The organism is Streptomyces sp. NPDC111606 (genome assembly GCF_055656945.1).
This window is the reverse complement of sequence record NZ_JBVKBY010000003.1, coordinates 283,693-340,915: the sequence shown is the minus strand read 5'-3', so window position 1 is coordinate 340,915 and position 57,223 is coordinate 283,693. Positions and strand designations below refer to the sequence as shown.

The 57,223-nt window shown below is 71.5% G+C and carries 46 protein-coding genes and 2 pseudogenes (2 of these 48 running past the window's edge); 24 read left to right on the top strand and 24 right to left on the bottom strand.

The genetic code is table 11. From position 1 onward, the window contains the following. Window positions 1-608: pseudogene (locus ACZ7M7_RS13285) on the top strand (MMPL family transporter) (it extends 1,497 nt beyond the left edge of the window). Window positions 609-673: 65 nt separating this feature from the next. Here the strand turns inward: ACZ7M7_RS13285 and ACZ7M7_RS13280 are convergent. After that, entirely contained in the window at window positions 674-961 is a 288-nt protein-coding gene (locus ACZ7M7_RS13280) for a DUF1905 domain-containing protein (RefSeq protein ID WP_383600777.1), read from the bottom strand. Between the two features lie 207 nt (window positions 962-1,168). Here ACZ7M7_RS13280 and ACZ7M7_RS13275 point away from each other — a divergent pair, with 207 nt between their 5' ends. Beyond that, window positions 1,169-2,563, top strand: a complete 1,395-nt coding sequence (locus ACZ7M7_RS13275; protein WP_472115794.1) for a glycoside hydrolase family 16 protein — start codon at window positions 1,169-1,171, stop codon at window positions 2,561-2,563. 195 nt (window positions 2,564-2,758) lie between these two features. Here the strand turns inward: ACZ7M7_RS13275 and ACZ7M7_RS13270 are convergent, their stop codons facing one another. Further along, window positions 2,759-3,646 carry a helix-turn-helix transcriptional regulator gene (locus ACZ7M7_RS13270; RefSeq protein ID WP_383600783.1) on the bottom strand — a complete coding sequence of 296 codons (888 nt, stop codon included), beginning with the start codon at window positions 3,644-3,646 and terminating at the stop codon, window positions 2,759-2,761. A gap of 176 nt (window positions 3,647-3,822) precedes the next feature. On the opposite strand from ACZ7M7_RS13270, the gene tkt reads away from it, so the two are divergent. The 9 genes from tkt (at window position 3,823) to ACZ7M7_RS13225 (ending at window position 17,231) form a co-directional block, all read left to right on the top strand. Next, window positions 3,823-5,916: a transketolase gene (gene tkt, locus ACZ7M7_RS13265; protein WP_472115791.1), complete on the top strand. Its 2,094-nt coding sequence runs from the start codon at window positions 3,823-3,825 to the stop codon at window positions 5,914-5,916. A gap of 19 nt (window positions 5,917-5,935) precedes the next feature. After that, window positions 5,936-7,084 (top strand): transaldolase, encoded by a 1,149-nt coding sequence (gene tal, locus ACZ7M7_RS13260; protein ID WP_472115788.1) that lies wholly within the window; start codon window positions 5,936-5,938, stop codon window positions 7,082-7,084. After that, window positions 7,081-8,622 carry a glucose-6-phosphate dehydrogenase gene (gene zwf, locus ACZ7M7_RS13255; protein WP_472115785.1) on the top strand — a complete coding sequence of 514 codons (1,542 nt, stop codon included), beginning with the start codon at window positions 7,081-7,083 and terminating at the stop codon, window positions 8,620-8,622. Before tal ends, zwf begins: the two co-directional genes overlap by 4 nt. Next, window positions 8,619-9,554 (top strand): glucose-6-phosphate dehydrogenase assembly protein OpcA, encoded by a 936-nt coding sequence (gene opcA, locus ACZ7M7_RS13250; RefSeq protein WP_328421110.1) that lies wholly within the window; start codon window positions 8,619-8,621, stop codon window positions 9,552-9,554. Before zwf ends, opcA begins: the two co-directional genes overlap by 4 nt. A 4-nt stretch (window positions 9,555-9,558) precedes the next feature. Then, window positions 9,559-11,241, top strand: a complete 1,683-nt coding sequence (gene pgi, locus ACZ7M7_RS13245) for a glucose-6-phosphate isomerase (protein WP_383601214.1) — start codon at window positions 9,559-9,561, stop codon at window positions 11,239-11,241. Window position 11,242: 1 nt separating this feature from the next. Then, on the top strand, window positions 11,243-12,121 hold the full coding sequence (gene gnd / locus ACZ7M7_RS13240; protein WP_383600795.1) for a phosphogluconate dehydrogenase (NAD(+)-dependent, decarboxylating): 879 nt from the start codon (window positions 11,243-11,245) through the stop codon (window positions 12,119-12,121). Window positions 12,122-12,127: 6 nt separating this feature from the next. Then, window positions 12,128-12,715: a histidine phosphatase family protein gene (locus ACZ7M7_RS13235; RefSeq protein WP_472115780.1), complete on the top strand. Its 588-nt coding sequence runs from the start codon at window positions 12,128-12,130 to the stop codon at window positions 12,713-12,715. Window positions 12,716-12,839: 124 nt separating this feature from the next. Further along, complete coding sequence (locus ACZ7M7_RS13230) at window positions 12,840-15,701, top strand: peroxidase family protein (RefSeq protein WP_472115777.1); 2,862 nt, start codon at window positions 12,840-12,842, stop codon at window positions 15,699-15,701. 63 nt (window positions 15,702-15,764) lie between these two features. Further along, a complete protein-coding gene (locus tag ACZ7M7_RS13225) occupies window positions 15,765-17,231 on the top strand; it encodes a membrane-associated oxidoreductase (RefSeq protein WP_472115775.1) in 1,467 nt (488 codons plus the stop codon). Between the two features lie 10 nt (window positions 17,232-17,241). Here the strand turns inward: ACZ7M7_RS13225 and ACZ7M7_RS13220 are convergent, their stop codons facing one another. After that, complete coding sequence (locus ACZ7M7_RS13220) at window positions 17,242-19,059, bottom strand: bifunctional sugar phosphate isomerase/epimerase/4-hydroxyphenylpyruvate dioxygenase family protein (protein ID WP_472115773.1); 1,818 nt, start codon at window positions 19,057-19,059, stop codon at window positions 17,242-17,244. Window positions 19,060-19,098: 39 nt separating this feature from the next. After that, window positions 19,099-19,986 (bottom strand): shikimate dehydrogenase, encoded by an 888-nt coding sequence (locus ACZ7M7_RS13215; protein WP_383622267.1) that lies wholly within the window; start codon window positions 19,984-19,986, stop codon window positions 19,099-19,101. Between the two features lie 169 nt (window positions 19,987-20,155). Here ACZ7M7_RS13215 and ACZ7M7_RS13210 point away from each other — a divergent pair, with 169 nt between their 5' ends. Together ACZ7M7_RS13210 and ACZ7M7_RS13205 are read left to right on the top strand one after the other, a co-directional pair. Next, on the top strand, window positions 20,156-20,821 hold the full coding sequence (locus ACZ7M7_RS13210; protein WP_365053653.1) for a TetR/AcrR family transcriptional regulator: 666 nt from the start codon (window positions 20,156-20,158) through the stop codon (window positions 20,819-20,821). A 201-nt stretch (window positions 20,822-21,022) separates the two neighbouring features. Further along, window positions 21,023-22,369, top strand: coding sequence for an MFS transporter (locus tag ACZ7M7_RS13205; RefSeq protein WP_427838993.1), 1,347 nt, complete (start codon window positions 21,023-21,025; stop codon window positions 22,367-22,369). Between the two features lie 101 nt (window positions 22,370-22,470). Here ACZ7M7_RS13205 and ACZ7M7_RS13200 read toward each other — a convergent pair whose 3' ends face one another. From ACZ7M7_RS13200 to wecB, 4 genes are read right to left on the bottom strand one after another with little or no spacing between them, the layout of a single operon-like run. Beyond that, window positions 22,471-24,654 (bottom strand): glycosyltransferase, encoded by a 2,184-nt coding sequence (locus ACZ7M7_RS13200; RefSeq protein ID WP_472115769.1) that lies wholly within the window; start codon window positions 24,652-24,654, stop codon window positions 22,471-22,473. Beyond that, window positions 24,651-26,459 (bottom strand): hypothetical protein, encoded by a 1,809-nt coding sequence (locus ACZ7M7_RS13195; protein WP_472115766.1) that lies wholly within the window; start codon window positions 26,457-26,459, stop codon window positions 24,651-24,653. Before ACZ7M7_RS13195 ends, ACZ7M7_RS13200 begins: the two co-directional genes overlap by 4 nt. Beyond that, window positions 26,459-27,106 (bottom strand): class I SAM-dependent methyltransferase, encoded by a 648-nt coding sequence (locus tag ACZ7M7_RS13190; protein WP_472115763.1) that lies wholly within the window; start codon window positions 27,104-27,106, stop codon window positions 26,459-26,461. The genes ACZ7M7_RS13195 and ACZ7M7_RS13190 overlap by 1 nt, the downstream gene beginning before the upstream one ends. Continuing rightward, window positions 27,099-28,166 (bottom strand): non-hydrolyzing UDP-N-acetylglucosamine 2-epimerase, encoded by a 1,068-nt coding sequence (gene wecB / locus ACZ7M7_RS13185; protein WP_472115760.1) that lies wholly within the window; start codon window positions 28,164-28,166, stop codon window positions 27,099-27,101. Before wecB ends, ACZ7M7_RS13190 begins: the two co-directional genes overlap by 8 nt. A 171-nt stretch (window positions 28,167-28,337) precedes the next feature. Between wecB and ACZ7M7_RS13180 the strand changes: the two genes are divergently transcribed. From ACZ7M7_RS13180 to ACZ7M7_RS13170, 3 genes are read left to right on the top strand one after another with little or no spacing between them, the layout of a single operon-like run. Beyond that, a complete protein-coding gene (locus ACZ7M7_RS13180; RefSeq protein WP_472115757.1) occupies window positions 28,338-29,810 on the top strand; it encodes a glycosyltransferase family 4 protein in 1,473 nt (490 codons plus the stop codon). Between the two features lie 28 nt (window positions 29,811-29,838). Beyond that, window positions 29,839-31,164 (top strand): nucleotide sugar dehydrogenase, encoded by a 1,326-nt coding sequence (locus tag ACZ7M7_RS13175; protein ID WP_472115754.1) that lies wholly within the window; start codon window positions 29,839-29,841, stop codon window positions 31,162-31,164. 27 nt (window positions 31,165-31,191) lie between these two features. Continuing rightward, a complete protein-coding gene (locus tag ACZ7M7_RS13170) occupies window positions 31,192-32,325 on the top strand; it encodes a glycosyltransferase (RefSeq protein WP_383600832.1) in 1,134 nt (377 codons plus the stop codon). A 7-nt stretch (window positions 32,326-32,332) separates the two neighbouring features. On the opposite strand, the gene ACZ7M7_RS13165 is transcribed toward ACZ7M7_RS13170, so the two are convergent. Then, window positions 32,333-32,794, bottom strand: a complete 462-nt coding sequence (locus ACZ7M7_RS13165) for a PPOX class F420-dependent oxidoreductase (RefSeq protein ID WP_472115751.1) — start codon at window positions 32,792-32,794, stop codon at window positions 32,333-32,335. 83 nt (window positions 32,795-32,877) lie between these two features. On the opposite strand from ACZ7M7_RS13165, the gene ACZ7M7_RS13160 reads away from it, so the two are divergent. From ACZ7M7_RS13160 to ACZ7M7_RS13150, 3 genes are all read left to right on the top strand, one after another. After that, on the top strand, window positions 32,878-33,477 hold the full coding sequence (locus ACZ7M7_RS13160) for a TetR/AcrR family transcriptional regulator (protein ID WP_472115748.1): 600 nt from the start codon (window positions 32,878-32,880) through the stop codon (window positions 33,475-33,477). Continuing rightward, window positions 33,474-34,826 carry an MFS transporter gene (locus ACZ7M7_RS13155; RefSeq protein ID WP_472115745.1) on the top strand — a complete coding sequence of 451 codons (1,353 nt, stop codon included), beginning with the start codon at window positions 33,474-33,476 and terminating at the stop codon, window positions 34,824-34,826. Before ACZ7M7_RS13160 ends, ACZ7M7_RS13155 begins: the two co-directional genes overlap by 4 nt. Window positions 34,827-34,890: 64 nt before the next feature. Continuing rightward, a complete protein-coding gene (locus tag ACZ7M7_RS13150; RefSeq protein ID WP_472115742.1) occupies window positions 34,891-36,123 on the top strand; it encodes a serine hydrolase domain-containing protein in 1,233 nt (410 codons plus the stop codon). An 8-nt stretch (window positions 36,124-36,131) separates the two neighbouring features. On the opposite strand, the gene ACZ7M7_RS13145 is transcribed toward ACZ7M7_RS13150, so the two are convergent. The 4 genes from ACZ7M7_RS13145 to ribA all read right to left on the bottom strand — a co-directional run bounded on the left by ACZ7M7_RS13145 (window position 36,132) and on the right by ribA (window position 40,232). Beyond that, a complete protein-coding gene (locus ACZ7M7_RS13145; RefSeq protein ID WP_472115740.1) occupies window positions 36,132-37,295 on the bottom strand; it encodes a saccharopine dehydrogenase family protein in 1,164 nt (387 codons plus the stop codon). Further along, on the bottom strand, window positions 37,288-38,358 hold the full coding sequence (locus ACZ7M7_RS13140; RefSeq protein WP_383600849.1) for a saccharopine dehydrogenase: 1,071 nt from the start codon (window positions 38,356-38,358) through the stop codon (window positions 37,288-37,290). The genes ACZ7M7_RS13145 and ACZ7M7_RS13140 overlap by 8 nt, the downstream gene beginning before the upstream one ends. Then, entirely contained in the window at window positions 38,355-39,494 is a 1,140-nt protein-coding gene (locus ACZ7M7_RS13135; protein ID WP_472116644.1) for an NAD(P)/FAD-dependent oxidoreductase, read from the bottom strand. The genes ACZ7M7_RS13140 and ACZ7M7_RS13135 overlap by 4 nt, the downstream gene beginning before the upstream one ends. A gap of 69 nt (window positions 39,495-39,563) precedes the next feature. Beyond that, a complete protein-coding gene (ribA, locus tag ACZ7M7_RS13130) occupies window positions 39,564-40,232 on the bottom strand; it encodes a GTP cyclohydrolase II (RefSeq protein WP_383600852.1) in 669 nt (222 codons plus the stop codon). A 40-nt stretch (window positions 40,233-40,272) separates the two neighbouring features. Here ribA and ACZ7M7_RS13125 point away from each other — a divergent pair, with 40 nt between their 5' ends. Beyond that, on the top strand, window positions 40,273-41,061 hold the full coding sequence (locus tag ACZ7M7_RS13125; protein WP_383600855.1) for a creatininase family protein: 789 nt from the start codon (window positions 40,273-40,275) through the stop codon (window positions 41,059-41,061). Window positions 41,062-41,210: 149 nt separating this feature from the next. Here ACZ7M7_RS13125 and ACZ7M7_RS13120 read toward each other — a convergent pair. The 5 genes and pseudogenes from ACZ7M7_RS13120 to ACZ7M7_RS13100 all read right to left on the bottom strand — a co-directional run. Then, window positions 41,211-42,224, bottom strand: a pseudogene (locus tag ACZ7M7_RS13120) (lysylphosphatidylglycerol synthase transmembrane domain-containing protein); the annotation flags it as partial. Continuing rightward, on the bottom strand, window positions 42,221-43,168 hold the full coding sequence (locus ACZ7M7_RS13115) for a class I SAM-dependent methyltransferase (RefSeq protein ID WP_383601219.1): 948 nt from the start codon (window positions 43,166-43,168) through the stop codon (window positions 42,221-42,223). The pseudogene ACZ7M7_RS13120 and the gene ACZ7M7_RS13115, both read right to left, overlap by 4 nt. A gap of 98 nt (window positions 43,169-43,266) precedes the next feature. Next, window positions 43,267-44,487 (bottom strand): glycosyltransferase family 4 protein, encoded by a 1,221-nt coding sequence (locus tag ACZ7M7_RS13110; RefSeq protein WP_472115736.1) that lies wholly within the window; start codon window positions 44,485-44,487, stop codon window positions 43,267-43,269. After that, window positions 44,484-44,882, bottom strand: a complete 399-nt coding sequence (locus ACZ7M7_RS13105) for a 6-pyruvoyl trahydropterin synthase family protein (protein ID WP_383600860.1) — start codon at window positions 44,880-44,882, stop codon at window positions 44,484-44,486. Before ACZ7M7_RS13105 ends, ACZ7M7_RS13110 begins: the two co-directional genes overlap by 4 nt. Before the next feature lie 173 nt (window positions 44,883-45,055). Continuing rightward, window positions 45,056-46,039: a zinc-dependent alcohol dehydrogenase gene (locus ACZ7M7_RS13100; protein WP_451173161.1), complete on the bottom strand. Its 984-nt coding sequence runs from the start codon at window positions 46,037-46,039 to the stop codon at window positions 45,056-45,058. A 108-nt stretch (window positions 46,040-46,147) separates the two neighbouring features. Here ACZ7M7_RS13100 and ACZ7M7_RS13095 point away from each other — a divergent pair, with 108 nt between their 5' ends. Next, window positions 46,148-46,912: a CDP-alcohol phosphatidyltransferase family protein gene (locus ACZ7M7_RS13095; RefSeq protein WP_383623355.1), complete on the top strand. Its 765-nt coding sequence runs from the start codon at window positions 46,148-46,150 to the stop codon at window positions 46,910-46,912. Window positions 46,913-47,324: 412 nt separating this feature from the next. On the opposite strand, the gene ACZ7M7_RS13090 is transcribed toward ACZ7M7_RS13095, so the two are convergent. The 5 genes from ACZ7M7_RS13090 to ACZ7M7_RS13070 all read right to left on the bottom strand — a co-directional run bounded on the left by ACZ7M7_RS13090 (window position 47,325) and on the right by ACZ7M7_RS13070 (window position 52,997). Further along, complete coding sequence (locus ACZ7M7_RS13090; RefSeq protein WP_472115732.1) at window positions 47,325-48,551, bottom strand: MDR family MFS transporter; 1,227 nt, start codon at window positions 48,549-48,551, stop codon at window positions 47,325-47,327. Further along, the gene (locus ACZ7M7_RS13085; protein ID WP_472115729.1) at window positions 48,548-50,341 is read right to left on the bottom strand and encodes an ABC transporter permease subunit; all 1,794 of its coding nucleotides are present in this window, start codon (window positions 50,339-50,341) and stop codon (window positions 48,548-48,550) included. The genes ACZ7M7_RS13090 and ACZ7M7_RS13085 overlap by 4 nt, the downstream gene beginning before the upstream one ends. Window positions 50,342-50,344: 3 nt before the next feature. Continuing rightward, entirely contained in the window at window positions 50,345-51,847 is a 1,503-nt protein-coding gene (locus ACZ7M7_RS13080) for an ABC transporter substrate-binding protein (protein WP_472115727.1), read from the bottom strand. 3 nt (window positions 51,848-51,850) lie between these two features. After that, entirely contained in the window at window positions 51,851-52,387 is a 537-nt protein-coding gene (locus tag ACZ7M7_RS13075) for a GNAT family N-acetyltransferase (protein ID WP_472115725.1), read from the bottom strand. A 436-nt stretch (window positions 52,388-52,823) separates the two neighbouring features. Continuing rightward, window positions 52,824-52,997 carry a hypothetical protein gene (locus ACZ7M7_RS13070; RefSeq protein ID WP_472115722.1) on the bottom strand — a complete coding sequence of 58 codons (174 nt, stop codon included), beginning with the start codon at window positions 52,995-52,997 and terminating at the stop codon, window positions 52,824-52,826. 6 nt (window positions 52,998-53,003) lie between these two features. On the opposite strand from ACZ7M7_RS13070, the gene ACZ7M7_RS13065 reads away from it, so the two are divergent. Then, window positions 53,004-53,654: a hypothetical protein gene (locus ACZ7M7_RS13065; RefSeq protein WP_472115718.1), complete on the top strand. Its 651-nt coding sequence runs from the start codon at window positions 53,004-53,006 to the stop codon at window positions 53,652-53,654. A gap of 86 nt (window positions 53,655-53,740) precedes the next feature. Continuing rightward, entirely contained in the window at window positions 53,741-54,385 is a 645-nt protein-coding gene (locus ACZ7M7_RS13060; protein WP_472115715.1) for a DUF6461 domain-containing protein, read from the top strand. A 249-nt stretch (window positions 54,386-54,634) separates the two neighbouring features. Here the strand turns inward: ACZ7M7_RS13060 and ACZ7M7_RS13055 are convergent, their stop codons facing one another. After that, on the bottom strand, window positions 54,635-56,530 hold the full coding sequence (locus ACZ7M7_RS13055; protein WP_472115712.1) for a discoidin domain-containing protein: 1,896 nt from the start codon (window positions 56,528-56,530) through the stop codon (window positions 54,635-54,637). A gap of 328 nt (window positions 56,531-56,858) precedes the next feature. Between ACZ7M7_RS13055 and ACZ7M7_RS13050 the strand changes: the two genes are divergently transcribed. After that, a protein-coding gene (locus ACZ7M7_RS13050; protein ID WP_472115709.1) for a coagulation factor 5/8 type domain-containing protein crosses the window boundary here: on the top strand, window positions 56,859-57,223 show its start. Its footprint extends 1,486 nt past the window's final position; the window shows 365 of its 1,851 coding nt (coding positions 1-365); it begins with the start codon at window positions 56,859-56,861; its stop codon lies beyond the right edge, outside the window.

Genomic DNA, 57,223 nt, shown 5'->3' with positions numbered 1-57,223 from the left:
GGGCGGCGGTCACGGTCCTGGTCGGCATCTTCGCCCTGCTCTTCGCCTTCACGGGCTCGCTGCTGCTCCCTCTGCGCACGATCCTCACCACCCTGCTCAGTCTCGGCGCCGCGCTGGGTGTGGTGGTGTGGGTCTTCCAGGACGGCCACCTGGCCGGTCTCCTGGGCAGCGAGGGGCTCGGCGCGCTGAGCCTGACGGCACCGCCCCTGATCGTGGCGATCGCCTTCGGACTCGCCATGGACTACGAGCTGTTCATCCTGGCCCGGATGCGCGAGGCGCGGCAGCTGACCGGCGACGACCAGGAAGCCGTGGTCACCGGACTGCGCCGCTCCGGCCGCGTGGTCACCTGCGCGGCCCTGCTCCTCGCGGTGGTCTTCGGCGCCTTCATGACGGGCGGCTTCGCACCGATCCTGCAGATCGGCCTCGGGCTCACGCTCGCGGTACTGATCGACGCGACGATCGTACGGATGCTGCTGGTCCCGGCCACGATGGCGCTGCTCGGGCGGCGGGCGTGGTGGGCGCCGAAACCAGTGCGACGGGCGCACGAACGGTTCGGCCTGCAGGAGCAGCCGCCGGCGCCCAAGCCGTCCGTGCCGACGAACGTCTGAGTCCCGCAGCAGCACCGGCACCGGCACTTCACGAGTGCCGGTGCCGGGGTCTGCCCGGACCGGCCCTACAGGCGGACGGTCATCTCCACGCTCACCTCGTCACCGGCCCCGATCCCCTGCGGCTTGCGCACCGCGTTCTTGAGCGGCAGCAGATAGCCGCCGTCCTTGGGGAAGAGGGACGTCTCGAAGGCGACCTCGCCGATCCGCGCCTCGACCGGGATGACGCCCCAGCCGTACGTGGCCATCGCGGCCACCTCGCGGATGTCGGCGGATTCCTCGTCCGGCACCCTGAGGAAGTAGTACGGCGCCGGGCCGCGCCATTCGATCACCGGGCCGGTGAAGGCGAGTTCCATGCGTTCAGGGCCTCTTCTCTCTGCAGGACGAAGCGCTCCGGCACATTGACGCATTCGTAGGGTGAACTTACCTGTGGCGCAAGGGATTTCTCCGCTTCACCTCTTGACGACCGGAGTGCCGGGGAGCACATTGACGACACTTTGAGAGCGCTCTCACTCTGCTCCCGGGAGCACCCCACACCCCGTACCCGAGAGGCAGCACCTCCCATGAGTGAAACCTCCGGCACACCACACAGACGACGGCGTCCGCTGCGGCGCCTCGTCGCCGTCCTGAGCACCTTGGGTCTGGCCGCGGCCGTCGCCACGGTCGCCTCCCCGTCCGCGAACGCCGACGCTCCCACGCCTCCCTCGGGCTGGACGCAGGTCTTCGTGGACGACTTCACCGGCTCCGCGGGCTCCGGCGTCAACACCGCGAACTGGCAGTACGCGACCGGCACCGGCTACCCCGGCGGCCCCGCCAACTGGGGGACCGGCGAGATCGAGACCATGACGTCCAGCACGAACAACGTGGCCCTGGACGGCAGCGGCAACCTGCGCATCACCCCGCGCCGCGACGCCTCCGGCAACTGGACGTCCGGCCGCATCGAGACCAACCGCACCGACTTCCAGCCGCCGTCGGGCGGCAAGCTGCGGGTGCAGTCCCGAATCCAGATGCCGACCGTCACGGGCGCGGCCGCCCGCGGCTACTGGCCGGCGTTCTGGATGCTGGGCGCGCCCTACCGCGGCAACTACTGGAACTGGCCGAGCGTCGGCGAGCTGGACATCATGGAGAACGTCCAGGGCCTCAACACCGTGTGGTCGACGATGCACTGCGGTACGAGCCCCGGCGGGCCGTGCAACGAGACGACGGGCATCGGTGGTTCCCGGGCCTGCCCGGGCACCACCTGCCAGGCGGGCTTCCACACATACGCAGTGGAATGGGACCGGTCGACCAGCCCGGAGCAGATCCGCTTCTACGTCGACGACATCAACTACCACACCGTACGGGCCGATCAGGTGGATGCGACGACCTGGAGCAACGCCACCAACCACGGCTTCTACATCATTCTGAACGTGGCGATGGGCGGCGGCTTCGTCGACGCGTTCGGCGGCGGCCCGGACGGCGCGACCGTGCCCGGCCACTCCATGGTCGTCGACTACGTCCAGGTGCTCTCCAGCGGCAGCGGCACCACTCCCCCGCCGACGGGCAACCGTGACGCCTACAGCGCCATCCAGGCCGAGTCGTACGACAGCCAGGGCGGCGTCAGCACCGAGACCACGGCCGACTCGGGCGGCGGCCAGAACATCGGCTCCCTCGCAGGCGGAGACTGGGCGCTGTACCGCGGCGTCAACTTCGGCTCCACGGCGGCCACTCAGTTCGTCGCCCGGGTGGCAAGCGGAGCGGCGAACGGCGTCAGCGGGCTGGTCGAGGTACGCCTGGACAGCCGCAGCAACGCGCCGGTCGGGAGTTTCGCGGTGGGCAACACGGGCGGCTGGCAGTCCTGGCGGACGATCCCGGCGAACATCGGCGGGGTCACCGGCACCCACGACGTCCACCTCACCTTCACCAGCGGCCAGCCGTCGGACTTCGTGAACGTGAACTGGTTCAACTTCGGCCGCTGAAGGGTTACTTGACGAGGTCGGCCGAGTCGAGTGCTGACGATGCCCCGCGAGAGATCACAAGCCCCGGCCGGCTCTCGCGGGGACGTCACCACCACCTCCCAGGGGCGCGGGGAACTGCGCGACCAGCCACGACGGCGCCGCAGACACCCGACAACCCGGCGCGCCACTACCCCCTTCGCGCGGCCCGGCGGAGCGTCACAGCTCAGCCCGAAACGCCGCCGGCGTCATCTCCGTGTGCTGATGGAAGAACTTGGAGAAGTTCGCGGCGTCCGGAAAGCCGACCGCCGCGCCGACCCGCCCGATCGGCATCTCCGTATGGGCAAGGAGCCGCTTCGCCTCCAGGATCACGCGCTTGTCGATGAAGCCCTTGGGCGTCTCCCCGGTGGCGGCTCGGACCGCACGGACGAGGGTGCGCCGCGAGTAGCCGAGCTGGTCGGCATAGCCGCTGACGCTGTGGTTCGTGGCGAAACCCCGCTCCACCGCATCCCGGAACAGCGTGAACGTCGTGTCGGCCTGTCGGCGCGCGGCCTCCGCCGAGCTCGCGGCGAGGTGGGCCAGGCGCAGGAGGAATGCCGTGAGGGAGTGCCGCAGGACTGACGTGTGCAGGCTCAGGGGGAGGGTCGTCGTGTCCTCGTACTCGCGCTGGAGTTGGGCGAGGGACGAGCGGAGGGCGGTGAGCTGCGCGTCGTCGGGGTGGAGCAGGGGCGGGAGGTCGTAGCGGTAGAGGCCGGTGGCCTCGACGGTGGCTCGGGGCAGGAAGCCGGGCTGCATGGTCAGGACGGTGCCCCGGTGGTCGCCGGTCCCCGAGAAGCGGTGGACCTGGCCGGGGCGGATCCACAACAGGTCGCCGGCTCCGGCCTCGTACTCGGCGAAGTCGATCATGTGGTGCACGGGACCCTCGTCGAAGAGCATCACGACGTGGAAGTCGATGCGATGCACGCGCTCCAGCGGCGCGTCGGCGGCGTGCCAGGTGCGGCCGGCGCCCATCGGGCCGACCTGCATGCCGACGCCGAGGACGCTCAGATCGACCGGAAACGGAAACGTCCGTATCGCCTGGCCGCCTTGGACCCTTGTGTCCACCATGTCCGTCTCGTGCCGTCTCAGTCGTGCGAGGGGCGCGCTCAGCCGTGCGCGGCGCTCGTCGCGGTGTCCCACTTTCACCACAGCCTGACACACCCCGACCTTCCCTCGTAAAAGTCAGACTTTTACTTTTGAACGCATTGGCCAGCCACTTCGCTCTGATCGAGGACTTTTTGAAGATGAGCACGCAGACACCGGACAGCTTCGAATGGACCGAACTCGACCGGCGTGCCGTCGACACCGCCCGCCTTTTGGCGGCGGATGCCGTGCAGCGAGTCGGTAACGGTCACCCGGGCACCGCCATGAGCCTCGCCCCGGCCGCGTACACGATCTTTCAGAAGGTGATGCGTCACGACCCCGCCGACCCCGAATGGACCGGCCGGGACCGTTTCGTCCTCTCCCCCGGACACACCTCGCTGACCCTCTACACCCAGCTGTTCCTCGCCGGCTACGAGCTGGAGCTCGACGACCTCAAGTCCTTCCGGACCCAGGGTTCGAAGACGCCGGGTCACCCCGAGTACGGGCACACGGCGGGCGTCGAGACGACGACCGGCCCGCTCGGTCAGGGCGCCGCCAACGCGGTCGGCATGGCGATGGCCGCCCGCTACGAGCGCGGCCTGTTCGACCCGGAGGCGCCCGAGGGCGAGTCCCCGTTCGACCACACGATCTGGGCCATCGTCTCCGACGGCGACCTGGAGGAGGGCGTCTCCGCCGAAGCCTCTTCCCTCGCCGGCCACCAGAAGCTCGGCAACCTGGTCTTCCTGTACGACGACAACCACATCTCCATCGAGGGCGACACCTCGACCGCCTTCTCCGAGGACGTGCTGAAGCGCTACGAGGCGTACGGCTGGCATGTGCAGCGGATCGAGCCCGCGCTCGGCGGCGACATCGACGTGGCCTCGCTGTACGGGGCGCTGAAGGCCGCGCGGGCCGAGACCGAGCGTCCCTCGATCATCGCAATGCGCACGATCATCGCCTGGCCCGCGCCCAACGCGCAGAACACCGAGGCCTCTCACGGCTCCGCGCTCGGCACCGACGAGATCGCCGCCACCAAGCGCATCCTCGGCTTCGACCCCGAGCAGTCCTTCGAGGTCGCCGACGAGGTCCTCGCCCACTCCCGCCGCGCCCTCGACCGGGGCGCCGAGGCGCACGCCGCCTGGGACAAGCAGCTCGGCGCCTGGCGCGCCGCCAACCCGGAGCGCGCCCAGCTGTTCGACCGGATCGTCGCCGGCCAGCTGCCCGAGGGCTGGGAGTCCTCGGTCCCGGTCTTCGAGGAGGGCAAGTCGGTCGCCACCCGCGCCGCCTCCGGCAAGGTGCTCCACGCCCTCGGCGCGGTCGTCCCCGAGCTGTGGGGAGGCTCGGCCGACCTGGCCGGTTCCAACAACACCACCATCGACAGGACGAGTTCGTTCCTGCCGAAGGGCAACCCGCTGCCCGAGGCCGACCCCTACGGCCGTACGGTCCACTTCGGCATCCGTGAGTTCTCGATGGCCGCGGAGATGAACGGCATCGCCCTGCACGGCAACACCCGTATCTACGGCGGCACGTTCCTCGTGTTCTCCGACTACATGCGCAACGCCGTCCGTATGTCGGCCCTGATGCAGCTGCCGGTGACGTACGTCTGGACGCACGACTCGATCGGCCTCGGCGAGGACGGCCCCACCCACCAGCCGGTCGAGCACCTGGCCTCGCTGCGCGCGATCCCGGGCCTGAACATCGTCCGCCCCGCCGACGCCAACGAGACCGCCGTCGCCTGGGCCGAGATCCTCGAGCGGCACTCCACCAACCCGGCCCCGCACGGACTCGTGCTCACCCGCCAGGGCGTGCCGACCTACGCTCCCAACGCCGATGCGGCGAAGGGCGGTTACGTCCTGCAGGAGTCCTCCACCAAGGCGCCCGAGGTGATCCTGATCGCCACCGGCTCCGAGGTCCAGCTCGCCGTCGCCGCGCGGGAGCGGTTGGAGGCCGACGGGATCGGTACCCGGGTCGTCTCGATGCCGTCCGTGGAGTGGTTCGAGGAGCAGCCCCGTGAGTACCGCGAGAGCGTCCTGCCGCCGGGCGTGAAGGCGCGGGTCGCCGTCGAGGCCGGGATCGGGCTGACCTGGTACCGGTTCGTGGGCGACGCGGGACGCATCGTCTCCCTGGAGCACTTCGGTGCCTCCGCCGACGCGAAGACCCTGTTCGCCGAGTACGGCTTCACCCCCGAGAACGTCGCCGCAGCCGCCAAGGCTGCATTCCATGCAACCACGGGCCCTGCCGCCGCCCGCGGTTGATCCGAACGCCAGAAAGAAGATGATCACTGTGACCACCGAAGCAGCCGCGACCGCGGGCAGCCTCAAGCGCCTTGCCGACGAAGGCGTCTCGATCTGGCTGGACGACCTGTCGCGCAGGCGGATCGAGTCGGGCAACCTCGCCGAACTGATCGCGAACAGGAACGTCGTGGGCGTCACCACCAACCCGTCCATCTTCCAGGCCGCCATCGGCTCCGGTGAGGGCTACGAGGAGCAGCTCGCCGAGCTGGCGGTGCGGGGCGTGACGGTCGACGAGGCCGTGCGCATGATGACGACCGCCGACGTGCGGGCCGCCGCCGACATCCTGCGGCCCGTGTACGACGCGACGGGCGGCCGGGACGGCCGGGTCTCCATCGAGGTCGACCCGCGTCTCGCCCACGACACGACGGCCACGATCGCCGAGGCCCGCCAGCTCGCCTGGCTGGTCGACCGTCCCAACGTGATGATCAAGATCCCGGCGACCAGGGCGGGCCTGCCGGCCATCACCGAGGTCATCGCCCAGGGCATCAGCGTCAACGTCACGCTGATCTTCTCCCTGGAGCGCTACCGCGAGGTCATGGACGCCTACCTCGCCGGTCTGGAGAAGGCCGCCGCGAACGGCCTCGACCTTTCCGCCATCCACTCCGTGGCGTCCTTCTTCGTCTCCCGCGTCGACTCCGAGATCGACAAGCGGCTCGCGGCGATCGGCACGGACGCGGCCCTCGCTCTCAAGGGCCGGGCGGCGCTCGCCAACGCCCGGCTCGCCTACGAGGCGTACGAACTTGCCTTCTCCAGTGACCGCTGGACCGCTCTCGGCGGTGCCCGGGCCAACAGGCAGCGTCCGCTGTGGGCCTCGACCGGCGTGAAGGATCCGGCGTACAAGGACACACTGTACGTGGACGAGCTGGTCGCGCCCGGCACCGTCAACACCATGCCCGAGGCCACCCTGAACGCCACCGCCGACCACGGCGGGATCACCGGCGACACGGTGAGCGGCGGCTACGCGCAGGCCCGTGCCGACCTGGCCGCCGTGGAGGCGCTCGGCATCTCCTACGACGAGGTGGTCACCCGGTTGGAGGACGAGGGCGTCGCCAAGTTCGAGGTGGCGTGGCAGGACCTGTTGGACGCCGTGCAGAAGTCGCTCGGCAGCAAGGGAGCTGACGCAGAATGACCGCCGACTGGGACTGGGACTGGGACAACCCCCTGCGCGACCCGCGCGACCGCCGTCTGCCGCGCATCGCGGGCCCGTCCGGGCTCGTCATCTTCGGTGTGACCGGCGATCTGTCCCGCAAGAAGCTGATGCCGGCCGTGTACGACCTCGCCAACCGCGGCATGCTGCCGCCGGGCTTCTCCCTGGTCGGGTTCGCCCGCCGGGACTGGGAGGACCAGGACTTCGCGCAGGTCGTGCACGACTCGGTGCGCGAGCACGCCCGTACGGAGTTTCGCGAGGAGGTCTGGCAGCAGCTCGCCGAGGGCATGCGGTTCATCCCGGGGGACTTCGACGACGACGAGGCGTTCAAGCAGCTGCGTCAGACGGTCGACGAGCTGGACAGGGCCCGCGGTACGAGCGGCAACTACGCCTTCTACCTCTCCGTACCGCCGAAGTTCTTCCCGAAGGTCGTGCAGCAGCTGAAGAGGCACGGCCTGGCGGACGCCCCGGAGGGGTCCTGGCGGCGGGCGGTCATCGAGAAGCCGTTCGGTCACGACCTCGCGAGCGCCCGTGAGCTGAACGCGATCGTGCACGACGTGTTCGACCCGGAGCAGGTCTTCCGGATCGACCACTACCTGGGCAAGGAGACCGTCCAGAACATCCTGGCGCTGCGGTTCGCCAACCAGATGTTCGAGCCGATCTGGAACCGGTCGTATGTCGACCATGTGCAGATCACGATGGCCGAGGACATCGGCATCGGCGGCCGGGCGGGCTACTACGACGGCATCGGCTCGGCACGTGACGTCATCCAGAATCACCTGCTTCAGCTGATGGCGCTGACCGCGATGGAGGAGCCGGCCGCCTTCGACGCCGGGTCGCTGCTCACCGAGAAGCTGAAGGTGCTCAAGGCCGTCAAGCTGCCCCAGGACCTGGGCAGGCACACCGTGCGCGGGCAGTACGCGGCGAGCTGGCAGGGCGGCGAGCAGGTCGTCGGCTATCTCCAGGAGGACGGCATCGACGCGCGGTCGAAGACCGACACGTACGCCGCCGTGAGGCTGAACGTGGACAACCGGCGCTGGGCGGGTGTGCCGTTCTATCTGCGCACCGGCAAGCGGCTGGGGCGGCGGGTCACCGAGATCGCGGTCGTCTTCCAGCGGGCGCCGCACTCGCCGTTCGATTCGACCGCCACCGAGGAGCTCGGCCAGAACGCCATCGTCATCCGCGTCCAGCCGGACGAGGGCGTGACGGTGCGGTTCGGCTCCAAGGTGCCGGGCACGTCCATGGAGATCCGGGACGTGACGATGGACTTCGCGTACGGCGAGTCGTTCACGGAGTCCAGCCCGGAGGCCTACGAGCGGCTCATCCTGGATGTCCTCCTCGGTGACGCCAATTTGTTCCCCCGTCACCAGGAAGTGGAAGAGTCCTGGAAGATCCTCGACCCGATCGAGGAGTACTGGGACACGCACGGCAAGCCGGCGCAGTACGCGTCCGGGAGCTGGGGACCCGAGGAAGCCGACGAGATGCTCGCACGAGACGGACGGAGCTGGCGCAGGCCATGAAGATCGACCTGAGCGACACCACGGCAAGCAAGATCAACAAGGCGCTGGTGAAGGGCCGCCGCGCGATCGGCACGCCGGCCGTGGGCATGGTCCTGACGATGGTCATCGTCACGGACGAGGAGAACGCCTACGACTCGATCAAGGCCGCCGAGGAGGCCTCCCACGAGCACCCGGCGCGCACCCTGGTGGTCATCAAGCGGCACGCCCGCACCCCGCGCGACCGCACCCGCTCGCACCTGGACGCCGAGGTCCGGGTGGGCGCCGACGCCGGCACCGGTGAGACGGTCGTGCTGCGCATGTACGGCGAGGTGTCCGACCACGCCGACTCGGTGGTGCTGCCGCTGCTGCTGCCGGACGCGCCGGTCGTGGTGTGGTGGCCGGTGGAGGCGCCGGAGAACCCGGCGAAGGATCCGCTGGGGGCGCTGGCACAGCGCCGGATCACCGATCTGTACACCACCGAGAACCCGCAGGCCGAGCTGGAGGCCCGCGCGCGCTCCTACGCGCCCGGCGACACCGACCTCGCCTGGACCCGGCTCACCCCGTGGCGCTCCATGCTCGCCGCGGCCCTCGACCAGGCCCGGGTGCCGATCATCTCGGCGGCTGTGGAGGCCGAGGCCGACAACCCGGCCGCCGAGCTGCTGGCCCGCTGGCTGGAGGCCCGCCTGCACGTCACCGCCGAGCGGGTGGTCACCGCCGGTCCGGTCGTCACCGGCGTGCGCCTGGGCACCGAGAACGGCGAGATCGTCATCGACCGCCCCGAGGGTCCGCTGGCCACGCTGACCCTGCCGGACCAGCCGCCGCGCACCCTCGCGCTGAAGGTCCGCACCACCTCCGAACTCATCGCCGAGGAGCTCAGGCGCCTCGACGCGGACGAGATGTACGCCGTCGCCCTGCGGGGCGAGGCCACCAAGGAGACCCCTGACCATGTCTGACCCGCTGTCCGACACACCCCGTCTCACCCAGCGCCCCGAGTGGGCGGCCCTGGAGGACCACCGCGAGGACGCGCTGCAGCGCCCGCGGCTGCGTGAGCTGTTCGCGGCCGATCCGTCCCGCGCCGAGCGGTACGTCGTCCGCGTCGGTGATCTGCGCATCGACTACTCCAAGCACCTGATCAACGACGAGACGCTCGCCCTGCTCCAGGAACTGGCCGCTGCCACCGACGTGTTCGGGCTGCGCGACGCGATGTTCCGCGGCGAGAGGATCAACATCACCGAGGACCGGGCGGTGCTGCACACCGCGCTGCGGGCGCCGCGGGACGCGGTGATCGACGTGGACGGCGACAACGTCGTGCCCGAGGTGCACGCCGTGCTCGACAGGATGAGCGACTTCGCCGAGCGCGTCCGCTCCGGCGCGTGGACCGGCCACACCGGCCGCCGGATCCGCAACGTCGTCAACATCGGCATCGGGGGCTCCGACCTCGGTCCGGCGATGGCCTACGACGCTCTTCGCCCGTTCACCGCACGGGAGTTGACGCTCCGGTTCGTGTCGAACGTCGACGGCGCCGACCTGCATGAGGCGGTGCGGGACCTGGACCCGGCGGAGACGCTGTTCATCGTCGCGTCCAAGACATTCACCACGATCGAGACGATCACCAACGCCACGTCGGCCCGTTCCTGGCTGCTGGCCGGGCTCGGCGGTGAGGACAAGGCGGTCGCCAGGCACTTCGTCGCGCTGTCGACCAACGCCGAGAAGGTCACGGACTTCGGCATCGACCCGGACAACATGTTCGAGTTCTGGGACTGGGTGGGCGGCCGCTACTCCTACGACTCGGCGATCGGCCTGTCCCTGATGATCGCCATCGGCCCGGACCGCTTCCGGGAGATGCTCGACGGCTTCCACACCGTCGACGAGCACTTCCGCACCGCCCCCGCCGAGGCCAACGCCCCGCTGATCATGGGCCTGTTGGGCATCTGGTACGGAAACTTCTGCGCCGCCGAGTCCCATGCGGTGCTGCCGTACTCGCACTACCTGTCGAAGTTCACGGCCTACCTCCAGCAGCTGGACATGGAATCCAACGGCAAGTCGGTGGACCGGGACGGACAGGTCGTGGGCTGGACGACCGGGCCGGTGGTCTGGGGCACGCCCGGCACCAACGGGCAGCACGCCTACTACCAGCTGATCCACCAGGGCACCCGGCTGATCCCGGCCGACCTGATCGGCTTCGCCCGGCCGGTCGCCGAGCTGAGCGACGAGCTCAAGGCGCAGCACGACCTGTTGATGGCGAACCTCTTCGCCCAGGGCCAGGCGCTCGCCTTCGGCAAGACCGCCGACGAGGTGCGCGCCGAGGGCGTGCCCGAGGAGCAGGTCCCGCACCGCACGTTCCTCGGCAACCACCCCACCACCACGATCCTCGCCCCCGAGCTGACCCCGTCGGTCCTCGGCCAGCTGGTCGCCCTCTACGAGCACAAGGTGTTCGTCCAGGGCGCCGTCTGGAACATCGACTCCTTCGACCAGTGGGGCGTCGAGCTGGGCAAGGTCCTCGCCAAGCGCGTCGAACCCGCACTCACCGAAGGGGCCGAGGTTCCCGGCCTCGATCCGTCCACGGCCGCCCTCGTGGCCGCGTACCGCTCGCTCAAGAACGCATCGGACGCGCAGGGCGTCCAGGAGGAAGTGAACTGACATGCAGATCGGTCTTGTGGGTCTCGGCAAGATGGGCGGCAACATGCGCGATCGCCTGCGCAACGCCGGCCACACCGTCGTCGGCTACGACACCAACCCCGAACTGTCCGACGTCGCGAGCCTGGCCGACCTCGTCGACCAGCTCGACGCGCCGCGCACGGTCTGGGTCATGGTTCCGGCCGGCCACCCCACCCAGCTCGTGATCGACCAGCTGGGGAGCCTCCTCAAGCCGTACGACACGGTGGTCGACGGGGGCAACTCCCGCTGGACGGACGACGAGAAGCACGCCAAGGAGCTGGGCGCGCACGGCATCGGCTTCGTCGACGCGGGCGTCTCCGGCGGCGTGTGGGGTCTGAAGAACGGCTACGCCCTGATGGTCGGCGGCGAGAAGGAGTACGTCGACCGGCTCAAGCCGATCTTCGAGGCGCTCAAGCCGGAGGGGCCGTACGGCTACGTCCACGCGGGCAAGGTGGGCGCCGGGCACTTCGCGAAGATGGTCCACAACGGCATCGAGTACGCCATGATGCAGGCCTATGCCGAGGGCTGGGAGCTGCTGGAGAAGGTCGAGTCGGTGGACAACGTCCGGGAGGTCTTCCGCTCCTGGCAGGACGGCACGGTCATCCGGTCCTGGCTGCTGGACCTCGCGGTGAACGCCCTCGACGAGGACGAGCACCTGGACAAGCTGAAGGGCTTCGCGCAGGACTCCGGCGAGGGCCGCTGGACCGTCGAGGCGGCCATCGACCACGCCGTGCCGCTGCCGGCGATCACCACCTCGCTGTTCGCGCGGTTCGCGTCCCGCCAGGACGACTCCCCGCAGATGAAGATGATCGCGGCGCTGCGCAACCAGTTCGGCGGACACGCCGTCGAGTCGAAGGAGTAGTACGCCGTGGGGGATCTCCTCCTGGTACGCCACGGTGAGACGGAGTGGAGCAGGTCGGGACAGCACACCAGCCGGACCGACCTGCCCCTCACCCAGGACGGCGAGGAACAGGCCAAGTCCCTGGCTCCGCTGCTGTCCGGCCGCGCCTTCTCACTGGCGCTGACCAGCCCGCTGCGCCGCGCGGTCCGTACGGCAGAACTGGCGGGCGTGACTGGGGCCGTACCGGACCCCGATGTTCGCGAGTGGGACTACGGCGGCTACGAGGGCGTCACCACCGTCGACATCCACCGCTCCCGCCCCGACTGGTACCTGTGGACCGACGGGGTGCCGCCCGGACCGGACGGTCACCCCGGTGAGTCACCGGCCAAGGTGGGGGCCCGCGCCGACCGGGTGCTGGCCCGGGTGGACGTGGCACTGCTGGACGGCGACGTCATCCTTGTGGCGCACGGTCACTTCCTGCGTGTCGTCACGGCCCGGCGACTGGGCCTCGCACCGGCGGACGGCCGGCTGTTCCAGCTGGCGACGGGCACGGTGAGCCGCCTGTCGACGGAGCACGGGCGGCCCGTGATCGCGGACTGGAACAGCAGGCCGTAGGCCTGGACGTGGACCGGGCCGCATCCGCAGCGGGCGTCAACCTCGCGTTCACTGCGGATGCGGCCCGGTGGGGTTGCTGGGATGCTGAGGTCCCCGTACGCAGTCGTACGAAGGAAGACCTCCGATGGCCGAGTCCGGGCAGCACGAGCAGCGCTACGAACGGTACGAGGGCGGCAGTCCCGAGGCGGAACGCCTGGTGTTCGAGCGGCTGGCGCGCGAGCTGATGGAGGTGCAGGCCAGGAACCGGCGGGCCGGGGGCGGCGACGTCACCCGCACCTTCCACGCCAAGGCGCCGGTGGCTGTGGAGAACGCGCGGCTGCGCTTCCACGACGACCTCCCGGCGGCGCTGCGCGTGGGGTTCGCCCGGCCCGGCGCCGAGTACCCGGCGACCGTACGGCTGTCCAACGCGAGCGGCATCCGGCAGGGCGACGGCTCGCCGGATCTGCGCGGGGCGGCGGTGCGCGTGCGGGTGTCGGAGGAGGAGAGCCACGATCTGCTGGCGACCAGCCATCCCGTCTCCCACGCCCGCAACGCCCGGGAGTTCGTGGCCTTCGCCAAGGCGATGGCGGGCGCCCGCAGTCCGGTGCAGAAGGCGTTCGGGCTGTTCGTGAAGCTGCCGCTCGCCGTGGGGCTGGGCACCGCCAACCGGATGCGGCGCAATGTGCAGGCGGCTGCCCGGCACACCGTCGACTCGCTGGCCTACGAGACGTACTGGAGCCGGGGCGCGATGCTGTGGGGCGACGCGGGGCCGGTGCGGTTCCTGTTCCGTCCCGCGCCGGGCACCCCACCGGGGCCCGCGCCGGACCGCCGGGACCCCGACTTCCTGCACCGTGAGTTCGCGCGCCGGCTCACGCAGGGCGCCGTCGAGTACGACCTGTGCGTGCAGCGGTTCGTGGACGAGCGGCACACACCGGTCGAGGACGCCTCGGTGGAGTGGACGGACGGGGTGGTGCCCGCGCTTCCCGTCGCCCGGCTCACGATCCCCGGCCAGGACCTGGACTCCGCCGAGGCGCGTGCGATCGCCCGCCGCATCGAGGACCTGAGCTTCAACCCGTGGTACACGACCGAGGAGTTCAGGCCGCTCGGCAACATCAACCGGGCCCGCAAGGCCGCGTACCAGGCGTCGAGCGCGCACCGGCTCGGCCTGCGGTTCGTCACCGACGAGCCGGTCCGCAACAAGGTCCTCGGCCGTCCCGTCGAAGCGGCGTTCACGCTGCTCAACCGGTATGTGCCCTGGCACCGGCTGCCCACGCAGCCGAGCCTGCTGAACCTGGTGTTCCTGCGCAAGGTGCTGCGCCGGCTGAACCTGATCGACACCGAGCCGCGCGAGGCGCCGCCCCAAGCACAGCCGGTGCCCTCGCCGGTCCCGGAGCGGCTGCGCGGCGAGCGGTCGTACGACGGAACGTACAACGATCTGTCGGCCCCGGGCATGGGCGCCGTCGGCGCGGCCTTCGGCCGCAATCTGGAGCCCGTCTTCCGTCCCGACCTCTTCGACACCCCGAACCCGGTCACGGTCAGCCGCCAACTCCTGTACCGCGAGAGCTTCCTGCCCGCGACCTCGCTGAACGTGCTGGCCGCGGCCTGGATCCAGTTCCAGGTGCACGACTGGGTCAACCACCGCCGCCACAGGCCGGGCGAGCGCAGTGTCGAGGTCCCGTTGCCGCCCGGCAGCGGACCGTGGCACAACACGCCCGGCGGGCCCGGCGAGAACGTGATGCGGTTCGCGGAGAACCAGGGCATCGAGGTGCCGGGCAGCCCCCCGATCCTGTTCGCCAACACCGCCTCGCACTGGTGGGACGGCTCCGAGGTGTACGGCGCCGACGAGCGGACCGCCCGCTTCCTGCGCGAGGCGGACGGGCGTGCCGAACTCCGCCTGGAGGACGGCCACTTGCCGAACGGCGGCAACGGCGGCCTTCCGCTGACGGGCTTCAATGACAGCTGGTGGATGGGCCTCAGCGCCATGCACACGTTGTTCGCGCGCGAGCACAACGCGGTGTGCGCCGCGCTGCGGGCCGAGTATCCGACGATGGCCGAGGAGCGGATCCATCAGACGGCCCGTCTGGTGGTCTCGGCGCTGATCGCGAAGATCCACACGGTGGAGTGGACGCCGGCGATCCTCGCCACCGAGGCGATCGACATCGCCCTGCACACCAACTGGCAGGGTCCGCCGAGCAATTGGCTGAACCAGCTCGGGCTGTGGCTGTTCGAGTCGCACTCCCTGACCGGCATCCCCAAGACCCTGCCGGACCACCACGCCGCGCCGTACTCCCTCACCGAGGACTTCGTCACCGTCTACCGCATGCACCCGCTGATCCCGGACGACTTCGAGCTGTGCGAGCACCAACTCGGGCAGCGCCTGGAGACGGTGGGCTTCCTGGACATCCAGGGCGGCGCGGCGGAGGCGCAGATCCGCAAGACGGGGCTCGCGAACACCTTGTACTCGTTCGGCATCGCCCACCCCGGCGCGATCGCTCTCCACAACTTCCCGCGCTCCCTGCAGCAGTTCGAGCGTGAGGGCGAGATCATCGACCTGTCGGTGGTGGACCTGGTCCGGACCCGGCGGCGTGGCGTCCCGCGCTACAACGACTTCCGCGAAGGGCTGCACAAGCCGCGCCTGCGTTCCTTCGAGGAGCTGACGGAGAACGCCGAGACGCTGGCGCGGCTGAAGGACGTGTACCGCTCGGTCGACGAGATCGACACCGTCGTGGGGCTGTTCGGGGAGAACCCGCCGACCGGGTTCGGCTTCAGCGACACCGCGTTCCGGGTGTTCATCCTGATGGCGAGCCGGCGTCTGCAGTCCGACCGCTTCCTCACCGTCGACTACCGGCCGGAGGTCTACACGCCGCTGGGTATCGACTGGGTCGAGCGGGGCGGCCTGAACTCCGTGATCCTGCGGCACTGCCCGGAACTGGCGGCGCTGCTGCCGCGCGGGGCGAGCGCGTTCGCGCCCTGGCGGGCGGTACGGCCGGCGAGTGGCTCTTCCTGAACGAGCCAGGGTGAAACAGCGGTGAGTTGACAGGTCCGGCGGCCGGCGTCAGAGTCCCGGCTGATGGAGATCAACGATCTGACGCCGGCCGAGCGCGCGGTATGGGACGCCTTTCCCAAGGGCGCGGCTGTGGACTTCCGCGATGCGGAGGGCGAGAGCCCGGCCGAGGGCGCCGGCTGGGGACCTCAACGGACCGTCCGCGCCACGGTGTTGCGTGCCCTTCTGCTCGACGGCCCGACGGAGAGCGGTGAGGTGGCCGCCCTCAAGGTGGCGGGCGCGCGGATCACCGGTGTGCTGGACCTGCGGTACGCGACGGTGGACAGCATCGTGCGGCTCAGTCACTGCCACTTCGAGGACGTGCCCGATCTGTCCGGCGCCCAGCTGAAGTACCTCAATCTGACGGGGTCCCAGCTGCCGGGTCTGGCGTCCGCCCGGGTCCGGGTCGACGGTGGGCTGCGGCTGATGGGCTGCCGGTTCTTGGGGCCGGTACGGCTCGGCGGGGCGCAGGTCGCCGGGGCGCTGTATCTGGAGGGAACCGAGGTCACCGCGCCGGAGGGGACCGAGGGTCCGGTCCTCCAGCTCCACCAGGTGACCGTCGGGGAGGACGTGTGCGCGACCCGGCTGCGCACGCGCGGTGAGATCCGGTTGAACGGCGCCACGATCAGCGGCTCGCTCCGGCTGGAGAACGCCGAGCTCCGTCACCCCGACGGCTTCGTCCTCAACGCCGAGGCCCTCCAAGTGGGCGCCAACGTCCTCGGCAGGCGCCTGAGCGCGCACGGCCGCATCGACCTGCGCGGCGCCCGGATTCCGGGCCGGCTCGACCTGCTGTACAGCCGGCTGTCCAACCCCGGCGGTACGGCGATGCGGGCGAGCAGCTGTGTCATCGGCGAGGTCTGGCTGCGCCAGGGCCCCCCGATCGAGGGCAGGCTCAACCTGCGCCGCTCCCAGATAGAACACCTCGACCTGGACCCGGAGATGCTGCCGGACCAGGTCCGCCTCCTCGACCTCACCTACGTCTCCCTGACCCCGCACGTGCCGCCCGAACGCCGGCTGCCCATGCTGACGCGGGACGAGGACACGTTCGACCCGCACGGGTACGAGCAGTTGACCGCCGCCTACCGCCGGATCGGCGACGAAGACGGCGCCCGGCTCGTCCAGCTGGCCAAACAGCGCCGCCACCGCACCACGCTCCCCTGGTACGGCCGCCTGTGGGGCCATGTCCAGGACGCCACCGTCGGCTACGGCTTCCGGCCGATGCGTGCCCTGGGCTGGCTGCTGTCCCTGCTGGCCGTGGGCTCCGTGGCGTTCGCGGTGCACACGCCGCCGCCCCTGAAGGCGGACGAGGCACCGCAGTTCAACCCGGTCTTCTACACGCTCGACCTGCTGCTGCCGGTGATCTCCTTCGGGCAGGAACCGGCCTTCGCCCCGGAGGGCGGGCAGCAGGCGCTGGCGTACGTCCTCGTCCTCACCGGCTGGATCCTCGCCACGACGGTCATCGCCGGCGTGACGCGGACCGTCAGCCGCCAGTAGGCCGGCGCGGTCACTGCGCGATGTGCTGCGCGGCCAGCCGCACGGGCGCGTTCTGGGCGCCGTAGCCCCGGTAGCCGTCCCGCTGCACCAGCTCGAAGAAGACCCGGCCGACCGTCATGGTGTAGCAGTGCCGGAACTCCCCGTACGCGTCACGGTCGTAGAGGATGCCCAGCTCGCGGTACGTCTCCAGCTCACCGTCCGCGAACTCGTACCGTGCCGCCAGGTCGTCGTGGTAGTTGGCGGGGATCGGCAGCAGCCGGCCGCCGGACTCCCGGAATCGGCGGGCCGCGGTGACCACGTCGTCCGTGGCCAGCGCGATGTGCTGGGCGTGCACGGTGTCGTCCGTGGGTGCCGCGCCGACGCTCAGGGCGATACGGACGCTGCCGTCGGGGTTGGTGACGGCGCGGCTGCGCATCAGGCCGTACGGGTCGGCGACGTCGACGCTCTCCTGGGGGTGCAGACCGAGGACGCTGCGGTGGAAGAGGGTCGCCTCGTCGAAGTGGTGCCAGGGCTGGACGAGGGCGAGGTGGTCGATGCGGGTCACTCCCGGAGCCCGCGGGCTCCGCTCGGCGACTCCTGTGCTCCGCTCGGCGTGCCCTGTGTCGGCGAAGTCGGCGCGCCAGTCCGGCAGTTCGGGCCGGCCCGTCGCGCAGAAGAAGAGTTCCGTGCCGTCGGGGGCCGCGACCGCGTCCAGCGGGGCGTCCTGCGGAGCGCGGCGGCGGGGCAGGACCGGGGCCAGAAGGGCCTCGGCGCGGTGGGCGGCGCCGGTCGGGTCCGGGGACTCCAGGCCGATCGCGGCGAGACCGGTGCCGTCCCGGCGTGCCGAGCCCTGGGTGTTGACCAGGACGCGGGCCTCGCCCTGCTGCCAGAGGTCGACCGGCTTGCTGCGGTGCCGTGCGGTGCGGGTGAAGCCGAGGGCGCCGAGTACGGCTGTGACCGGGCCGGCGTCCGGCGTGACGAGTTCGGCGAAGGCGACGCCGGTGGGGACGACGGGAGCGGGCGGCGTGGTCCTGCCGACCTCCTCCTGGAGGACCAGCAGGGAGCGGAGGGCGTCCACGGCGGTCGGGCCGGCCTCGGCCTGGCGGAAGACGTCGTTGAAGACCTCCAGGGAGAGCGGGCCGTCGTATCCCGTCTGCAGGACGTGGCGTACCAGTCCGGCGACGTCGAAGCCGCCCTGGCCGGGGAAGCAGCGGTAGTGGCGGCTCCACTGCAGGACGTCCATGGCGAGCAGCGGGGCGTCGGCGAGCTGCAGGAAGAAGATCTTCTCGCCGGGGATGTCCTCGATCCCCTCGAGGTCCTTGGGGTCGGAGCTGCGCGACAGGATGTGGAAGCTGTCCAGGCAGGTGCCGAGCGCGGGGTGGTCTGCGGTCCCGACGATGCGCCAGGCGTGGTCGTACGTGTTGACGTGCCGTCCCCAGGCGAGCGCCTCGTAGGCGACACGGATGCCGAAGTCCTGAGCCAGGTCCGCGAGTTGACCCAACTGTTCGGCGGCGAGCGCGTCGTCGTCCACCGCGCGCGGGTGCACGCTGGAGCAGACGAGGACGGTGTCGGCGCCGAGCCGCCGCATCAGCTCGAACTTGTGCCGGGCCCTACGCAGGTTGCGGGCGAACTCGTCGGCGGGCACGGCCTCGATGTCCCGCATCGGCTGGTAGAGGTCGACGGTGAGGCCGAGGTCGGCACAGCGGGCGCGGATCTCCTCGGGGGTGAGGGGGCTGGCCAGCAGGTCGTTCTCGAAGATCTCCACACCGTCGAACCCGGCCCTGGAGGCGGTCGTGAGCTTCTCGGTGAGGGATCCGCTGAGGGAGACGGTGGCGATGGACGTACGCATGCCGGTACCTCTTCTCCTGGCTCTCGCTGTTCCTGGCTCTTACTGGCTCGGGGTTCCCACGGCGTCCGCCAGCTCGGCGATGTCCGCGAGCATGCGCACGCTGTCGGGCTCGCGTCCGGTGAACAGGCGGAAGGCGTCGGCGGCCTGGAAGACGGCCATGCCGCCGCCGTCGAGGGTGGCGCACCCGAGCGAGCGTGCCGTGCGCAGCAGTTCCGTCTCCAGCGGGCGGTAGACGACCTCGGCGACCCACAGTCCCGGGTGGAGCAGCTCAGCCGGCAGGGGCATCCCGGGGTGGGCGGCCATGCCGGTGGGGGTGGCGTGCACCAGGCCGTCGGCGTGGGTCAGCAGTGCGGGCAGCGCGTCGAGGGCGGCGCCGGCCGCGCGGCCCGCGCCGAAGTGCCGGTTCAGGGCGGTGGCGAGATCGGCGGCACGGTCGGCCAGCGCGTCGACGACGGTGACCCGCTCGGCGCCGAGGGTCAGCATGGCGTGCGCGACGGCCGCGCCCGCGCCCCCGGCGCCGAGCTGGACGACCTGCTCCAGCGGTACGTCGGGCAGGCCCCGCGCGAAGGAGGCGGCGAAGCCGGTGACGTCCGTGTTGTGGCCGACGGACCGGCCGTCCTCGAGGACGACGGTGTTGACCGCGCCGAGCGCCTCGGCCTGCGGGGCCAGCGCGTCCAGGTGCCCGATGACGAGCTGCTTGCACGGGTGCGTGATGTTGAGCCCGTCGAAGCCCAGGTCGCGCGCCGCCCGCAGCAGGTCGCCCACCGCCTCCGGCGGGACCCCGAGCACGTCGATGTCGATGAGCCGGTACAGGTAGCGCAGGCCCTGCCGGTCGGCCTCCCTCTCGTGCAGCGCCGGGCTGAGCGACGGACCGATGCCGGAACCGATCAGACCGACGAGATACGAGTCGTTGGCGTCCTTGGCCACCGGGGGACCTCCTGAGCGGCTCACTAATGTACGAACTGGTGAGTTAGTAATAGCAGGGGAACCAGAGCTTGGGAAGGCCTGACCCGGCGCGCGGAGCGGCCGGGCTTCTACAATCACCGGCACGCGGGTGGGCCACCGGGGCGCGCTCACCCCTCGCCGAAGGAAGCCGATGACCAGCGTCGAAGAGCCGGCACGCAGCAACGGGCGGATCCGTGACGCCGCCCGCACCCAGGCCGAGATCCTCGACGTCGCGACGCAGGAGTTCGCCCGCGCCGGTTACGACGGCGCCCGCGTGGACGAGATCGCCGCCCGCACCCGGACCACGAAGCGGATGATCTACTACTACTTCGGCGGCAAGGAACAGCTGTTCACGGCCGTGCTGGAGCGGGCGTACGGCGTGATCCGGGAGGCCGAGCAGGAGCTCGACGTCGAGCATCTGGACCCGGTCGCGGCCATCCGCCGACTGGCCGAGGTGACCTTCGACCACCACGAGCAGCACCCGGACTTCATCCGCCTGGTCAGCATCGAGAACATCCACGGGGCCGAGCACATCGCCGCCTCCGAGAAGCTCGGCAAGATCGGCTCACCGGCCCTGGACGTGATCCGCCGGATCCTTGAGTCGGGACAGCAGTCCGGCCTGTTCACGGCCGACGTCGACGCCGTCGACCTGCACGCGATGATCAGCTCCTTCTGCTTCTTCCGGGTCTCCAACCGGCACACCTTCGGCGCCCTGTTCGGCCGCGACCTGGTGGACCCGGCCCAGCGCGAGCACTACCGGGCGATGCTGGGCGACATGGTGATCGCCTATCTGACGGCGGAGCGCGCGGCCGGCTGAGGCGACGGGCCCAGCAGCGGACCGAGGTTCGTACGGCAGCACCTCTTGACACCCGGGAAACGTCGGCGCAACATCCGTAGCCACCGCTACTAACTACCCAGTGGGTTAATTAGCCGGGATCCGGCACTTCTCCCCCTTCCCTGGTAGTCCCTCGTTTCCGCTCACTCCGCTTACGTTGGAGTCCCCTCGAAGGAGCACGCCGTGTCCGTCCCCGTCCCCCAGGCCCCGCCGGGGCAACCGAAGAAAGCCGCGACCGCCGCGTGGATCGGCAGCGCCCTCGAGTACTACGACTTCTTCATCTACGGCAGCGCCGCCGCGCTGATCTTCCCCGAGGTCTTCTTCGACGAGTCCGACCCGGCGACCGCCACCCTGCTGTCGCTGGCCACGTTCGGTGTGGCGTACGCGGCCCGGCCGGTCGGCGCGCTGTTCCTCGGTCACTTCGGCGACCGGCTGGGGCGTAAGAAGATCATGGTCTTCACGCTGATCCTGATGGGCGTGTCGACGTTCCTCATCGGCTGTCTGCCCACCCGCGACCAGGTCGGCACCCTCGCGCCCGTCCTGCTGGTGCTGTGCCGGGTGCTCCAGGGCATCTCGGCGGCGGGCGAGCAGGCCAGCGCCAACTCGATGACCCTGGAACACGCGCCACCGCACCGGCGCGGCTTCTTCACCAGTTTCACGCTGAGCGGTACGCAGGGCGGGCAGTTGCTGGCCACGCTGGTCTTCATCCCGATCGCCGCGCTGCCGGAGGAGCAGTTGCTGTCGTGGGGCTGGCGGGTGCCGTTCTGGATGAGCATCGCGGTCGCCGTCGTCGGCTATGTGATCCGCCGCAAGCTGGAGGAGACACCCGCCTTCGAGCAGCAGGCCGCCGCCGAGGGCGTCGTCAAGCTGCCGCTCGCGGTGCTGATGCGGGAGCACTGGGCAGATGTGCTGCGGGTGATCGCCGGTGCGCTGGTCGCCTCGGTCAGCACGATCTTCACGGTGTGGGCGCTGTCGTACGCCACCAGCGACTCGGTCGGGATGAGCAGGTCTTCCATGCTGTGGGTGGGCGCCCTCGCCAACCTGGTCGCGCTCGCCGCGATACCGCTGTGGGCCACGCTGTCGGACCGTATCGGCCGCCGCCCGGTGTATCTGATCGGCGCGGCGGGCAGCGCGGTGACGATGTTCCTCTACCTGTGGGCGATCTCGACCGGCTCCTACCCGCTGACCATGCTGCTCGGCATCGTCGCCTTCGGAGTGGTCTACAGCGCCGCGAACGGTGTGTGGCCCTCCTTCTACGGCGAGATGTTCTCCACCCGGGTCCGCCTGTCCGGCATGGCCATCGGCACCCAGATCGGCTTCGCGGTCGCCGGTTTCGCGGTCACCTTCGCCGCGCAGATCGCCGGCCCGGACGGCGACGACTGGTCCGCGGTGGCCCTCTTCACCGCGGCCCTGTGCGTACCGCCGGTCGTGGCCGCGCTCTCGGCCCGTGAAACGGCGAAGGTTCCGACGGAGCTGCTGGGCGAGCGCGAGCCCCGGAAGGTGACCCAGCCGGAGAAGGTCACGGCCTGAGCCTGCGCCGATCGTGCGCCGCCCTTGCGAAACTGCCCGGTCCCCGGACGCCGTGACGGCTCCGGGGACCAGGGCTGTCAGCGGCTCCGGGTCCGGCGGTGTCACCCCGACACCAGCAGCTCCGTCCAGCTGTCGGCCACCCGCTCCAGGGAGAAGCCCTCCCGCACCTGCGTGCGGGCCAGCTCGCCGGCGGACCGCCAGCCCTCCTCCCCGAGCGCGGCGATCGCCTCCGCCATGGCCTCGGGGTTGTCGTGGATCCACCGCCGGTCGTAGATCTCGTCGGCGCCGGGCCACGGCAGCAGCGACGGTACGGCGCCGGAGGCCATGCCCTCGGCGGGCGCCAGGTGGAAGCTCTCGTCGTCGCTGGTGGACAGGACATGTCCGACCCGCCGCAGCCAGCCCGCCACGTCCGGGCCGAACGCGTCGAAGACGACGGCACCCTCCAGCAGCGGCGAGGTCTGCATACGGCGCAGTACGGCGTCGTAGTGCTCACGCTCCTCGGGCTTGTTCCAGATCCACCAGTACTCCCAGGGCGGCTTGGACTTGACCGACAGATGCCAGCGCCGGTCGCGGGCGCGCAGGGCCTCCAGCACGTCGAGGCCGAGGTCGAGGCGCTTGCGGCTGGGCGCGATGCCGATCATGCCGAGGCGGTGGTGGGCGCCCGGCGCCTTGGGGCGGTCCAGCTGTTCGGTGTCCACCCAGTTGGGGACGACCACGACCTTGGAGGCGGGCCAGCCGGTGTGCTCGCGGGTGCGGCGGGCGTAGTACGGGCTGACGCACACCACCCGGTCGACGGCGTCGATGTCGACCTGCCGGGGCCACCCGGCGTCCAGCTCGAAGCGGTGCAGCCGTACGACGAGCCGGCTGCCGCGGCGCTTGTGGCGGCTGTACCAGACGGCCGCCGGGCCGCACCACTCGACGACCACCACATCCGCCCAGTCGGCGAGTTCACGGCTGGCGTCCGGGTCATGGCGGGACAGCGCCGGCCAGGCGTCGACCCGTACCTCCAGGCCGGGCAGCGAGCGGAAGTGGTCGAGCAGGCGGGTGAGGAACTTCAGGTCGTGCCCGGCGACTCCGACGCGCAAGGGCCGTTGGCGGGCCGTCACCGCGGTGGGCGGGGCGGGGAAGGCGCGGTCGAGGTGGGTCCGCCAGCGGTCGGCCGCGCCGTCCAGGGTGTGGTGGCGGGCGGCCTCGCGGCAGCGGTCGGCCGCCAGGCGCCGGGCCTCGGGCTCGCGCGCGACCCTCGCGACGGCTTCGGCGGCGTCGTCGAGTTCGGCGGGTCCGGGCACGAACAGCGGATAGTCGGCGCCGAGCAGCGCCTCGTGCGCCGGGGTTCGGTTGAGGACCACGGGCAGGCCGAGAGCGCCGAACTCCAGGACCTTGGTGGACAGTTCGAGGCTGGAGTCGAGCACCGGGTCCCGCCAGCCGAGGCCGACGTCGCAGTCCGCTGCGATGCGCATGGCCTCCTCGCGGGGCTGTCCGCCGTGGTGCACGACGCCGGGGGTGCCGGCCAGCGCACGCGCCATCCCGTCCTGGAAGCCGGGGTGTCCCGGGTCGTCGTGGATCTTGTCGCCGACGGTGTGCAGTTCGGCGGGGACGCCCCGTCGGGCGAGCAGTTCCGGCAGCCGGGTCATGGGCAGGGTGTTCCAGCGGGGTGCGAACTTGCCGGTGTAGACGAGCCGCAGTGGATCGTGCGGCACGTCACGTTCAGGCATCGGGAAGTCCGGCTCGGGCACGGCGGGCGGACTCAGCACGCACTTGCCGTACGCCTCGGGCACCCACGTCTCCAGGAAGCAGCGCAGCTCCTCGGTCTGGCACAGGAGCCGCTGCGAGGCCTCGGCGATACGGCCGAGTTCCGCGCGGGCCGCCTCGGTCATCTCCGCGGCGGACTGCGGGATGTCGGTGAGATAGGCCCAGATCCGCCCGTCGAACACGCCGTCGGCCACGACCCGTGTGACCAGCCGCCGGCCGCGCAGCACCAGCAGGTCGCAGGGGGCCTCCTCGTCGAGCCGGGTGAGCACCTGTGAGGCCTGCACCGGCGACATGGGCCGGTCGGCCGGTCCCGGCAGCAGCCGCTCCTCGTGCGGGCGCACCAGGGTGACCCGGGGCAGCTCGGCCAGCGGATCCGTCAACCGGCCCGTGCGGACGGGCGACTTGAGGAGCAGCCGGGCCTCGCAGCCCGCCCGGGACAGCGCCTGCACCGTCGACTGGGCCCACACGGCGGAGCCGTCGATGAGGTTGAGGTCGACGTCGCCGTAGACGAGCGCCCGCAGCGTACGGCTCATGACGGCTCCTTCCCGCGCACGGCGAACAGTCGGTGTCCTTGCGCCGCCCAACTGCCGGGATCGGTACCGGACATGTGCAGCGACCGGCGTACCAGCAGCGGACGCAGCGACGGTACGAAGACGTAGTCGTCGGCGGTCGGCGTGTGGCCCACCGCGTCTGCGCCGGAGTACTCCTGGGCGCACATCAGGTCGAGCAGCAACGTGTCCGGCCGGTCCTCGGTGAGGTCCGTCCAGTCGGCGACCCAGGACGCGTGGGGCTGCCCCCGGCGTACGGTCACTCCGGCGGCGGTGAGTTCGTCCAGCCCCGCCGGATCGGGCACGACGACCTCGACCGGGCGGTGCAGCTGGCCGAGCACCTGCCCGACTAGCCGGGCGACATCGGTGTGGTCCCGGGGCGCGGCCAGCACGGCGACGCGCCTCTCGTCCAGCGGATCGAGGGCACCGGCGAGCCGCGCCAGCTGCGACAGCCGTACCCGGGTGCTGTCCTCGCGGAACACCTCGCGCAGCCGCTCCCTGCCCTCCGCGGCCGGGTCCAGCCGGGCGAGGCGTACGCCGGTGTCGGTGTCGATGACCGCGTCCCAGGCGAGTCGCGCCAGGCCGGGCGCGGCGGAGGCGGGACCGTCCCGCCACAGCACGGCCGACCGGCCCAGCACCCTCTGTTCGGCGAGGAGTTCGGCGAGGGTGCGGTCCAGGTCGGGGGCGAGTCCGGTACCGGTGAGCCACCAGGGTCCGTCGCCCGTGCAGGCGCTCAGCTGCACGACGAGCACGTCGGGGTCGGTGCGCTGTACGAGCAGCCGTCCGTCATGGGGCAGCAGCCGGTTGACGACCGCGTCCGCCGCTAAGTCCTCGGCGGTGGCGGGCGTGAGGATCCCGGCGACGACGAGGCGGTCACGGGGCGCCGAGGTCAGGGCGCGGTACGCGAGGTGGAACCGGTCGTCGACAGGCGCGTCCGGTTCGGTCCGGGTCTGCGGCGCGTCGGCCGGCGTCTGCCCGGCCGTGCGGCGCCGCCCGCGCCACAGTCCGTACAGCTCCCCCGGCAGCCGGGCCGCGCCCCGTTTCGGTGAGCGCGCGGCCGACACCAGCGCCTTTCCGACCCTCAGCGAGGTCGAGCCCTCCAGCATGGCCACGCGCGCCTGCAGTACGTCGACCCGGTCGCGGGCGGCACGCAGCGCGGCGGCCAGCTGCTCCTTCTCCCGTACGGCGGCGGCGAGCCGCTCGGCGAGCCCGTCCTGTCCGGCGGCGGCCCGCGTGTGCTCCGCCTCCTCGACGGTCCGCTCCAGGTCCAGCACCCGGGCGCGCATGGACCGGGAGGCCAGGTCGGCGAAGACGTACTCGTCGGCGATCCGCAGGGCCGTGGCATAGCCGTCGGACGGCACGGGCCGGCCGAAGAAGTCGTGCGGCGGCAGGAGCTCGTCGGTGCGGGCGATGACCGCGCCGACGTGCAGATGGACGTAGTCGAGGGGTGCCGCGCGCAGGACCTGGCAGTGGTGGGCCACCAGATGGTCGAGGAGCCGGTGGTAGGGCAGTTCGGAGCCGCCGTGGCCGAACACGATCAGCCCGCGCGCACCGGGCCTCATCCGTGCCAGCACCGCACGAACGGCGTCCTCGCCGCCGTGCAGCTCGGCTCGGGGTCCGTACGACAGCAGGGCCAACTCCCCCTCGGTGACGGGTCGTTCGTCGTCGCCGCGCAGGGCGACACCGGGGGGCAGATGCAGATACGGCTCCAGATTCAGCGCGCCTCGGGTCGCGTCCACCACCGTCGTGACGCCGTCGAGGTGCGGATGGAGCAGGTCGGTCAGGCGCATCAGCGGGTCCTCGTGAAGACGTGGAAGCCGACCCGGTTCTCCCGGAAGCCGTACGGCCTGAAGAGGGTGTGCCGCAGGCCGAGCGGCTCGAGTTCGGCGCGGTAGGCGGCGATCGGGCGGTGCACGATGTAGTCGCCGCGGGTCGTGCGATCGGCGGTGTCTTCGTCGGTGACGATCAGGCGGCCGGCAACGCGGATGAGGGAGGCCATGTTGCGCAGACCGGCCGCCCACGCCTGGTCGTCCAGTACATGGAACAGGACGTCCACGCAGACAACGATGTCGTACGGCCACGGACTGCGCCACTCGTCGAGCGCGGCGACGGCGTAGCGCGGGCCGCCACCCTCGGCGCGGGCGTGCTCCACGGCGGTCGGACTCGTGTCGAAGGCGTCCACCCGATGGCCGCACCGGGACAGGGCGCGGGCGAAGTACCCCTTGCCGCAGCCGGCGTCGAGCACGAAGAGCGGGGCGGTGGGGCTGGACAGGTCACCGACGAGGGTGAGCAGGGCGCCGAGCCGCTGGGCGTAGAAGATCTCGTTGCCCGAACGGTCCAGTCCGATGTGCCCGCCGGAGGCGAGCTCGTCGCGTTCGGCGTGCCGGGTGTCCCAGTACGGCCGCATGTCGTCGTGCGTGCGCGTGTCGTCAGCCATGGCGCTCCAACCATGCCGTGAGTACCCGGGCGATACGCGTGCCCGCCCGGCCGTCCCAGAGCGGTGGCCCCTCGCTCGCCGCCGCTCCCCCGCCGTCCAGCACCTTGCGCAGCGCGGGCACCAACTCCCTGTGCGTGACAAGGCGGTTGGTGCCGTGAGTGACGGTGACGGGGCGTTCGGTCGTCGTGCGCAGGGTCAGACACGGGACACCCAGAACGGTCGTCTCCTCCTGCACGCCGCCCGAGTCGGTGATCACCGCGGCGGCTCCCCGCACGAGGCTCATGAACTCCACGTAGCCGAGCGGGTCGAGGAGGTGGATGCCCGGTGCGTCCGCGAGGCCCGCCGCACTCAGCGCCGCCCGGCCGCGCGGGTGCAGCGGCACGGCCAGGTCCAGGTGGCGGGCGGCCTCCGTCAGGACCCGGGCGGCGGCCGCGGCGGCCTCCGGGTCGTCGACGTTGGCGGGCCGGTGCAGGGTGACGACGCCGTAGCGCTCGGGCAGTCGATGGGCCGTTCGGGCGACCGTCGGGTCGAAATGGTCCAGATGGGTGAGCAGGGTGTCGATCATCGGGTTGCCGACGAAGTGCACGCGCTCGGCGGCGATCCCCTCGCGCGCGAGGTGACCGACGGCCTCGGGGCTCGTGACGAACAACAGCTCCGCCAGCTGGTCGACCAGCCGCCGGTTGGTCTCCTCGGGCATCGCCATGTCGAAGCTGCGCAGCCCTGCCTCGACGTGCGCCACCGGGACGCCCAGGCGGGAGGCGACGAGTGCGGCGGCCAGCGTCGAGTTCACGTCGCCGTACACCGTGACCAGCGCGGGTGAGCGGGCGGTCAGTTCGGCCTCCAGGGCCACCAGCAGGTCGGCGATCTGGCGGGCGTGGCTGCCGGAGCCCACGCCGAGGTCGGTGTCGGGTTCGGGCAGGCCGAGTTGCCGGAAGAAGATGTCCGACATCCGCTCGTCGTAGTGCTGGCCGGTGTGCACGAGCACTTGGTCGCAGCCCGCCGCGCCGAGAGCGGCGACGACCGGCGCGGCCTTGACGAAGTTCGGCCGGGTGCCGACCACGTGGAGTACGCAGCCGTTCAATGGGGCCTCCGATTTGATGGCTCGGTCGCCTGCGGGGTGCCTCAGCCGGTGTCGAGACGGCAGCGCGCCCTTCGGCTCCCTCGCGGCCGGTGTCGTCGGCCCGGGACAGGTTGGTGGGCCGTGGCCGGCGTTGCGGCCTACCTTGGCGATATGTCTCGCTATGTTCGTTATGTTCCTCGGGCCATCAGTCTGGCGGCCTCCGTGGCGCTTGGCGAGCTGCGTCAGGACCCGGTGCGGGCGGCGCTGCTGGCCGTGCGTCTGGTGCCGGAGCGTGCGCGGCGTGGGTTGCGGCCGCTCGAACGGCGGCTGGCCGGGCGCGCCCTGGCGGCAGGGCCGGCCGCGGCGCCCTCCGCTGTGCGGGTGCCCGCGCCCTGGGGGCGGCCGTTTCGTCCGGTGCCGGGCCGGGTGCTCCATCTGGTCACCAACGGGCTGCCGTTCCGGCACGCCGGCTACACCGTGCGCACGCAGAAGCTCGCCGAGGCCCAACTGGCGGCCGGCCTCGACCCGCAGGTCGTGACCCGGATCGGCTTTCCCGTGACGCAGGGGATTCTGGACGCCCGCCCGTCACAGCACGTGAACGGCGTCCCGCAGCACCGGCTGCTGCCGCTGCGGCTGCCGTACGGGCAGGCCGCGTCGCTGGCCCGCAACGCCGAGCTGGCGGCGCGGCTGGTGGAGCGGCTGCGGCCCGCGGTGCTGCATGCCGCGTCCGACCACGGCAACGGGCGCGTGGCGCTCGCCCTGCGGGAGACGTACGGACTGCCGGTGGTCTACGAGGTGCGGGGCTTCTTGGAGGAGACGTGGCTGACGCAGGCGCCGGGCCGCAGCCGGGACGACGAGACGTACCGGACGCGACGCGCCCTGGAGACGACCTGCATGCGCGAGGCCGACCTGGTGCTGACGCTGGGTGAGGCGATGAAGGCCGAGATCGTGGACCGCGGGGTGCCCGAGGAGCGGGTACTGATCGCACCCAACGCCGTCGACGACGACTTCCTGGCCCCACCGCCGGACGGGGCACCCGTGCGCGCCCGGCTCGGCATCGCGCCGGACGAGTTCGTCGTGGGCACCGTCAGCAGCCTCACCCCGCTCGAGGGCATCGGCACATTGCTCCATGCGGGTGAAGAGCTGATCCGGCGTGGAGTCCCGCTGCGACTGCTGATCGTCGGCGACGGCCCGGAGCGCCCCGCGCTGGAGCGACTTGCCGCCCGGCTGGGCCTCGCCGACGGGGTAGTCCTGTTCACCGGCCGGGTGCCGCACGCCCAAGTGCGGCAATTCCACGCGGTGTTGGATGTGTTCGCGGTGCCACGCACCGACGAGCGCGTCTGCCATCTGGTGACCCCGCTCAAGCCTGTCGAGGCGATGGCGAGCGGTGTTCCGGTGGCCGCGAGTGATGTCACCGCACTGCGAGAACTGGTCGAACCGGAGGTGAACGGAAGGCTGATCAAGCCTGAATCACCATATTCCTGGGCTGATGAGATCGAAATACTCCTTTACAGTCGAAAACGGCGCACTGAGTGGGGAGCAGCCGCCCGCGCGACGGTCGCGCGTGACCGCACCTGGAAGCGAGTCGCCGCCACAACCCGTGAGGCGTACCGCGCTCTGGGCAGCCTTGATGCGACGCCTTGACGCAAGGCCTTGATGCGGGGTGAGTCCCATGCAGGTCGAACAGACCGGACCGCTCGGGGAAGAGAGCGAACCGCTCGGGGAAGCAGAACGGCCCGATCACGTGGATCTGGCGGTGATCGGGCTCGGCTACGTCGGACTGCCGCTCGCGCGTGAGGCGGCGTCGGTCGGCCTGAGAGTGGTCGGGCTGGACCGCGACCCCCGGGTCGTGGAAGCGCTCAACACCGGGCACTCCCATGTCGACGACGTCTCCGACGAGGACGTCCGCCGGATGCGGGCGGCCGGCTTCAGCGCGTTCACGGACGAGGACTGCCTGGCCAGCGCGCAGACCGTGGTGATCTGTGTGCCGACGCCGCTCGGCAAGGACGGCGGGCCCGACCTGGCCGCGGTCACCTCCGCCGTGCGGACGGTGGCGGACCGGCTGCGGCCCGGACAGCTGATCGTGCTGGAGTCGACCACCTATCCGGGAACCACCGAGGAGGTCGTACGCCCGCTCCTGGAGGAGTCCGGGCTGCGCATCGGCGTCGACGTCGCGCTGGCGTTCTCGCCCGAGCGCATCGACCCCGGCAACACCGCGCACGGGCTGCGCACCACGCCGAAGGTGGTCGGCGGCTGCACGCCGTCCTGTGCGGCGCGCGCGGTCGCCTTCTACGGCAAGCTCGTCGACACCGTCGTCCAGGCGAAGGGCACCCGCGAGGCCGAGATGGCCAAGCTGCTGGAGAACACCTACCGGCATGTGAACATCGCCCTGGTCAACGAACTCGCCGTGATCAGCCACGAGTTGCACGTCGACCTGTGGGACGCGATCCGCTGCGCCGGCACGAAGCCGTTCGGCTTCCAGGCGTTCCGGCCCAGTCCGGGGGTCGGCGGACACTGCATTCCCATCGACCCCAACTACCTGTCGTACAAGGTGCGTTCCTCGCTGGGCTACGAGTTCCGTTTCGTGGAGCTCGCCCAGGAGATCAACCGGCGGATGCCGGAGTACGTGGTGCGCCGCGCCCAGGACCTCCTCAACACCGCCGGCCGTCCGCTGCACGGCTCCCGGGTGCTGCTGCTGGGCGTCACGTACAAGCCGGACGTGGCCGACCAGCGGGAGTCGCCGGCCGTGCCGGTGGCGCGGCTGCTGCGGGAACGGCAGGCCGAGGTCGCGTTCCACGACCCGCATGTGCGGGTGTGGTCCGTGGACGGGGAGAGCGTCCCGCGCGTGGACGACGTCATGGCGGCGGCACGCGAGCACGACCTGACGATCCTGCTCCAGGACCACTCGGCCTACGACCTGCCGGCTCTGGGCGACGGGGCCCGGATGCTGTTCGACACGCGGGGACGGATCTTCCGGCCCGACGTCGAGGTGCTGTGACCGTCGCCTGCGTCGAAAGGTGCCCTGATGCGGATACTCGTCGTCACCGTCGTCCACCACCCCGAGGACGCGCGGATCCTGCACCGGGAGATCGCCGCCCTGCGGCAGCGCGGCCACCGGGTCGTGTACGCGGCGCCGTTCGCGGCCCGGGAGATGACACCGCGACCGTACGTCGAGGGCGTGGACCTGCCCCGGGCCGCCGGCCGGGACCGCCGTGCCGCCCTGCGCGCGGCCCGCACCCTGCTCGCCCAGCGCGGGCCCAAGGCGGACGTCGTCCTGCTGCACGACCCGGAGTTGCTGCTCGCGCTGCCCGGCACCCTGCGGCGCTGGCGACGCGGCGGACGCGCTCCCGTCACCGTGTGGGACGTGCACGAGGACACAGCGGCGGCGCTGGTGATGAAACGCTGGGTGCCAGGGCCCCTACGGCCGCCGCTGCGGCTGGCCGTACGGGCCGTGGAGCGACTGGCGGAACGGCATCTGCGGCTGCTGCTCGCCGAGGACGCCTACCAGCAGCGCTTCCGCCACCCCCACCCCGTGGTGGGGAACCTCGCGACGGTGCCGCCCGAACCCCCCGAGCCGCCGGGCGACGACCGGGTCGTCTACCTCGGGCACCTGTCGCGGGCTCGCGGCGCTCTGGAACTCATCGAAACGGCACGGCTGCTGGGCCCGGACGTCCGCGTCGAGGTGATCGGCGCGGCGGACCCCGAGGTGCGGGGCCCGCTCACCGAGGCCGACCGGGACGGCGTACTGCGCTGGCACGGCTACCTGCCCAACGACCGCGCCCTCGGTCTGCTCTCCGGCGCCCTGGCCGGCCTGTCCCTCCTGCACGACCAGCCCAACTACCGCCACTCACGGCCCACCAAGGTCGTGGAGTACATGGCCCACGGCGTCCCCGTCGTCACCACACCCACCCCCCTCGCGACCGACCTGGTCGAACGCTACGGCTGCGGCCTCGTCGTCCCCTACGGCGATCCCGCTTCGGCGGCAGCGGCCGTGCGACGCCTGCGCACCGACCCGGAACTGCGCCTGCGTGCGGCCACGCAGGGGTGGGAGGCGGCGCTCGCGGACCTCAACTGGGCCGATCACGCCACCGAGTTCGTGATGTGCCTGGAGACCTGGGTCAAGGAGGCGTCCGCGCCCCCGACACCCGCCATGCGCTGACGGGGCCTCAGCCCCGGTTGGTCCCCTTGGGGATGCCGTACACCCGCTCCACCCGCAACCGCAGCACGAGCCTCCCGTCCCGGACCATCGCCGCCCGGAAGTCGTCCCAGTCGGGGTGCTCGCCCAGGACGTCCCGGTAGAGGCGGACGAGTTCCTCGACCGTGGCGTCGTACGGCTCCTGTGCGACCGGCGCCAGGTCGGCCGTGCCCTCAGCGACGACGTAGGCCCGCCGGTCGGGGCTCGTGACGTGGTACGACGCCCGGGGGTCCCGGCGCAGATTGCGGGTCTTGGCGCGGTCGTCGGTGATCGACACGCGGATGAGCTGCTCGTCGGGGTAGTAGGCGTGACTGACGTTCGACAGCTGCGGCCGGCCGTCACGCTTGAGGGTGACCAGCACCCCGCCGTGACCCTCGGAGAGCAGCGTGAGCAGTGCGTGGTGAGTGGCGTTCCGGGTGGCGTCCTGAGTCATGCCTCCATCAACCCTGTCGGGCGTCCCGGGCATTCCGGCACTCCCCGTAGACACTGTCTACTCGATCATGGTAGACACTGTCTATGTCTCTGCCTGAGCAGGAATCCGATACGGGGCTGCGGGCCCGGCTGGTCGACGTCGGTGTGGAACTCGTGGCGCGGGAGGGCGTGCAGGCGCTCACCCTGCGGGAGATCGCCCGCCGGGCAGGTGTCTCGCACGGCGCGCCGCGCCGCTACTTCCCCACCCACCTGGAGCTGCTCTCGGCGATCGCCCGCCGCGGCTTCGGCGAGCTGGCGGACCGGGCGACTGCTGCCGCGGCGGTGAACAGCGACGGCCCGACGCCACCGCGGGAGCAGCTGACCGCACTGGGCCGCGTCTACCTGGAGTTCGCGCTGGGCAACCCCGGCATGTACGAGCTGATGTTCCGTCATGACCTTTTGGAGAGCGGTCACTTGGGGCTGCGGGACACCAGCCTCCCCCTCTTCGGCCGACTCGTGGATCTCGTCGGCCAGGTGCGCCCCGACGTCGACCCCCGTCCCGTCGCGGGGGCATTGTGGGCCAACCTGCACGGCATCGCCCAGTTGTGGGGCTGGGGCAGTCTCCAACTCGCCACGGGTGCCGACGACTTCGTACCCCTGCTGCGGTCGGCCCTGGACGCCCACCTCGGGGCGGAGAGCGAGTGAACCCGCGTCTCACCCTCGCCGCCGGCATCGTCGGAGCCGTGATCGTCGCACTCGACGGCACCGTCCTGACCGTCGCCCAGCCCGCCCTGCAACGCGACCTGGGCGCCTCCTTCGCACAGGTCCAGTGGACCAGCACCGGCTATCTCATCGCGGTGGCGAGCCTGTTGGTGTTCGCCGGGCGGCTCGGTGACCGGTACGGGCACCATCGGCTCTTCGGTATCGGGATGCTCGGCTTAGGGGCCGCGTCGGCCGGTATCGCGCTGGCGCCCGGCGTCGGATGGGTGATCGGGCTGCGGGTCGTGCAGGGCGTGTTCGGGGCGCTGCTTCAGCCGGCCACGCTCGGGATGCTGCGGGCCGCGTTCCCGCCCGACCGGCTGCGGAAGCCGATCGCCGTGCGGACCGCCGCGATCGGGGCGGCGGCCGCCGCCGGGCCGGTGGTGGGCGGCGCGCTGGTGGCGGGGCCGGGCTGGCGGGCGGCGTTCCTGCTGAATGTCGCGCCCGCCGTCGTCTTCGGCGTGCTCGCCCTCGCCGTCCGGAAGCCCCCGCGCACCACCTCCCCCGCCCGGCTCGACCTGCCCGGCGCCCTGCTGCTCGCGGTGACCCTGGCCTGCCTGGTCCACGCCCTCGTCGCGCTGCCGGGATGGGGCTGGACCGCCGCCACCGCCGCCGTCACAGGTGCCCTCTTCGTCCGGCACGAGCGCCGCGCCACGAGCCCGCTGCTGCCGCCGGACGTCATCGGGTCGGCGGCGGTCGGCTCGGCTCTCGGCATGCTGGTGGCCGCGTCCGCGGCGCTGTCCGGCGCGCTGTTCGTCGGGACGTTCCTGTTGCAGGACACGCTCGGCATGGACGCGTTCCACAGCGCCCTGGTCAGCCTGCCGCTCGCCCTGCTGATGGTCCTCGCCGCGGCCACCTGCGCGGTACTGCTACGCCGGGCCGGGGCCCACCGTACGACCATGGCCGCGATGGCGCTGCTCGCATTCGGCATCCTCGCGCTCTCGACCGCGGGCGCCACTGCCGCTCTGTGCGCCGGGTTCGCCCTGGTGGGGGCCGGGTTCGGCACGGTGATGGTGGCGGCCACCCATGTCGTCGTACGCGAGGCGGCCGTCGAGGCGGCCGGTGTGGCGGGCGGGCTCCAGCAGACCGCGATGAACGTCGGACCGGTGCTGGGCGTGGCCGCCGCGACCGCTCTGATGGGGTCGGGCGCCGGCCCTGAGCTGCCGCTCGGCGTCCTCGCCGCCCTCGCCCTGGCCGGTGCGGCGCTGGGCCGGGGGCTGCCGGGGCGGCACGGCGCGACGATCGACGATCATGGCCAATCGCGGGACCGTACACGCGTTCCTGCGCGACGATGAGTCTGAGGCCGTTCCGGCGGGGTATGCCGGACCGCACCTCGTCGTTCGTATTCGGAGGAGAGCGATGGCACTGCTGAGACAAGAGGTCGACCCGGGTGAGGTCGGGCTGGACGCGAAGGCGCTGGACCGCCTCGACCAGTACTTCGCCCACTACGTCGACGAGGGGCGGATACCCGGCTACCTGGTGGCCGTCGCCCGCCGCGGACGCGTCGCCCACCTCACCACGCACGGCCACCGGGACGTCGCGGCCGGGCTCCCCGTCGAGGCGGACACGCTGTGGCGGATCTACTCCATGACCAAGCCGGTCACGTCGGTGGCCGCGCTGCTGCTGGTCGAGGAGGGCAAGCTGTCACTCAACGACCCGGTCGGCCGCCATCTGCCCGCCTTCGCCGAGCCCCAGGTGTACGTGAGCGGATCCGGCACCGACACGGTGACCCGGCCGGCCGACGGGCCGCTGACCGTCCGGCATCTGATGACCCACACCGCAGGGCTGACCTTCGCCTTCTACCGCACGCATCCCGTCGACGCCCTCTACCGCGACGCCAACCTGGAGTCGGCGGTGCTGCCCGGCTCCGACCTGGCCAGGACGGTCGACGTGTACGCGAGCCTGCCGCTGCAGTTCGAGCCGGGGACGCAGTGGAACTACTCGGTCGCCTCCAACGTCCTGGGCCGGGTCATCGAGGTGGTGTCCGGGCAGCCGCTCGACGAGTTCTTCGCCGAGCGGATCTTCCGGCCGCTCGGGATGACCGACGCAGGGTTCTGCGTGAGCGGCGAACAGGCGGACAGGCTCTCCGAGTTGTACGGCGAGACCGAGAACGGCGGCATCGAGCCGATCCCCGGCCTCCCGCTGCACGGCCGGCCCCGCTTCCTGTCCGGCAGCGGCGGCATGGCGGCCTCCGCGCACGACATCCACCGCTTCATGGAACTGCTGCGCCGCCGCGGCGAACTGGACGGCACCCGTCTGCTCAGCCCCGAGACCGTGGACCTGATGACGTCCAACCACCTCCCGGGCGGCGCCGACCTGCGGTCCTTCGGCAGTCGCCCCGCCCATGACGAGCCCGGCAACGACGGCCTCGGCTTCGGCCTCGGCGTCTCCGTGGTGATCGACCCGACCCGGACGAGGGCTCCGGCCGGCCTCGGCACGTACGGCTGGAGCGGCGTGGCGACCACCACGTTCTGGGTCGACCCGGGCCGCGATCTGACGGTGCAGTTCATGACCCAGGTACGGCCGAAGACCTCGCACACGATGTTCCAGGACCTCAAGCGGCTCGTGCACGAGGCCGTCACGGAAGGCTGAGCCGCCGGTCACCGGTCCACGCGCAGGGTGAACTCCACTCCTTCCAGGGCGAGTTCGCGCAGCCACTCCTCCGAGCGGGCCGCCGTCTCGGCGGCGCGGTTCAGGCCCGCCGGCAGGGAGCCGTCCAGGATGTGCCGGACGCCGAGGGCGAGAGGGCGGGACACACAGCGGGCCATGGCGCTCTCCTCCGCGTCCCCCACCAGGTCCAGCAGGTAACTGCCGGACCAGCTCTGTCCGCCCCCGCCGCGCACATCGAGCGACACGGCGAGGACGACCCGGTCCCGGTCGGCGTCCGTGGTCGGGTAAGCCGCCGCCAACTCCCCCGCCAGAGCGGTGATTCGGGCGTCGTCTCCGGCCTTCAGCTCCTCGAACACGGCGTCCCAGGCCTGCAGCCAGCCCTCCAGGCGCAGGGTGCCCCGCACGAAGGTCTGCGGTTTCCACGCGGGCGGCAACCCGTACTGCTCGACGAACGGAACGCTGTCGCGGTTGGGGTAGACCTCGAACGCCTCCCCGTCGACGACGTGCCGCCGCGTCACCTCCCACGGCCGCTCGGCGACGGTCTCGGCACCGTCCTTGAGGTAACGGGCCGGTGCGCGCAGGGCGTTGAGAACCCCGGCGGGCGCCCAGCTGAAGCGGTACCTGAAGTCGTTCGGGACGGCGGGGACACCGCCGCAGTACGAGGTGAGGCTGTACGAGGCTGCCGTGTCGTCACCGACGGCCGCCCGGGCGCGGCCGACCAGGCAGTGGGCGAAGAGGTGGTCGATGCCCGGATCGAGGCCGGCCTCGGTGAGGACGACGAGCCCGGCCGCTTCGGCCGCGGGCACCTGTTCGACGACGGCGTCCGACACATAGCTGGAGCAGGCGAAGTGGGCCTGCTCCCGGATGCAGGCCGCCAGCAGCCCGGCGTGCTCGGGTGCCGGCAGCATCGATACGACCACGTCGCCCGGCGCCAGTTCGGCCGTGAGCGCGGGGAGCGTGTACGCGCGGGGCTCGGCGCGTCCGGTGAGGCCCAGCCCGGCCAGGGCGTCGGCGGCGCGGTCCGTGGTGCGGTGCCACAGCCGTACGCGGTCGGCCGTGTCGCACAGCCGGGCCAGACCACTGCCGGTGGACAGCCCGGCGCCGACCCAGTGGACGGTGCCGCTCGCGGGCACCCGTGCGGAACTGTCAGCCATGGCGGTACTCCCCTTCTGCTTCTGCGATGCCGAGTTCGCGGCACGCCTGGTGGTACCGGTCCCGACAGCGCCCCCAGGGCCCGCCCGTCTCGAAGTCCAGCAGCTGGGGCAGCAGCGCCGCCGAGAAGTCGGTGCTGGACTCGCGGGGCAGCAGGGAGGGCAGGTTGTCGATGGCGATCAGGTCGAGCGGGGGCTCCTTGCGCAGCCGGCGCACGGGGTCGGTCCAGTCGGTGGTGCGGTCGTAGATCGGCAGGACGTTCAGGGGGGAGCCGACGTCGACGGTGACGTCGCAGAGGGTGCGCAGCCGGCGCGCGGGGTCGTCGAGGTCCTGCTCGCGCAGGAAGGGCGGGATCGGGGTGGTGGCGAGGACTGCGTTGACCAGCACGTCGTGCGCGAGCAGGGCCGGGCGGTCCAGGTCGCGGGTCTCGGCGAGGTCCCAGGGCGTGGCCGCCTCGACGCCCGCGGTCATCAGCGCGAGGCGTGCGCCCCGGCCGCTGCGGCCCAGGGCGCCGATCACGAGCGCGGTGAACTCCGCGTCGTCGGAGGCGGGTTGCAGGGTCGCGTCCAGCTCCTCCTTGGACGTCGGGGTGAGCGGCGCGACGAGCTTCCCGCGGTGCTGGAGGACGGCGAGGGCGGCACCGAGATAGCCGGCCCAGAAGCCGAAGGCGGCGAGACGACGGCCGTCGTCGTCCACCAGGTACTCCAGGTCGAGCAGGACGCCGCCGCCCCGGGCGAACCGGCGCAGCAGGTCCCCGGCGCCGGGCTGCTGCTTGTAGGCGTGGCCGAAGCAGATGTGCCGGTGGGTGAGCTCGCCGGGCCGGTCCGGGAGTTCCTTCAGCCCGATGACCACGGCCTGATCGGGCGCCGACACCCAGGAGCCCGCGGGCGCGACCCGGCAGCCGACCGCCTCGTACTCCTCGACGGGGAAGATCCGCTGCGGGGATTCCTCGACCGTCAGCGTCACCCCGCTCTCGACGAGCCGGCGTGCGTCGGCCGGCACGATCGGAGTGCGTCGCTCGGTGGAACGGACCTCGTGGCGCAGCCACAGATGGAGATCGGTCATACGCGGTTGGCCTCCGGGCGCGGGGCGTCGGCCATGAACCGGCCGGCACTCAAGGGGCTGACGTCCACGAAGGGTACGCGGCCGAGGTACAGGTCACGGATGACCTCGCCGACGGCCGGTCCCTGCAGAAAGCCATGGCCGGAGAAGCCGGTCGCATACAGAAACCGGGATACGGAAGTCGCCTCACCGATCAGCGCATTGTGGTCCGGCGTGACCTCGTACAGGCCCGCCCAGCCTCCCGTGCGGCGCAGGTCGAGCAGGGCGGGGGCGCGGTGCTCCATGGCCTCGGTCAGGCGGGGGATCCAGCGGTCGTGGGTGTCGGTGGCGAAGCCGGGGCGCTCGTCGGGGTCCGACATGCCGAGGAGGAGGCCGGGGCCCTCGGTGTGGAAGTAGAGGCTGGTGGTGAAGTCGATCGTCATGGGCAGCTGCGGCGGCAGTCCGGTGACCGGTTCGGTGACCGCGATCTGGCGGCGCAGCGGCACCACGGGCAGGTCCACGCCGACCATCGCCCCGATCGTGCGCGACCAGGGGCCGGCCGCGCAGATCACCGTGTCGGTGGCGATGCGTCCGATGGTCGTCGTCACGGCGGTGATCCGGTCGCCGTGCAGTTCGATGCCGGTGACGTCGTTGTGGCGTAAGAGCCGCGCCCCGTGCTCGCGTGCTGCGGACGCGTAGCCGTGGACGACGGACTCGGGGGTGCAGTGACCGTCGTCAGGCGAGAACGCGGCCGCCAGCAGTCCGTCGGTGGTGATCAGCGGGGACAGCCGCTGCGCCTCGGCGGGGTCGATCATGCGGCTCGGCACGCCGAGGGCGTTCTGCAGCCGGACGCCCGCCTCGAAGCCGGCGACCTCCTCCGGCGTGGACAGCAGGAACAGATAGCCGACCCGGTGCAGCCCGATGTCGTGGCCGGTCTCGTCCTCGAACCGGCCGAACGCCTCCAGGCTGCGTGCCCCGAGCTGGATGTTGAGCTCGTCGGAGAACTGCGCCCGCACGCCCCCGGCCGCCTTGGACGTGGACCCGGACGCCAGTTCGTCCCGCTCGACGAGGACGACGTCCCGGACACCCGCACGGGCGAGGTGACAGGCGATGCTGGTCCCCATCACACCGCCGCCGATGACGACGACACTCGCATGCATGTTCACGGGCCCACCTTCCTGGAAGTCGTCGGTCGTTCCCTCTTCCTGTCCGGATGGGCCGCGCGGCAATCAGGACAGGTGCGCGACCGCGTCCAGATGGGGCAGGTGGTGGTCGAGGCGCTCACGCTTGGTGCGCAGGTAGGTGATGTTGCTCTCGCACGGCGGGATCAGCAGCGGGACCTGCTCGGCGATCTGGATGCCGTGCCGCAGCAACGCGTCGCGCTTGCGCGGGTTGTTCGACATGAGGCGGACGCTGTTCACGCCCAGGTCGTGCAGGATTCCGGCGGCGACGCCGTAGTCGCGGGCGTCCACGGGCAGGCCGAGCGCGAGGTTGGCCTCGACGGTGTCCAGGCCCTCCGCCTGCAGGGCCATCGCCCGCAGTTTGCCGAGCAGACCGATGCCGCGGCCCTCGTGGCCCCGCAGGTAGACGACGATGCCGCTCCCCTCGGCGACGACGGCGCGCAGCGCGGAGGCCAGCTGGTCACCGCATTCGCAGTGCTGGGATCCGAAGGCGTCGCCGGTCAGGCACTCGGAGTGCAGTCGGGTGAGGACGTTCTCCGCGCCTATCTCGCCGTAAACCAGGGCCACTTGCTCGTCACCGCGGTCGTGGTCGAGGTAGCCGATCGCACGGAATTCCCCGTACACGGTGGGCAAGGGGGCATTCACCACGCGTTCCACGCCGGAACGCTGCGTCCGCTGTGCGGACTTCTTGCCGAGGACGCCAATTTTATCTGTCATGATTCTTCAGTTCCTAAGCAGAGACGAAAGGCCGGAAAAGATGAGTGATTCGCAGACGTGGCCGGCGGCACACTCGCTGGTGCCGGCGGACACCACCGAGGACGTACGGACGCGGGGCGCGGGACTCGCGCGACAGGTCGCGGTCCTGCCCGTCGGAAGCTTCGAGCAGCACGGCCCGTACCTTCCGCTGGCGACCGACACGCTCGTGGCCTGCGCCATCGCGCGCGAGATAGCCGCCGCACATCCGGTGCACCTCCTTCCGCCGGTGACGATCTCCTGCTCGCACGAGCACGCGGCCTGGCCGGGGACCGTGAGCATCTCCTCCGTGACCCTTCATGCGGTGATACGGGACATAGCGGCTTCGCTCCGCCGGTCCGGTGTCGACGCTCTGGTGCTGGTCAACGGGCACGGCGGGAACTACGTACTGGGCAATGTCGTTCAGGAGTCCTCCGCGCGCGGTGAGCGAATGGCGTTGTTCCCGGCCCCGGAGGACTGGGAGGCGGCACGGGAGCGGGCGGGGGTGGAGACCTCGCTGCTCACCGACATGCACGCGGGGGAAATTGAGACCTCCATCCTTCTGCACACTCATCCCGAATTGATCCGACCCGGTTATGAGACTTCCGATTTCGTGGCGGACGACCGCCGTCAGCTACTCACCCTCGGTATGTCCGCCTATACCGATTCGGGTGTCATAGGCCGCCCTTCGCTGGGTTCCGCGGAAAAGGGGAAGCGCCTGCTGGCGAGCCTCGCGGATTCCTTCGGCGCGTATGTGTCACTGCTGACCTCCGCGGACGATTCCGTACGGGACACGGGAGACGCACGAAAATAGCGGCTGGGCTCGGGGTCCGCTACGGCTGCGGCGGACCCGGAGTCCGTGCGCAGGCCGGTGTACCAGCGGGCGACGAGGACGAGGACGCCGGGCAGGGCGGCCACGAAGCTGAGGACGCCGTACACCACGGCGACGGCCAGTCCGGTGTCGGCGCCGAGCCCGGCGGCGCCGAACGCCCAGGCGGTGGCGCCCTCGCGGGGACCGAACCCGCCGACGTTCAGGGGCACGCCCATGGCGAGCAGGGCCAGGACGGCGAGCGGCAGCAGGGCGGCCACGGAGGCGGCGGAACCGGCGATCCTCGCGGCGAGCACGAACATGGCGATGTGGCCGGCGAGGACGACGACGGAGGACACGGCGACGCCCGGACCGTTGCGGCGGGACAGCAGGGCCTCGCGGGCCTCACCGAGAGTCGTACGCACGGCTGTCGGCTTGGTCCGGTCGCGGCGGGACGGCGCGCGGTTCATGCGCAGGGCGGCCACGACGGCGAGCGCGCCCACGGCGGCGAGCAGGATGAGCGGCGTGAGGTCGCGGGCCTCGTTCAGCACCGGGGACGGCATGGTCAGCAGCACGACGGCGCCGACGACGGCGAGGACGACCTGGCCGGCGGTCCGTTCGAGCACGACCGCACGGACACCGCGCCCCATGTCACCGGCGCTCTGCCCGTGCCGCACCGCCCGGTGCACATCGCCGAGGACGCCGCCCGGGAGGGCGGCGTTGAGGAACAGGGCGCGGTAATAGTCGGCGACGGCCGGCCCGAGCGGCAGCCGGATCCGCAGCCCGCGTGCCACCAGCTGCCAGCGCCACGCGCTGAACACGGTGGTGACGAGCCCGATCCCGAGCGCCGCGACCAGCGCCGTCGCATCGATCCGGCGCAGCCCGTCGAGGAAGACGCCGGTACCGAGCCGCCAGAACAGCGCGACGAGGATGGCGACGCCGACGGCCGTGCCCAGATGGGTGCGGACGGCGGGGGTGTTGAGACGGGCCAGGCGGGTGCGCAGGCGGGGTCGGCCCGGCTGTGCCTCGGGCTGGGTGCCGAGTCGGGTGGCAGGGCCCGCCTCCGGGACCACGGCGGCCCCGTTCACGGCACAGGCCTTCACTCGCCGTTCTCGCGCCTTGGCGCCGGGTCGCGTGACGCGGGCCCCGGCCACCGTCTCCACGCTCATGACGCTCCGCCTGTCGGTCGCACCAGTGCCAGCAGGTCGCTGTGGTGGACCACGACACTCAACTCGCCCGCCTGGCAGGCGGCGAGGCGGTCCTGCAGATAGCGGTCGGCGCGCTCGCGCAGGTCGGGGCGCTGCTCGACCGCGGCGCCGACCCAGCCGCGCAGCCACTGGGCGGTGAGCGCGGACTCGTCGGGGCCGAGCCGCCACGGGCTCGGGTGCACCTGGACGGTCGCGCCGTGCTCGGAGAAGGCCTCCGCCGCCGCAGTGATCGCGTCCGGGCCCAGCATCCCCGAACGCCGCTGGTGGGCGTTGAACGCCTCCGCGATCTCCTGGTCCAGCGGGTCGGACGGGGTGAGTTCGACGCGGCCGGCGACGGAGAGTGTCAGCAGCGCCGGGCAGCCCGCGCCCGCGCAGGCGGCGGCGAGGGTGTCGACCTCCTCGCGGGTGAGGACGTCGAGCAGTGCGGAGGCGGTCACCAGCGAGGCACCGGCGAGGCTGTCCGGGGTGAGGCGGCCGACGTCGCCACGGCGCGTCTCGACGGTGATCCGGCTGCCGTCCGCGGAGGAGCGCGGGGAGGCCACGGCGGCGAAGTGCAGGAGGTAGGGGTCGCGGTCGTGCAGGACCCAGTGCTGAGCGCCGTCCAGGTGGGGCGCCAGCCAGCGGCCCATGGAGCCGGTGCCGCAGCCGACGTCGTGAATCACCAGTCCGGCCCGTCCGGGCAGGTTGGCGAGCCGGATCCGCAGCGGGTCGAGCAAGTCGTGCGCCCGCGCGACGGCGTCGGCGCCTTCCCGCAGCTCCAGCCACTCGGGGGCGTAGCGGGGCGGGTCGTCCGACCCGGCGTCCCTGAGCCGCACGGTCGCCCGCTCGCCGGGACCGAGGCTGGGCCCGGCCCCGAGGATCACGGCGTCCGCGTCAGGTGCCGCCGGTACGGATACGCCGTCCATCGCGTCCTCCGTCGAAACGGCCCCGCTCTGCGGTGCGGGATCGCGCGGTCCCGGCTGGGCCGGAATCGCCCCTCCGCTCTGTGCCGTTGCCGTGTCCCTCATGCGACCCTCCGGGGTTCGTTCGGCAGTCGGCCCAATACCGAGGCCAGGCTGCGGGCCGTGCCGGCCCAGCCGTTCAGGGCGGCCCGGCGTCCCCGGGCAGCCGCCTTCAGTCGGCGTCGTACGTCCGCCTCCCCGAACCAGCCGCGCAGTTCGGCGGCGATCGCGGCGGGGTTCTCCGGCGGGACGAGAATGCCGGGGACACCGCCGTCGGGGGCCCGGCCGACCGCCTCCGGCAGTCCGCCGACGTCCGTCGCGAGCACCGGGATGCCGCGCCCGAGCGCTTCCGTCACCGCCATGCCGTACGTCTCGGCGTAGGAGGTGAGCACCATCAGGTCGGCGGCGTTGTAGCTGGCGTCGAGTTCCGCGCCGGCCTGCGGGCCTGCAAGGACCAGCCGGTCCTCGAGCCCGTGCTTCGCGATCAGGGACCGCAGTTCGGCCACGTACTCGAGGTCCTGGTTCAGCGGGCCCACGCAGACGCAGCTCCACGGCAGGTCGGTCACCGACGCCAGTGCCTCGACCAGCCGGTGCTGTCCCTTGCGGGGTGTCACGGCGGCCACGCACAGCAGGCGGGACACGCCGTCGGTGCCGGACGCGAGGGGTGCGATGTCGGCGCCGGGGGCGGCGACATGGACCCGGTCGGGCGCGAGGCCGTGGTGGGAGACGAGGCGGCGGACGGCCCAGTCGCTGGTGGCGATCACTGCGGGAACGGCCCGCAGGACCGTGCGTTCCCGGGCGTCCAGCTCCGTGGCGACGGCGGGCTCCAGTCCCGTCTCGTCGCCGAGCGGCAGATGGACGAGGACCGCGAGGTTCAGCCGCTCCGCCTCCGGGACGATGATCTCGGGCACCCCGCAGGCGACCAGTCCGTCCAGCAGGACGACGGTCCCGTCGGGGAACTCCCGCAGTGTGCGCGCGAGTTCGGCGTGGTCCGCCGCACCGGGGAGCGGCCAGCTGCCGTCCACCGCGTGCTTGTGCACCTGCCAGCCGAAGCCGGGCAGATCCAGACTCACCCGCCGGTCATAGGCGTTGCCGCCGCTCGGCGCGGACGCGTCGTCGACGCCGCCCGGCATCACGAAGTGCACGGAGCGCAGGGACATGGGGATGATCTCGGCGTTCTTCAGGGCGGAGTGCTGCACCGGCAGATAGCCGAGCGCCACCTTCTCCGACTTCTCCGGAGCCTTTTCCACGGCGACGGCCTTCTCCAGGGTCACGTCGGTCACAGAGCACGCTCATAACTCGCCCATGCGACATGCGACTCGTGCAGCGTGACCGTGAGGCCCGCGAGGCCCTTGGCGCCCTCGCCCAGCGCACCCTTCTCGATCCGCTCGGCGAGCCGGTCGGCGATGACCTTGGCCAGGAACTCGGTGGAGGTGTTGATCCCGGCGAAGACGGGTTCGTTGTCGAGGTTTCGGTAGTTCAGCTCACCTACGACGGCTCCCAGTTCCTGTGTGGCCAGACCGATGTCGACGACGATGTTGTCGTCGTCCAACTGCTCGCGCCGGAATGTGGCGTCCACCAGGAACGTCGCTCCATGCAGGCGCTGCGCGGGTCCGAAGACGTCGCCGCGGAAGCTGTGGGCGATCATGATGTGATCGCGGACGGTGATGCTGAACAACGGACGACCCTCCAGGTGCGGTGCGCTCCTCATCCCCGCCGATCGGCTGCCGGGGATGCCGTGTAGTACGGCTCTTCGCTTCCCGTTGTTCAGCCGTCTCTCACTCTTTTCTCAGGTCAGGCGCTCTTGTCGTCCCGACTTGAACGAGTCCGTCAGGGCGTGTCCGAGTCCTGTCACGGCGTGTCGGAGTACCTGACACGGTGACACAGCGCCGGAATCTCCCCGGAGGCGAGCTTCGGCATCACCTCGGGCAGCTCCGCGAAAGCGCTCTCCCCGGTGACGAGCGCGTCGAGGGCCGGGTCGGCGAGCAGGTCGAGGGCGAGGGCGAGCCGGTCGGCGTACGTCCGGCCGGCACTGCGGGCCGGGGAGACGGTGCCGACCTGGCTGCTGCGGATGACGAGCCGCCTGGAGTGGAAGGCCTCGCCGAGCGGCAGGCCGACCGTCCGGTCGCCGTACCAGCTGAGTTCGACGACCGTGCCCTCGGGGCGGAGCAGCTCGAGCGACCGGGCGAGGCCCTGCTCGGTGGCGCTGGCATGGACGACCAGGTCGCAGTCGCCGAGCGCCTCGTCGGGCGTGGCGAAGGCGATCCCGAGAGCCGCGGCGACCTCGGCCCGGCGCGGATCGGCGTCGACCAACTGCAGCCGCACCCCCGGGAAGCGGGCCAGCAGGGCGGCCACCGAGCAGCCGACCATGCCGCCGCCGACCACGGCGATCCGGTCACCGACCAGGGGCGCGGCGTCCCACAGCGCGTTGACGGCGGTCTCGACGGTGCCGGCGAGGACGGCTCGTGCGGCGGGCACGGTGTCCGGTACGACGGTGACGGCACTCGCGGGAACGACGTACCGCGTCTGATGCGGGTACAGGCAGAAGACAGTACGGCCGACCAGTGCCGTCGGCCCCTCCTCGACCACCCCGACGCTGAGATAGCCGTACTTCACCGGTGCGGGAAAATCGCCCTCCTGGAAAGGCGCCCGCATGGCCGCGTGCTGGCTCTCCGGAACCCCACCACGGAACACGAGCGTCTCCGTGCCCCGGCTGACTCCCGAGTACAGCGACCGCACCAGTACATCGCCCTCGCCCGGCTCCGGAAGGGTGACCTCCCGGATCTCTCCTTCACCCGGATAGCGGAGCCAGAACGCACGTGCGGCGCGGTTCATCGGAATCCTCCTGAACGATCGTGAAGCCGTGCACGTACCGAGGTGTGCACAGGTCGCGCACAGTACGCGGCCTTGATCGACTCTGTCATCTGGCCGGAGGAATGTGCGGTGGCCCTGAACAACACTTACGACGCGAGGCTGGTCCAGCAGGAGACCGCTGTGGGAGCGGGCGTGCAGATCCTGTTGCTGGCCCTGCTCGGTTCGGCGATCGGCATGGGGCCGGCGGGCTGGCTGACCGGCCTCGTCTTCGCCATCGCCACCTGGGCGCTGCTCTCGCTGGCCCTGCACCGATCCAGGCTGCGGTCCTTCGGCCCGGCGAACCGGGTCACCCTCGGCCGCGCGACGCTGGTGGGCGGCGTCACGGCGCTGGTCGCGGACTCCTTCCAGAGTTCACCGCCGGTGACGTTGTTCGTCGGCCTGACGGCGGTCGCCCTGATCCTCGACGGCGTGGACGGCAAGGTGGCCCGCCGTACGGGCACGTCGACCGCCCTGGGCGCACGCTTCGACATGGAGGTGGACGCGTTCCTCATCCTGGTGCTGAGCGTGTACGTCTCGATGTCGCTGGGTCCCTGGGTGCTCCTCATCGGTGCCATGCGCTACGGCTTCGTCGCCGCCGCCCGCGTCTGGCCGTGGCTGAACGCCGCGCTCCCGCCGAGCACGGCCCGCAAGACGGTCGCCGCGATGCAGGGGGTGTTCCTGCTCATGGCCGCGTCCGGCCTCTTCCCGTACCTGGCGACGTTCGCGGTCACCGCGACGGCGCTGGCGGCGCTGGTCTGGTCGTTCGGCCGGGACATCCTGTGGCTGTACCGGAACCGGCCGTCGCGCGTGCGGCGGGCGCCGGTGGCCGAGGTACGGGAGCTGGTGGCGTCCTGACGGGTCGGTCGTCGGGCGGCACCGGGGGCGCCGTGGACGGCAGTCAGCCGTCGAGCGGCATCCGGTACACCGTCGAGCCCCTTGCCGCGAACCCCAGACGTTCGTACAGCTTGTTCGCCGAGGCCCGGCCCCGTGTCCGCCCTCGGTCGGCTGCTGTGCCGCAGAGCCAAGCGCATCAGGATCGCGGCGTGCGCGACACGGTCGACACCCGCTTCCTCCATCCGGGCGGGCAGCCCGGAAAGCACGGGAAATCTGTACGGGGGTCGGGGTTGCCGAAAATCCCGCCGTCCACCTTCGCAGTGTCCGTGTCGCTCACCATGCCGGTGACGGCCGCGAGGTGAGACCCACGGTCCGTTCCTTCCTGAGGGAGCCGGACTGCCTCACGTACCGGCAGCCCGGCGGCTGCGTGCCCCTACCGGCGCGGCAGCACCCCGATCGCCGCCACCGGTACGGCCGCCAGCACCAGCCACGGCACGGCGGCGGGCAGCCCGGTGTCCAGGAGACTTCCCGTGGCCGAGCTGCCGAGCAGGACGATCAGGCCGGAGACCGAGGACAACGCGCCGGTGTAGAGGCCCAGTCGGCCCTCCTCCGCGAGGTCGGGGACCCAGGCGCGGGCGACCGGGGCGACGAGCATCTGGCCGAGGGTGAGCAGGACGACGAAGCCGGCCGCGGGCAGCAGACCCGCCGTACCGGTCCAGTCCGCGGGCCGGGCCGCGGCCACGACCGCGAATCCCGCCGCGATCAGCAGCAGTCCGGCCACCATGGACCGGCGCAGGGTGAGCCGCTCCCCCACCCACCGGGTGACGGGCAGCTGGGCGACCACCACCAGCAGCGAGGACAAGGCGAACAGCCAGGCCAGCGCGGCCTGGGACCCCGTGGCGCGCTCCACCTCGTCGGGGAGGGCGAGATAGAGCTGGTTGTAGGCGAGCAGGTAGGCACCGTAGGCGCAGCACAGCGCGAGGAAGCGCCGGTTGCGCAGCAGCTTGCCCATGCCGCCGCGCAGCCGCACACCCCCGCGCCCGGGTATGTGCTGCGGCAGCAGCCACGCGTGCCCGGCGAGGACGAGGACGAAGATGCCGGCGCCGGCGAGGCAGACCGTACGGAAGTCCACCGCCAGCAGCAGCGCGCCGAGGAGCGGCCCGACGAACGCGCCCGCCTGTCCGGCCACCGTCAGCAGCGCGAGGACGCGGGTGCGGGAGCCGCCGCCCGACTCCTCCCACACGACCGCCTGCCGGGCGACCTCGGACTCCACGGCGGGTGAGAACAGCGCGGCGGCGAACCCGATCAGCAGCACGGCACCGATGACCGCCCAGGTCTGTCGCGCGTACCCGAGCCAGGCGAACCCGGCGATCCGCAGTGCACAGCCGGTGAGCACGACCGGCCGGATGCCGTACCGGTCGGACAGCGCCCCGCCCACCACGAACAGCCCCTGCTGGCTGAACGTGCGCAGCCCCAGTACGAACCCGACCATCCAGCCCGCCATCCCTACGGCCTGTCCCAGATGCTCGGCGAGGAAGGGCAGGACGGCGAAGAAGCCGATGTTGAAGGCGAGTTGGGTAAGGATGAGGAGGCGGAGAAGAGGGGAGAGCCGGTGACGGTCCGGCGCCCTGCGCAGGCCGCGCGACAGCAGCGAGGTCATCCGGTCCTCACCAACTCCTTTGCGGGTGACCGCTGTTCGGGCACGGGCACGTCCGGCTCGCCCCTGTCCCGTCGCCGCCGCCCGCTTCGCAGGCCACCGGCCGCCGTCACCGCCAGTGCACCCAGGAGGGCGAGTACGGCGGCGGGGGCGAGGACCGCCCAGGGGGCGCGCTCGGCGTAGGGCTGGTTCTCGGCGAGGAGCAGGCCCCACTCCGGGGAGGGCGGCTGGGCGCCGAGGCCGAGGAAGGCCAGCGAGGCGAGCGCGAGGGCGACGCCGGGCAGGCGGAGCAGGGCGTGGCGGGTGACGGGCGGCACGACGGCAGGGAGCAGTTCGTGGCGCAGCAGGTACCAGGGACCGGCGCCCAGGGCGCGGGTGGCGGTGAGATGGAGGGCGGCGCGTTCCTGCCGTAGCAGCGCAGAGGTGTGGGCGGCCAGCGGGGCCCAGGCCACGGCGGCCACGGCGAGCGCGGGCGTGGCGGTTCCGCTGCCGACGACCACGGTGACGAGCAGGGCGACGAGGACCGGCGGCAGCGCGGTGACGGTGTCGACGAGCGTTCCGGACACCCGTGGCAGCAGGCCGAGCGCCACTCCGGTGAGCAGGGTGACGGCGGTGATCGCGCCGGCGAGCAGCAGCGTGTCGAGGGCGCCGTGGGCGACGCGGGCGAGGATGTCCCTGCCGAGGGCGTCGGTGCCGAACGGGTGCCCCGGCGAAGGGGCCGCGAGTCGCTCGGTGGTGTCCAGGGCCAGCGGGTCACGGGGCAGGCCGAGGGCGACGACGCCGACGAGCAGACCACCGTATGCGAACGGCAGGAACCCGCGTGCGGGCGGCGTCGGCCGGTGCAGGGACGGCAGCGCGCCGTCGCGCAGGGCCGGGCCGATCAGCAGACGGGCGAGCAGATGGGCCACTCCGGCGGCGGCCGCGGCGAGCAGGACGAGGGCGAGCGTGCCGGCCTGCAGGACGGGCAGGTCCTGGGCGAGGGCGGCCTGCAAGGTGGTGCGGCCGAGGCCGGGTATGTCGAAGATCTGCTCGACGGTGACCGATCCGCCGGTCAGGCCCACGACGAACAGGCCGGTGTTGGGCAGCAGTCCGGGCAGGCACCGGCGCAGGGCCTGGCGGGCGACGGTGCGGCCGGGGAGTCCGCGTGCGGAGGCGGCCAGGGCCCAGGGCTCGGCGAAGGCGCCGGGCAGCAGGTCGTCGAGGAGCCGGCCGAGCACGGCGCCGGCGGGCAGACCGAGGGCGAGTGCGGGGAGGATCGTCCACTGGGGGCCGTACCAGCCGAGGGCGGGCAGCCAGCCCAACTGCACGCCGACGACGGTCGCGAGGACGGACGCGGTGAGGAACTCGGGCAGCGCGGCGAGGACGGCGGAGCCGCTGCCTCCGGCACGCCCGTCGAGCCGCCGGTGTGCGCCGAGCCACAGGGCGCGGGCGCAGATCAGAGCGGCGGTGACGGCGGCGACCACGAGGGCCACCGCCATCAGCAGCAGGGACACCCCGAGGGCCTGGAGCACGGCGGGTGTGACCTCGCTGCCGGAGATCCAGGACCGGCCGGCGTCCCCGCGCCACAGCCCGCCCAACCAGTCACCGAGGAGTCGGAACGGACCGGCGTCCAGGCCGAGCTGGGCGCGGATGTCCGCCAGTACCTCGGGTGTGGGGTCGCGGTCCGCCGACCGGGCCTTGAGGACGGTGAGCGCCGGGTCGGTGCGCGACAGCCACGGCAGTACGCCGATGGCGCACACCAGGGCGGCCGCGATCCCCGCACGCCACAGGAGCGTGAGTGCCTGGTGCCGCACGGATCAGCGCCGGGTGCCGACGCCGACGAGGGTGCGCTCGTACGGGTCGAGCAGCTCGCCCCGTACGTCGGGGCCGACGCCGGTGATGATGCGCTGGTGGACCAGCGGTACGACGGCGTCGGTGCCGAGGATCCCGGCCTCGGCCGTCATGGCCGCATCCTGCCGCTCGGCGGTGTCGCTGATGTCCGCGGCATCGGCCACGGCCCGGTCGACGTCCTTGTCGCAGAGCAGGGCCAGGTTGTAACTGCCCTCACACGTGTAGTCGCTGGCGAGGACACCGACCGGGTCGCCGGTGTCGACCAGGCTGTTACGGGCGCCGACGAACGCGTCGAACTCTCCGTCCAGCGCGTCGCTCTCCAGCCGCGAGTACTCGCGCACCTCCAGCGCGACCTCGAACCCTGCCTTCTCCAGCTGCTGCTTGAGCACCTGGGCGACTTCCGGGAGTTCGGGCCGGTTGTCGTAGGTGGCGAGGGTGATCCGGGTCTTGTCGGGCTTGCCCGGCTTCGCCCGCCCGACCGGCTCGGTCCGCTTGCCGGCGGCCCAGCTGACGGCGGGCCCGTAGATGCCGGCGCCGGGATCGGCGTATCCCTCGTAGACGCCCTTGGCGAAGGCGGAGGTGTCGACGGCCTGCCGGGCGGCGGCGCGCAGCGCGGCGTCCTTGAAGGGGCCCTTCTTCGTGTTGAGGAACAGGCTTGTGGTGCGGGTGGTGGCGGTCGCCTCGCGGGTGGCCTTGTCCAGGGTGGCGGCCTGGGCCACGGGGATCGCCTCGGCGAGGTCGACCTGGTCGGTGCGCAGGGCGCTCGCGCGGGCGGTGCCGTCGGCGACGAACTTGACGTCGATGCCGGTGGCCTGGGCGCGGCCGCCCCAGTAGTCGTCGTAGCGGTCGAGGGTGGCGGCCGTGGAGCCGAGCACCTTGGTGAGCTCGAAGGGCCCGGTGGCATGGCCGACCGGATCGACCTCGGTCTGCTTGTCCTTGGTGCCGTAGGCCTTGCCGGAGAGGATGGCGAGGGAGGGGCTGGACAGACGCAGCGGCAGGACGGGATCGGGTGCCGCGGTGGTGATCCGTACGCCCTGGCTGCCCTCGGCCTTCGCGGTGAGGGTGACGCCGGAGAGGGCGGCGGGGACGGGCTTGGCCTGCGCGGCGTGGGTGAGGGCGGCGGCGACCGCGACCGGGGTGACCGCGGAGCCGTCCTGGAAAGTGGCCTCGCGCAGGGTGAACAGCCAGGTGCGGTCGTTCTCCTGGCGCCACGAGGCGGCGAGGGCGGGGGCGGCGGCGCCGTTGGCGTCCAGCGCGGTCAGGCCCTCGGTGACGCCGAGGCGGCTGAGGAGGGTGGCGTCGGCGCCGTACGGCGAGAGGTTCTCGGCGGGCGGGAAGGCGAGCGCGACGAGCAGGCGGGAGCCGTCCTGGGCGTCGCCCGCGGCGTCGGAACCGCCACCGGAGGCGAAGCAGCCGGCCAGGACGGGGGCCAGCACGAGGGCGAGGAGCGGGCGGGTTCGGCGTCGCACGGTCTATCGCTCCATCGGTATCTCGAAGTGGACGACGCCGTTCCCGCCGTCCGTGTCCTCACGCTCGTCGTGCACGACCTTGCCGAGCGAGCGCCAGAACGCCTCGGCGCCCGGCACCCTCGGGTCGGTGTGCAGATACACCGCGCGGTAGCCGCCGTCCGCCGCCGCGAAGGCGAGCAGTTCGTCGACGAGCCGCCGGGCCAGGCCCCGCCTGCGGTGCTCGGCCCGGACGTAGACACGACGCAGCTGCGCGGTCGCGCCGGAGGGGTAACGCTCGGCGAGCTCGCGCGGATTCGGCGGGTGGGCCGGGCCACGCGAGTCGAGGGCGGCGGTGGCGACGACACTCCCGTCGCGCGGGTCGAGCGCGATGAGGAGGGTGTGGCGGGGCGGGGCGAGATAGGCGGCGGCCGGGTCGATGACGTCCGCGTGCCAGCGAGGCACATAGCCGGTACCGAAGTCGTGGTAGACGGTGTCGAGCATCAGGGCTCGCGCACCGTCGAGGTCGTCCGGGGCGGCCGCCCTGATGCTGTAGTCATGCACTTGCACATCATATGCATCAAGTGCGAAAGGCCTTTCCGCCCGCCTCGCCCCGAAGAACAACCCTCGTGCGCTTCAGGCGGTTCGACAGTGATCGCGAGCCGCCGACAGCCTGGCCCCATCGATGGCAATCGCTGATGCGGATCGCGTCGGCAACGGTGGCAGCGGCAAGACCACCATGTCGGCACTGTTCTCCCGCTACCTCACGTGCTCCGGCGCGTGCGTGCCGGCCATCGAAGCCGACATCAACCAACACCTCACCAAGGACCCGGAGCGCGACGGGGAGCCCCTGGTCGCTCCGTTGCTCGCCGTCAACACGGGGGCATCAAGGAGTTCCTGCGCGGCATCAACCCGGCTTCTCTTTGTGCGCGCGCCGGTACGGAGCCCGACGCCGACGGTCCGGGGCTGCCCAGTCGACGCACCCCACGCATGGCACCGTCTACTCGACGCCGGTCGCTTCGAGTAGACGAACCAGATCCTCGCGGCCGTAGCCGAGTAGCGCGGCACGATAAGCGACCATCAGGAGCAGGTGGGCCACGATCTTCGCCCCGCATCCGTCCTTTCCGTCGCCGAACCACTCGTCGGGCTTCTCGATGCCGAGGCTGTTCATCACCAGTCCGTGCTGACGGTGGATCTCGGCGACGGTTTCTGCAACGGCCTCCAGAAGCGTCCCTCCTGGCCGCTCGCACTACAGGGCAAAGGAGCCCCAGTCGACGGGAGTACAGCCGTGCGGCGGGTTCTCACGCAGGCTCGCGTACCGCTCGACGTCAAAGCCTCCGTGACCGAACGAGTCGTCCACCAGCGCGAATCGGTGGTATCCCGGCGGCACGGGAGGCGGCGGGGGCGTGTAGTCCCAACCAGCGTCTTCATACAGGCGCCGTTTGACCTCTTCCTCATCGGTGTCAGTCACCGTGAAGCCGGTGTCGCTGTTGCGGCCGGTGGTCGTGCCGTCGGCGTTGCGGTGGAAGGACAGGCCCAAGAGGTCGACACCGGCAACGACTGCGTGCAGACCTACGCCACCCGCGTCAAACAGGGCGAATGGCGTCTGTACGACGACATCCGCGTGCCTGCTCCGACGTGGAAGGAGGTGTGTGGCCGCTCGGCCATGTCGGGATGGATCAACTCCACTTCGATGGGGGGAGCGTTCAGCGGGGGCTTCTCCGGCAAGTACCGGTTGCTCGACAAGGACCCGTACTGGGTGAACTTCCCCCAGTTCGCGCACTGCGACGCATCGAAGGCGACCGTGACCTGCGCGGTTCCCAAGCCGTGACAGTCTTCTGAACGTTGGTGGGGCACAGCATTGGTTCTCGCTGTGCCCCACCGGCGCCACGGTGTAGACGGAAGGAGTGAACCGCAATGCCTGAAGATCTCGCATGGATCGCCGATGCCTGGCGCGGCACGAGCCCGAGCACGACCGACCTGTACATCACCTGCGCCCGCGGCCTCAGCCCTCAGCAGCTGGCCGAACGCATGGCCGACCATGAACCCGTCGAGGTCGGGCCTGCCCTCACCAGCCAGGAAGCGCACCGCATGGTCGACCTCACTCAGATCTACTGCGTCGGCCGCATCGGTCAAAGCGGCGACTGGTCGTTCATCGTGGAATGCGTGGGCAGTGAAGGCTGGGCCCTCGACCCGGCGGTGTCCCGTGGCGGCGCCGAGGTGCTGATCTTCGACCCACGGCCGGACGATCCGCCCTCCTTCTTCACCTACCTCGCCGACGGCGAGCTGCAACTGCACTTCGAGTTGGGCTTTGGCTACGACCCCGCCGGCGCCGAGCCCGACCTCCTGCGCCCGGCGCTGGAAGCGGCCGGAGTCATCCCGCCGGAAGGCGACATCGACGACCTGCTCGGCGGGGACGAGGAACTGTCGACTGTCGAAGAGAAGCGTCGGGTGTTGAAAGTGGTCGGTGAGCACTTCGGGCTGTCACTCCCCCGCCAGGTGATCGAAAGCGGGCAGCTTCCTGCCGTGGTCACCCGCACCTCACCTCCGTCCTCCTGGTGACCACGAGCGTCCTCAGAGATGCGACAGGCGTCCCACGGGCCGCGAGTCCGCGCCCGGACGGCCTGGGAAAGGCTGTGTAGGCGCAGCAAACAATCCCAGCCACCGCTGTCCGGTATCCGGCGCATCGGCTGGACGGAAGATCGCCCCACCCACGAGACTTGTCGCCTACCAGTCGGACCGGCGCCGACCACCGCACGCCGGCGAGAACACTCGACGGGGGCACGGGTGCCACAGAAGCAGACGCTCCCGCTACCTCTTCTGTTCCACCCGAACCCAGTCCACCTCCGCCTGCACTCCCCCACCCGCGATCCGTTCCACGCTCGACTGCGGCAGCCCCCAGTACGGAGTGGTCACCTGGTTCCAGCCGGCCGGGTAGGCCCCGCCCAGGGCGAGGTTCAGGATCACGTACTGGTTGTGGTCGTAGACCCACTGCCCCCGCGTCGACTCCAGCTTGTTACGGGTCGTCTCCTGGACGAGGCGGTCGTCGACGTGGAAGCGCATGCCCGTCGGGGTCCATTCGACGGCGTAGGTGTGCCATTGGTCCACCGTGCCGCCGTTCGGGAAGATCTGGCGGGCGCCGATGTTGCCGTCGGCCGAGTAGCCGGGGCCGTGCAGGGCGGTGCTGGTCCAGTCCCGGTAGCCGACGTTCTCCATGATGTCGGTCTCGCCGGACGCGGGCCATGAGACCGAGGGGTCGTCGACGTTGCTGCCGAGCAGCCAGAAGGCGGGCCAGAAGCCGTCGCCGACGGGGAGCTTCATGCGGGCACTGACCCGGCCGTATGTGAAGTCGAACTTCGTGTTGGTGTCGATGCGGCCGGACGTGAAGTCGTATGTGCCGCCGCCGGCCTGCGTGCAGCCCTTGCAGTGCTTGGCGCGCAGGACCAGGTTCCCGTTCTCGGTGCGGATGTTGTCCGCCGAGTCCACGTACGCCTGCGACTCGCCGTTGACCGAACCCATCTCGGTGCCGGTCCGCACGACGCGCCACTTGGAGCGGTCGAGGGCGGCGCCGGTGAAGTCGTCGAAGAATACCGTCCGATACGTCCCCGGCTGCTCGGTCGGGAGCGCCGGGTAGGCGGCGCCGGCGCTGCCGCCCGTGCCCCAGACCTGGAACTCGTAAAGGGAGTAGCCGAATTGGGCCGTCGCGGGAGCCGGGTTGTGGAAGCTGCGGCGTTCCTTGCCGAGCATGCGGACGTAGCGGCCGGTCGCCGGGGCGGAGAGGGTGATCGTGTCGTGCAGGCCCACCGCCTCCGCCGGGGACTTCACGTTCGCGCGGCGGGCCGCGACTTCGGCGGCGGAGGGCTGGTGGACGGTACGCCAGGTGCGGTTGTCGTCGGAGACCTGGAGCTGGTAGTCGACGGCGTAGGCAGCCTCCCAGTACAGGTCCACGGACGTGATCGTCGACGTGGCGCCCAGGTCGACCGAGATCCAGCGGTTCGCGTTCCAGTCGCTGGACCAGCGGGTGGCGTCGGCCTTGAGATCCCCCGGCCAGCCTCCGTCCGTCACGAAGGCAGGTGAATTGCCCGCGTGCTGGTAGTAGTTGGTGTACGCGGGGTGGTTCAGGGCCAGGTTGGTGCGGGTGGTGGACGCGGGGGCCGGTTCACCGCCGTAGACCTTGAAGGAGTACAGCGAGTAGCCGTAGGGCGTGGCGCGTTCGAGGCCGCGCATGCGGACGTAGCGGCCGGTCACCTCCTGTGGGTAAGTGTGCGCGGTGACCGTGCCGCCGGTGCCGGCCGTCTCCGTGTAGAACGGGGTCCAGTCCGTGCCGTTCCTCGAGACCTCCAGGACGTATCTCTTGCCGTAGGCCGCCTCCCAGTCGAGGGTCACCCGGTCGACGCGGATCGTCGCGCCGAGGTCCACGCGGATCCAGGCGTCGTCGGCGAAGGTGCTGGACCACCGGGTCGCTCCGTTGCCGTCGAAGGCGAGGCCGGCTGCGGTGCCGGCGTTCTCGCTGCCGGACGCGGTGACGGCGTTCGGGTCGGCGGCATGGGCCTCGGCGGCGCGGTCGGTGTCCCATGCAGCCACCACTGCGGTGGGCGCTGCGGGCGGAGCGGCGAACGCCGAGCCGGTGCCGAGCACGGCGAGGGTGGTGAGCGCGGTCAGAAGGGTCCGCGGAGTGCGGGTACGCGTACGGGTACGGGATGGCATGCGGCTCTCCTTGGGGATGTGAGGGGGGTTCCTCGCAGGGGATGTGAGGGGGTCCTCGCAGGGTGCGCATTCCGTGCCGTGATGCCTTCGTGCCATCGCCGTCGGGCGACCCGTCGCACCTGTCCCGGTGGCTGCGGGTCTTCGCATCACGTCTTAGTTTAGAGCGTGAGTTAAGCCTCGGAAGGCAGGCGCGTCAAGGGCTTTGACGCACTCTCAGAACTTCGGCCGCAGCTCTTGACTCACACGTTCCACAGTTGAACCATTCAGCGGCAAGAGAGCGCTCCCCGCACGTCGTGACGTTCACTTCCTGAACCAGGAGAGCCGCCTGATGCTTCCTTCCTCCCCGTCCTCCGAGCCGTCTTCGATGGGTCGCCGGGCCCTGATCGGCGCCGCGATCGCCTCGGCACCGGCCGTGCTCGGCCTGTCGACCGAGGCCTCCGCACAGACCTCGGCACAGACCTCCGCGCCGAACTCCGCGCAGGCTGCCGCGCGGAGTTCGGCGTCCCCGTCGGCCCGCAAGAAGCCGCGTGCCCTGCCGGGCGGCGGCGACCTCGGCCCGAACGTCCTCGTCTTCGACCCGTCGACTCAGGGCATCCAGGCCCGGCTCGACGAGGTGTTCCGGCAGCAGGAGTCGGCACAGTTCGGCACCGGCCGCTACGCCCTGCTCTTCAAGCCCGGCACCTACCACGGCCT

What these genes read in the sequence shown, in the direction of transcription:
- ACZ7M7_RS13150 (WP_472115742.1), top strand. Translation starts at nt 34,891, where the DNA reads ATGGCACTGCTGAGACAAGAGGTCGACCCGGGTGAGGTCGGGCTGGAC.
- ACZ7M7_RS13220 (WP_472115773.1), bottom strand. Translation starts at nt 19,059, where the DNA reads ATGCGTACGTCCATCGCCACCGTCTCCCTCAGCGGATCCCTCACCGAG.
- tkt (WP_472115791.1), top strand. Translation starts at nt 3,823, where the DNA reads ATGAGCACGCAGACACCGGACAGCTTCGAATGGACCGAACTCGACCGG.
- ACZ7M7_RS13190 (WP_472115763.1), bottom strand. Translation starts at nt 27,106, where the DNA reads ATGGCTGACGACACGCGCACGCACGACGACATGCGGCCGTACTGGGAC.
- ACZ7M7_RS13170 (WP_383600832.1), top strand. Translation starts at nt 31,192, where the DNA reads ATGCGGATACTCGTCGTCACCGTCGTCCACCACCCCGAGGACGCGCGG.
- ribA (WP_383600852.1), bottom strand. Translation starts at nt 40,232, where the DNA reads ATGACAGATAAAATTGGCGTCCTCGGCAAGAAGTCCGCACAGCGGACG.
- ACZ7M7_RS13100 (WP_451173161.1), bottom strand. Translation starts at nt 46,039, where the DNA reads ATGAACCGCGCCGCACGTGCGTTCTGGCTCCGCTATCCGGGTGAAGGA.
- ACZ7M7_RS13060 (WP_472115715.1), top strand. Translation starts at nt 53,741, where the DNA reads ATGCCTGAAGATCTCGCATGGATCGCCGATGCCTGGCGCGGCACGAGC.
- ACZ7M7_RS13165 (WP_472115751.1), bottom strand. Translation starts at nt 32,794, where the DNA reads ATGACTCAGGACGCCACCCGGAACGCCACTCACCACGCACTGCTCACG.
- ACZ7M7_RS13180 (WP_472115757.1), top strand. Translation starts at nt 28,338, where the DNA reads ATGTCTCGCTATGTTCGTTATGTTCCTCGGGCCATCAGTCTGGCGGCC.
- ACZ7M7_RS13195 (WP_472115766.1), bottom strand. Translation starts at nt 26,459, where the DNA reads ATGCGCCTGACCGACCTGCTCCATCCGCACCTCGACGGCGTCACGACG.
- opcA (WP_328421110.1), top strand. Translation starts at nt 8,619, where the DNA reads ATGAAGATCGACCTGAGCGACACCACGGCAAGCAAGATCAACAAGGCG.
- ACZ7M7_RS13160 (WP_472115748.1), top strand. Translation starts at nt 32,878, where the DNA reads ATGTCTCTGCCTGAGCAGGAATCCGATACGGGGCTGCGGGCCCGGCTG.
- ACZ7M7_RS13090 (WP_472115732.1), bottom strand. Translation starts at nt 48,551, where the DNA reads ATGACCTCGCTGCTGTCGCGCGGCCTGCGCAGGGCGCCGGACCGTCAC.
- ACZ7M7_RS13055 (WP_472115712.1), bottom strand. Translation starts at nt 56,530, where the DNA reads ATGCCATCCCGTACCCGTACGCGTACCCGCACTCCGCGGACCCTTCTG.
- tal (WP_472115788.1), top strand. Translation starts at nt 5,936, where the DNA reads ATGATCACTGTGACCACCGAAGCAGCCGCGACCGCGGGCAGCCTCAAG.
- ACZ7M7_RS13140 (WP_383600849.1), bottom strand. Translation starts at nt 38,358, where the DNA reads ATGACCGATCTCCATCTGTGGCTGCGCCACGAGGTCCGTTCCACCGAG.
- ACZ7M7_RS13200 (WP_472115769.1), bottom strand. Translation starts at nt 24,654, where the DNA reads ATGAGCCGTACGCTGCGGGCGCTCGTCTACGGCGACGTCGACCTCAAC.
- zwf (WP_472115785.1), top strand. Translation starts at nt 7,081, where the DNA reads ATGACCGCCGACTGGGACTGGGACTGGGACAACCCCCTGCGCGACCCG.
- ACZ7M7_RS13145 (WP_472115740.1), bottom strand. Translation starts at nt 37,295, where the DNA reads ATGGCTGACAGTTCCGCACGGGTGCCCGCGAGCGGCACCGTCCACTGG.
- ACZ7M7_RS13210 (WP_365053653.1), top strand. Translation starts at nt 20,156, where the DNA reads ATGACCAGCGTCGAAGAGCCGGCACGCAGCAACGGGCGGATCCGTGAC.
- ACZ7M7_RS13280 (WP_383600777.1), bottom strand. Translation starts at nt 961, where the DNA reads ATGGAACTCGCCTTCACCGGCCCGGTGATCGAATGGCGCGGCCCGGCG.
- ACZ7M7_RS13175 (WP_472115754.1), top strand. Translation starts at nt 29,839, where the DNA reads ATGCAGGTCGAACAGACCGGACCGCTCGGGGAAGAGAGCGAACCGCTC.
- ACZ7M7_RS13275 (WP_472115794.1), top strand. Translation starts at nt 1,169, where the DNA reads ATGAGTGAAACCTCCGGCACACCACACAGACGACGGCGTCCGCTGCGG.
- ACZ7M7_RS13135 (WP_472116644.1), bottom strand. Translation starts at nt 39,494, where the DNA reads ATGCATGCGAGTGTCGTCGTCATCGGCGGCGGTGTGATGGGGACCAGC.
- ACZ7M7_RS13270 (WP_383600783.1), bottom strand. Translation starts at nt 3,646, where the DNA reads ATGGTGGACACAAGGGTCCAAGGCGGCCAGGCGATACGGACGTTTCCG.
- ACZ7M7_RS13115 (WP_383601219.1), bottom strand. Translation starts at nt 43,168, where the DNA reads ATGGACGGCGTATCCGTACCGGCGGCACCTGACGCGGACGCCGTGATC.
- gnd (WP_383600795.1), top strand. Translation starts at nt 11,243, where the DNA reads ATGCAGATCGGTCTTGTGGGTCTCGGCAAGATGGGCGGCAACATGCGC.
- ACZ7M7_RS13225 (WP_472115775.1), top strand. Translation starts at nt 15,765, where the DNA reads ATGGAGATCAACGATCTGACGCCGGCCGAGCGCGCGGTATGGGACGCC.
- ACZ7M7_RS13125 (WP_383600855.1), top strand. Translation starts at nt 40,273, where the DNA reads ATGAGTGATTCGCAGACGTGGCCGGCGGCACACTCGCTGGTGCCGGCG.
- ACZ7M7_RS13230 (WP_472115777.1), top strand. Translation starts at nt 12,840, where the DNA reads ATGGCCGAGTCCGGGCAGCACGAGCAGCGCTACGAACGGTACGAGGGC.